33 protein-coding genes, 22 pseudogenes and 1 riboswitch (1 of these 56 cut by a window edge) are annotated in these 57,671 nt (G+C 59.4%); of the genes and pseudogenes, 28 read left to right on the forward strand and 27 right to left on the reverse strand.

The features are described from left to right. Positions 1 to 557: 557 nt before the first annotated feature. Positions 558 to 1,283 (forward strand): LuxR family transcriptional regulator, encoded by a 726-nt coding sequence (locus tag HAP47_RS35110; protein WP_166106170.1) that lies wholly within the window; start codon positions 558 to 560, stop codon positions 1,281 to 1,283. A gap of 328 nt (positions 1,284 to 1,611) precedes the next feature. Here the strand turns inward: HAP47_RS35110 and HAP47_RS35115 are convergent. The 3 genes and pseudogenes from HAP47_RS35115 to HAP47_RS35125 form a co-directional block, all read right to left on the reverse strand. Further along, positions 1,612 to 2,576: pseudogene (locus tag HAP47_RS35115) on the reverse strand (IS481 family transposase). Between the two features lie 344 nt (positions 2,577 to 2,920). Further along, positions 2,921 to 3,643 carry an outer membrane protein gene (locus HAP47_RS35120; RefSeq protein ID WP_173643943.1) on the reverse strand — a complete coding sequence of 241 codons (723 nt, stop codon included), beginning with the start codon at positions 3,641 to 3,643 and terminating at the stop codon, positions 2,921 to 2,923. 1,447 nt (positions 3,644 to 5,090) lie between these two features. Next, positions 5,091 to 5,310, reverse strand: a pseudogene (locus HAP47_RS35125) (transposase); the annotation flags it as partial. A 113-nt stretch (positions 5,311 to 5,423) separates the two neighbouring features. On the opposite strand from HAP47_RS35125, the pseudogene istA (HAP47_RS35130) reads away from it, so the two are divergent. Together istA (HAP47_RS35130) and istB are read left to right on the forward strand one after the other, a co-directional pair. Beyond that, a pseudogene (gene istA, locus HAP47_RS35130) lies at positions 5,424 to 7,014 on the forward strand (IS21 family transposase). Next, positions 6,923 to 7,786: an IS21-like element helper ATPase IstB gene (istB, locus tag HAP47_RS35135; protein WP_173643941.1), complete on the forward strand. Its 864-nt coding sequence runs from the start codon at positions 6,923 to 6,925 to the stop codon at positions 7,784 to 7,786. The pseudogene istA (HAP47_RS35130) and the gene istB overlap by 92 nt, the downstream one beginning before the upstream one ends. A 2-nt stretch (positions 7,787 to 7,788) precedes the next feature. Here the strand turns inward: istB and HAP47_RS35140 are convergent. The 6 genes and pseudogenes from HAP47_RS35140 to HAP47_RS41965 form a co-directional block, all read right to left on the reverse strand. Next, positions 7,789 to 8,154: pseudogene (locus HAP47_RS35140) on the reverse strand (IS66 family transposase); the annotation flags it as partial. A 7-nt stretch (positions 8,155 to 8,161) separates the two neighbouring features. Continuing rightward, positions 8,162 to 9,151, reverse strand: a complete 990-nt coding sequence (locus HAP47_RS35145; RefSeq protein ID WP_173643978.1) for an IS30 family transposase — start codon at positions 9,149 to 9,151, stop codon at positions 8,162 to 8,164. A gap of 22 nt (positions 9,152 to 9,173) precedes the next feature. Then, positions 9,174 to 9,668: pseudogene (locus HAP47_RS35150) on the reverse strand (IS630 family transposase); the annotation flags it as partial. A gap of 79 nt (positions 9,669 to 9,747) precedes the next feature. Further along, complete coding sequence (locus HAP47_RS35155) at positions 9,748 to 10,050, reverse strand: group II intron maturase-specific domain-containing protein (protein ID WP_231169029.1); 303 nt, start codon at positions 10,048 to 10,050, stop codon at positions 9,748 to 9,750. Between the two features lie 144 nt (positions 10,051 to 10,194). Next, positions 10,195 to 10,362: pseudogene (locus HAP47_RS35160) on the reverse strand (reverse transcriptase domain-containing protein); the annotation flags it as partial. Positions 10,363 to 10,366: 4 nt separating this feature from the next. Then, positions 10,367 to 10,558 (reverse strand): annotated as a pseudogene (locus tag HAP47_RS41965) (helix-turn-helix domain-containing protein); the annotation flags it as partial. An 899-nt stretch (positions 10,559 to 11,457) separates the two neighbouring features. Then, positions 11,458 to 11,654, forward strand: a riboswitch (cobalamin riboswitch). Between the two features lie 101 nt (positions 11,655 to 11,755). Between HAP47_RS41965 and HAP47_RS35170 the strand changes: the two are divergent. The 5 genes and pseudogenes from HAP47_RS35170 to tnpB (HAP47_RS41800) form a co-directional block, all read left to right on the forward strand. Then, positions 11,756 to 12,435, forward strand: a pseudogene (locus HAP47_RS35170) (5-methyltetrahydropteroyltriglutamate--homocysteine S-methyltransferase); the annotation flags it as partial. Positions 12,436 to 12,498: 63 nt separating this feature from the next. After that, complete coding sequence (locus HAP47_RS41795) at positions 12,499 to 12,663, forward strand: hypothetical protein (protein WP_371821706.1); 165 nt, start codon at positions 12,499 to 12,501, stop codon at positions 12,661 to 12,663. A gap of 76 nt (positions 12,664 to 12,739) precedes the next feature. Continuing rightward, positions 12,740 to 13,849, forward strand: a complete 1,110-nt coding sequence (locus HAP47_RS35175; protein ID WP_173643979.1) for an IS110 family transposase — start codon at positions 12,740 to 12,742, stop codon at positions 13,847 to 13,849. A gap of 390 nt (positions 13,850 to 14,239) precedes the next feature. Continuing rightward, positions 14,240 to 14,665 carry an IS66-like element accessory protein TnpA gene (tnpA, locus tag HAP47_RS35180; RefSeq protein WP_231168593.1) on the forward strand — a complete coding sequence of 142 codons (426 nt, stop codon included), beginning with the start codon at positions 14,240 to 14,242 and terminating at the stop codon, positions 14,663 to 14,665. After that, a pseudogene (gene tnpB, locus HAP47_RS41800) lies at positions 14,662 to 14,811 on the forward strand (IS66 family insertion sequence element accessory protein TnpB); the annotation flags it as partial. The gene tnpA and the pseudogene tnpB (HAP47_RS41800), both read left to right, overlap by 4 nt. Positions 14,812 to 14,841: 30 nt before the next feature. On the opposite strand, the gene HAP47_RS35185 reads toward tnpB (HAP47_RS41800), so the two are convergent. After that, the gene (locus HAP47_RS35185) at positions 14,842 to 16,932 is read right to left on the reverse strand and encodes a recombinase family protein (protein ID WP_173637250.1); all 2,091 of its coding nucleotides are present in this window, start codon (positions 16,930 to 16,932) and stop codon (positions 14,842 to 14,844) included. Here HAP47_RS35185 and HAP47_RS35190 point away from each other — a divergent pair. The 4 genes and pseudogenes from HAP47_RS35190 to HAP47_RS35205 all read left to right on the forward strand — a co-directional run. Further along, positions 16,916 to 17,206: a hypothetical protein gene (locus tag HAP47_RS35190; RefSeq protein WP_173637249.1), complete on the forward strand. Its 291-nt coding sequence runs from the start codon at positions 16,916 to 16,918 to the stop codon at positions 17,204 to 17,206. The two genes, HAP47_RS35185 and HAP47_RS35190, sit on opposite strands and share 17 nt — an antisense overlap. Before the next feature lie 195 nt (positions 17,207 to 17,401). After that, complete coding sequence (gene tnpB, locus HAP47_RS35195) at positions 17,402 to 17,629, forward strand: IS66 family insertion sequence element accessory protein TnpB (RefSeq protein ID WP_173643982.1); 228 nt, start codon at positions 17,402 to 17,404, stop codon at positions 17,627 to 17,629. A gap of 122 nt (positions 17,630 to 17,751) precedes the next feature. Next, positions 17,752 to 19,230: an IS66 family transposase gene (gene tnpC, locus HAP47_RS35200; protein ID WP_173643997.1), complete on the forward strand. Its 1,479-nt coding sequence runs from the start codon at positions 17,752 to 17,754 to the stop codon at positions 19,228 to 19,230. 6 nt (positions 19,231 to 19,236) lie between these two features. Continuing rightward, positions 19,237 to 19,872: pseudogene (locus HAP47_RS35205) on the forward strand (5-methyltetrahydropteroyltriglutamate--homocysteine S-methyltransferase); the annotation flags it as partial. Positions 19,873 to 20,607: 735 nt separating this feature from the next. Here the strand turns inward: HAP47_RS35205 and hemN (HAP47_RS35210) are convergent. The 5 genes from hemN (HAP47_RS35210) to HAP47_RS35230 all read right to left on the reverse strand — a co-directional run bounded on the left by hemN (HAP47_RS35210) (position 20,608) and on the right by HAP47_RS35230 (position 25,077). Further along, positions 20,608 to 21,960 (reverse strand): oxygen-independent coproporphyrinogen III oxidase, encoded by a 1,353-nt coding sequence (gene hemN / locus HAP47_RS35210; RefSeq protein WP_173643983.1) that lies wholly within the window; start codon positions 21,958 to 21,960, stop codon positions 20,608 to 20,610. A gap of 505 nt (positions 21,961 to 22,465) precedes the next feature. Beyond that, entirely contained in the window at positions 22,466 to 22,834 is a 369-nt protein-coding gene (locus HAP47_RS35215) for a hemerythrin domain-containing protein (RefSeq protein WP_224580942.1), read from the reverse strand. A gap of 120 nt (positions 22,835 to 22,954) precedes the next feature. Then, positions 22,955 to 23,131 carry a helix-turn-helix domain-containing protein gene (locus HAP47_RS35220; protein WP_224924784.1) on the reverse strand — a complete coding sequence of 59 codons (177 nt, stop codon included), beginning with the start codon at positions 23,129 to 23,131 and terminating at the stop codon, positions 22,955 to 22,957. After that, positions 23,046 to 23,756, reverse strand: a complete 711-nt coding sequence (locus HAP47_RS35225) for a cyclic nucleotide-binding domain-containing protein (protein ID WP_231168595.1) — start codon at positions 23,754 to 23,756, stop codon at positions 23,046 to 23,048. Before HAP47_RS35225 ends, HAP47_RS35220 begins: the two co-directional genes overlap by 86 nt. A 557-nt stretch (positions 23,757 to 24,313) precedes the next feature. Continuing rightward, positions 24,314 to 25,077 (reverse strand): IS5 family transposase gene (locus tag HAP47_RS35230; protein ID WP_173637509.1). Its coding sequence is split into 2 segments (ribosomal slippage): positions 24,314 to 24,739 and positions 24,742 to 25,077, totalling 762 coding nucleotides; the frame shifts between segments, so codons are not numbered across the junction. Between the two features lie 84 nt (positions 25,078 to 25,161). Here HAP47_RS35230 and HAP47_RS35235 point away from each other — a divergent pair. The 3 genes and pseudogenes from HAP47_RS35235 (at position 25,162) to HAP47_RS35245 (ending at position 27,162) form a co-directional block, all read left to right on the forward strand. Continuing rightward, a complete protein-coding gene (locus tag HAP47_RS35235; RefSeq protein ID WP_224924219.1) occupies positions 25,162 to 26,031 on the forward strand; it encodes a DMT family transporter in 870 nt (289 codons plus the stop codon). Between the two features lie 93 nt (positions 26,032 to 26,124). Continuing rightward, the gene (locus tag HAP47_RS35240) at positions 26,125 to 26,499 is read left to right on the forward strand and encodes a hypothetical protein (RefSeq protein WP_224924218.1); all 375 of its coding nucleotides are present in this window, start codon (positions 26,125 to 26,127) and stop codon (positions 26,497 to 26,499) included. After that, a pseudogene (locus tag HAP47_RS35245) lies at positions 26,469 to 27,162 on the forward strand (hypothetical protein). The gene HAP47_RS35240 and the pseudogene HAP47_RS35245 overlap by 31 nt, the downstream one beginning before the upstream one ends. A 680-nt stretch (positions 27,163 to 27,842) precedes the next feature. On the opposite strand, the gene HAP47_RS35250 reads toward HAP47_RS35245, so the two are convergent. From HAP47_RS35250 to HAP47_RS35265, 4 genes and pseudogenes are all read right to left on the reverse strand, one after another. Then, positions 27,843 to 28,808 (reverse strand): TauD/TfdA dioxygenase family protein, encoded by a 966-nt coding sequence (locus HAP47_RS35250; protein WP_173643984.1) that lies wholly within the window; start codon positions 28,806 to 28,808, stop codon positions 27,843 to 27,845. Between the two features lie 198 nt (positions 28,809 to 29,006). After that, positions 29,007 to 29,596 (reverse strand): annotated as a pseudogene (locus HAP47_RS35255) (helix-turn-helix domain-containing protein); the annotation flags it as partial. A gap of 1,246 nt (positions 29,597 to 30,842) precedes the next feature. Then, a pseudogene (locus HAP47_RS35260) lies at positions 30,843 to 31,089 on the reverse strand (IS256 family transposase); the annotation flags it as partial. Between the two features lie 444 nt (positions 31,090 to 31,533). After that, positions 31,534 to 32,304, reverse strand: a pseudogene (locus HAP47_RS35265) (NEL-type E3 ubiquitin ligase domain-containing protein); the annotation flags it as partial. Here HAP47_RS35265 and HAP47_RS41970 point away from each other — a divergent pair. Further along, a pseudogene (locus HAP47_RS41970) lies at positions 32,302 to 32,691 on the forward strand (ISL3 family transposase); the annotation flags it as partial. The pseudogenes HAP47_RS35265 and HAP47_RS41970 sit on opposite strands and share 3 nt — an antisense overlap. 37 nt (positions 32,692 to 32,728) lie before the next feature. On the opposite strand, the pseudogene HAP47_RS35275 reads toward HAP47_RS41970, so the two are convergent. Then, a pseudogene (locus tag HAP47_RS35275) lies at positions 32,729 to 33,844 on the reverse strand (IS3 family transposase). A 438-nt stretch (positions 33,845 to 34,282) separates the two neighbouring features. Between HAP47_RS35275 and HAP47_RS35280 the strand changes: the two are divergent. The 6 genes and pseudogenes from HAP47_RS35280 to HAP47_RS35305 form a co-directional block, all read left to right on the forward strand. Continuing rightward, positions 34,283 to 34,998: pseudogene (locus HAP47_RS35280) on the forward strand (IS5 family transposase). Positions 34,999 to 36,400: 1,402 nt separating this feature from the next. Further along, positions 36,401 to 36,502 (forward strand): annotated as a pseudogene (locus tag HAP47_RS35285) (IS66 family transposase); the annotation flags it as partial. Positions 36,503 to 36,870: 368 nt separating this feature from the next. After that, the gene (locus tag HAP47_RS35290; protein WP_173643987.1) at positions 36,871 to 37,236 is read left to right on the forward strand and encodes a hypothetical protein; all 366 of its coding nucleotides are present in this window, start codon (positions 36,871 to 36,873) and stop codon (positions 37,234 to 37,236) included. 291 nt (positions 37,237 to 37,527) lie between these two features. Beyond that, entirely contained in the window at positions 37,528 to 38,862 is a 1,335-nt protein-coding gene (gene hemN, locus HAP47_RS35295) for an oxygen-independent coproporphyrinogen III oxidase (RefSeq protein WP_173643988.1), read from the forward strand. 167 nt (positions 38,863 to 39,029) lie between these two features. After that, positions 39,030 to 39,212, forward strand: a pseudogene (locus tag HAP47_RS41805) (IS630 family transposase); the annotation flags it as partial. Between the two features lie 1,129 nt (positions 39,213 to 40,341). Then, positions 40,342 to 40,553, forward strand: a pseudogene (locus HAP47_RS35305) (sarcosine oxidase subunit beta); the annotation flags it as partial. A 542-nt stretch (positions 40,554 to 41,095) separates the two neighbouring features. Here the strand turns inward: HAP47_RS35305 and HAP47_RS35310 are convergent. Beyond that, on the reverse strand, positions 41,096 to 41,611 hold the full coding sequence (locus HAP47_RS35310) for a hypothetical protein (RefSeq protein WP_173643999.1): 516 nt from the start codon (positions 41,609 to 41,611) through the stop codon (positions 41,096 to 41,098). Positions 41,612 to 42,746: 1,135 nt separating this feature from the next. Between HAP47_RS35310 and HAP47_RS35315 the strand changes: the two genes are divergently transcribed. From HAP47_RS35315 to HAP47_RS35330, 4 genes are all read left to right on the forward strand, one after another. Continuing rightward, complete coding sequence (locus tag HAP47_RS35315; protein ID WP_176396264.1) at positions 42,747 to 44,330, forward strand: carbohydrate porin; 1,584 nt, start codon at positions 42,747 to 42,749, stop codon at positions 44,328 to 44,330. Between the two features lie 827 nt (positions 44,331 to 45,157). Beyond that, positions 45,158 to 46,066 (forward strand): S10 family serine carboxypeptidase-like protein, encoded by a 909-nt coding sequence (locus HAP47_RS41810; RefSeq protein ID WP_371821708.1) that lies wholly within the window; start codon positions 45,158 to 45,160, stop codon positions 46,064 to 46,066. Between the two features lie 17 nt (positions 46,067 to 46,083). Then, positions 46,084 to 46,617: a hypothetical protein gene (locus tag HAP47_RS41815; RefSeq protein ID WP_371821709.1), complete on the forward strand. Its 534-nt coding sequence runs from the start codon at positions 46,084 to 46,086 to the stop codon at positions 46,615 to 46,617. Positions 46,618 to 46,776: 159 nt separating this feature from the next. After that, positions 46,777 to 47,013: a hypothetical protein gene (locus HAP47_RS35330; RefSeq protein ID WP_173643990.1), complete on the forward strand. Its 237-nt coding sequence runs from the start codon at positions 46,777 to 46,779 to the stop codon at positions 47,011 to 47,013. A gap of 1,073 nt (positions 47,014 to 48,086) precedes the next feature. Here the strand turns inward: HAP47_RS35330 and HAP47_RS35335 are convergent. The 4 genes from HAP47_RS35335 to HAP47_RS35350 form a co-directional block, all read right to left on the reverse strand. Then, entirely contained in the window at positions 48,087 to 49,073 is a 987-nt protein-coding gene (locus HAP47_RS35335) for a pectinesterase family protein (protein WP_173643991.1), read from the reverse strand. Between the two features lie 261 nt (positions 49,074 to 49,334). Next, a complete protein-coding gene (locus tag HAP47_RS35340) occupies positions 49,335 to 50,624 on the reverse strand; it encodes a glycoside hydrolase family 28 protein (RefSeq protein WP_173643992.1) in 1,290 nt (429 codons plus the stop codon). An 898-nt stretch (positions 50,625 to 51,522) separates the two neighbouring features. Further along, positions 51,523 to 51,939: a hypothetical protein gene (locus tag HAP47_RS35345; RefSeq protein WP_173643993.1), complete on the reverse strand. Its 417-nt coding sequence runs from the start codon at positions 51,937 to 51,939 to the stop codon at positions 51,523 to 51,525. Positions 51,940 to 52,469: 530 nt separating this feature from the next. Continuing rightward, complete coding sequence (locus HAP47_RS35350) at positions 52,470 to 52,673, reverse strand: hypothetical protein (RefSeq protein ID WP_173643994.1); 204 nt, start codon at positions 52,671 to 52,673, stop codon at positions 52,470 to 52,472. A gap of 449 nt (positions 52,674 to 53,122) precedes the next feature. Here HAP47_RS35350 and HAP47_RS35355 point away from each other — a divergent pair, with 449 nt between their 5' ends. After that, positions 53,123 to 53,524: a hypothetical protein gene (locus HAP47_RS35355; protein ID WP_173643995.1), complete on the forward strand. Its 402-nt coding sequence runs from the start codon at positions 53,123 to 53,125 to the stop codon at positions 53,522 to 53,524. 423 nt (positions 53,525 to 53,947) lie between these two features. Here HAP47_RS35355 and HAP47_RS35360 read toward each other — a convergent pair. Beyond that, positions 53,948 to 55,562: pseudogene (locus HAP47_RS35360) on the reverse strand (oleate hydratase). 43 nt (positions 55,563 to 55,605) lie between these two features. Next, entirely contained in the window at positions 55,606 to 56,364 is a 759-nt protein-coding gene (locus HAP47_RS35365) for a glucose 1-dehydrogenase (protein ID WP_166071941.1), read from the reverse strand. A gap of 388 nt (positions 56,365 to 56,752) precedes the next feature. Here HAP47_RS35365 and istA (HAP47_RS35370) point away from each other — a divergent pair. Then, positions 56,753 to 57,671 (forward strand): annotated as a pseudogene (gene istA, locus HAP47_RS35370) (IS21 family transposase); it runs 672 nt beyond the window's last position.

The raw sequence follows: 57,671 nt of genomic DNA on the forward strand, positions 1-57,671 counted from the left end.
TCGCTGGATTGGGAGAAAGAATAAGGTTGCTGTCGTTGTCACTGGCACGCAGAAGATCGATGGCAACACCGCGACGTTCGATCCTGGCGCCGCCAAACCGATCGGTGTGCTCTATCTCGCCTGGATCGCGCGGCGAAGCTTCATTCGGCAGGACATCGCTTTCATACGGCCCAGTCTGAGCAGAGCCGACGTTTTAGCCGCGGGCCTGCCCCCTCAACCCAGGGCGAGCTGGGCAATCGTCAGTGTGCCCATGCTTCACCAGATGAGCCGGACAGAACATATTGAGGGGGCATCGGCGCGGCGGTTGCCGCATGCGGTTCAACCTTTGATCAAGAATAGCGGCGGCACCTCGCAATGTTTGAAGGATGCGTCACGCGACCACAGCGGACGGGAGGGTGACAAGTTCGGCAATGGCAGATCTGGCGCAGCATCCGAGCGCTCCGGCCTTGACGAAGAGCAACCCAAGAGTTCAGGTCATGGAATGAAACTTGGCTCCGCCTGAAACAAGCGCAATCGAACACACCAACACCGATGGTGATGGGCGTCCTGAGGCGCCTATGGATCTTTTTAGCTTCACTGAATGCGCAAACCGGACACATTCTCTCAGAGCCCTGTTCGACCTTCTTGTAAGCTGTGCGAGCCAGGAGGGTTTTACTGAAGTTTCCTATGGATCTCTCAACTTCGTCGAGCCACTTCGGCTGGCGGACTACCCACCCCCGACCGTAGCCGTGAAATGGCCAATAGACTGGTGCGACCGCTATTTTAAACGCAAGTACCATACCATCGATCCGGTGGTCCGGCGCACTCCGCTGCTTTCGCGGCCTTATCTATGGGATCAGCTCGGCCAACAATATCAACTTCAGCCGGACGAAAGACGGGTGCTTGACGAGGCTAGAGAGGCAGGTCTGAAGCATGGTATGAGCGTGCCATTGTTTGGTCCGCTGGGCCGGGTATCTGTCGCCTCGTTTGCGTCTCCATCAGAGAATATTGATCCTCAGCATTGCATCAGTCACCTCAACGCTCTGGCTTGGCAATTTCACACTGCCTATGGTGAAATCGCGCGCCGCGCGGATGCTGACTGCGACAAGAAAGTTGCGCTGTCACAGCGGGAAACCAGCTGCATACGATGGGTGGCCGAGGGTAAATCGTCGTGGGAAATCGGAATGATCTTGCAAATCAGCGAGAATACTGTGAACTTTCATATTAAGAATGTGATGCGAAAGCTGGGCGCGACGAGTCGGATCCAGGCCGCCATCATGGCCGTTCGACTTAATGTCCTTTGATACCGGCTGAGAGCAAACGCCGGCTGTTTCACAACTTTCAATATGGCGCTTGCCACCGAAACTGCCGCGCAACGATCGATCGGGAAAAAGCGCATTGAAATCTGACGCTGCGTCAACTTCGGATCCGCTACGTTGCCAATATGTCGGATGAAAAGGCCCTTGAAAAGGTAATGCGTGCGGAACTGATGAGATCCCCAGACCCGCGGGGCGAGTACAGAAGCGGCTCGTCCAACGCTCCGCCTTTGAGACATCGCCGCATCGTATTGGTCGTGATGCCGACGCCCCCAACAACAACGTGTCGCTCGATGCATCACTCCAATGAGATCGCCTAGGTTTTTAGTCCCGGCATTTGCTGGAGCGGATTGAGGGTGAATCGTTCGGGCTCTTTTGTCCAGGCTTTGCAGATATATTCGTAGGGCGTGAGGCCCTTCAGGGTCTTCAGCCGCCGAGCCTAGTTGTAGGCGGTGATGAAGTCGGTAAGGTGAGCTTCGAGCTGATCGTGTCGATCGTAATGATAGCGTTGGACGGTCGCTTCCTTGATCGTGCGGTTCATGCGCTCGACCTGCCCATTGGTCCAGGGATGCTTGATCTTGGTCAGCCGATGTTCGATGCCATTCTCTTGGCAGCGCATATCGAACATATGTGTCACGTATCTTGCCGTCGGGCCGTCCGCGTAGCGCGGCAAGAAGGTGAACTGGATCCCATTGTCGGTGAGAACCGTATGGATCTTGTAGGGGACAGCCGCGATCAGAGCTTCGAGGAAGGCCGAGGCGGAGGTCCTTCCCGTCTTCCTAGCCAGTTGTACGAAGGCGAACTTGCTGGTGCGACCGATTGCGACGTAGAGGTAGAGCTTGCCTTCGGCGGTCTGGAGCTCAGCGATGTCGATGTGGAAATAGCCGATCGGATAAGCCTTGAACTTTTTCTTCGAAGGCTTGCCGCCTTCAACCTACGGCAATCGGCTGATGCCGTGGCGTTGGAGGCAGCGATGCAGGGACGACCGCGTCAGATGCGGGATGGTCGGCTGCAGGGCATAGAGGCAACCGTCGAGCGGCAGCAGTGTATGCCGCCGGAAAGCGACGATGACCGCCTCCTCCTCGATGGAAAGGACTGTCGAGTTGGCTTCCTTGGGGCCTGTCGAACGATCGGCGACGTCTCGCGCTGCTTCCACTTCGCGACAGTCTTCTGGTTGATCCCGTAGCGCTTGGCGAGTGCTCTCAGGCTCTCTTGACTATTTTGTATTGCTCGACGGACTGCCTCCGTCGTGGTGGCGCAGCCGTGTAAAACTTGTCCCATAGCGCATCCTTCGAATCGTGCGACAAGAATGCACCATCAAAGCCCGGGACTAAACACCTAGGGCAAGGTGGCCGCGCCAGTGGCCTACGTCGTCTGGAGCTGCTTGCGCTCAGTCGGCGAAAACCGGTGATCATCCCGGCATCTGGCTCATAAATTTGGTGGCGCCACGTACACCATTTGATGTTAGCTGCCATTTGAGTGACGTCGCGCAGTCCGTCGAGAGACCGAGCTCGGGATTCAGGAAAATTCGGCCGCGGCCGGGCCGCTGCAGAGAGCGCCTCCTGAAGAAAGAGCCCCGACCCAAGTCGAGGCTCTCGATTCACCGCGCTAGTGCGTAGAGATCATTATTTGCCAAGCACTGGGCTGAGCTTGTAATTGAGCCGCGCTGTGATCAGATCGACGTCCTGGTGGACGCGATCCACGCCGGCACCTGGGAAGGCTACATTGGTGCCCTGCATGAACAAACGGTCATACTCGACGCCGGCGGACCAGCTCGGCGTAAGACTGACTTCGACACCGGCGCCCAGCGCGCCACCCCAACGCACATTGCTGCTTTTGGCAATCTCCGTACCAGTCGCCACTGAGTCGATGTGGTAGGTGTTGCTGGTCACGGCGGCACCGCCCTTGGCGTAAAGCAGCACGGCATTGAATGCGTAGCCAATCTGGCCAGCAAGCAACCCGAACGCATCCGTCTTGGTGCGGAGGGTGTCGGCCGGGAAGGCGGTGCTGACATTGGAGCCGCTGAAGTCGGCCCAATTGCCCTGGCCCTCGATGCCGTAAACCATATTGAAGATCTGCCAACGATAGCCAATCTGGCCGCCGATCGAACCACCTGTCGAATTATGACAGCCCTCGGGAGTGGCGCCATTGAAGTTCCAGCAATTATGGCCAGCCCCCCAGCCGCCATTGATACCGATATAGTAGCCGGTCCAGTCAGTGATCGGGGCCGCGATGGGCATCGGCGGCGCCTTTATATTGACGGGCTGCACGGCGAAGTCCGCGCCAAGCGCCGGTGCCGCTGCACTGAGCGCGACAATGCTTGCAGTCAGAATCAGAAAACTCTTCATTTCGAGTGTCGTTCCTTTCGGTGCCCCCCGGCGCTGTGCGTCTTAACAACATCGACGCCGATTGCTGTAACTGCAGGACAACAATCCTTCGGGAGAAATGCGTCGAACCGCACGCAGCGTCAGATTGTGGAGCGTGCAAGGACGTCACGCGCACCCGTCAGCGAAATGGCCGAATCTCGCTGGAGCTCACACGCAAAATACGCCAATGGAAAATCGGATCAGTCAACGTTGGAAGACGTGAGGCATTATGGTGCAGCGTGCTCCTTGGGACTGCGGTTTCGCATCGCGGTGCGCCGTGATATGGGGTGTAAGCTCCCCGTCAAGAACCAGCGCGAGAGCCGAGCTGCGTAAGTCCTGCCGGTGCGTGATGAGCTGCTTGGCGAGTGCTCTCAGGCGGGCCGCGCTTTATCAAGCCGTTGAGGATCACCCGATCGCAGGGCACGTGCGATCACAACGCGCGCGGCGTTGCGGCGCCTTCAGCGCGGCGAACGATATGAGTGGAGGAAGGTCAGATCGGTCACCATCGGCGTCGGCGTTCGTTCTTGGCTGAATGACGGGGCAAACCCGGCGAACCGGATCTCTCTTGCCAGTGGATGTGCGAGGAAGCCTATTGCGTGGTCGCATGCGCAAGCTCGGCGCGCAAATTGCGTATCGCCTCGTTTGCAAGATGGAGTGCATTGCGTTCGCCGTTCCTTACCGAGCTCGCTAGTAAATCGCGCAATCGGCGATGAAGGACGGACTTCAGATTGTGCGCTAGGATCGGATCACTCTCGACAAAGCGCCACGCCTTATCAAACGCCACACTCACGAGAGCCTCTGGCGCCCGGACCTGCTGGGATAAGTCGTGATCCATCTCAAACTCCACTGCAACGCCCTTCAAAGACAAATCAGTTTGCCCCAAACGAAACCGAGAGCATGTGGCTAGCGCTCAAATCGGTTTGCGATCTTGCTCGCGCATCGAGCTACGCTCGGCGCCATAATGGACATCATATAGATGCTTGTTGAAGTTCGGATGACCGAGCGTCGTAATGTCGATCAATTGGAATTGATCTCGGAGCGAGTGAAGCTAACAACGCAGTACAAGCGTCTCTAGCGGTACCGCTTGAGGTCCGCTAACGGTGCAAGGCGTTGCTTCAGGCGATCAAACTTCGCTCGCGCCAGTCGCAGCTTCAACACGACCATGGCGGTCGGGGTCGTCCACCATTTGCAGATCTCAAGCGAACAGCCTGGTCGTTTTCTGAGATGTCGGCTTCCGATCAAGCCCGGTATATTCCGGACAAGTGTTGTTGGTGTTGTGACATGTCTCGGGGCATTATCTTGCTCGCATTATGGATCTAAGCCCCGTACAAGCCGAACATGTTAGAAGAGGATGAAAAACGCCAGCGCCGATCGGGCCTTGAATTGATCCAGAGTGCGCCGGATCGGGTCCACGGGCGTGGTGTGGCGCGTTGAGGCGCTCGATCGGGTTGGTCGAGTGCAGGTTGGTTCGATGCTGGGGCAGGAACGTCATGTAGGCGAGCACATCGGTCTCGGCCTCGTCGAGGAAGCCAGCAAGCTTGAGCAGCTTGGGGTCGGCGACCTTCCGCCCACTGCGCTTGGGCGGTCTCGGCATCGTCCTGGGCAAAGGCGGTGGCGATGAAGGCGGAGACGACGCGCGGTCCGCTCTTGTCATTCGGCCTGCAATATTGACCCCCTAAGCCGGGGGATCGGCGTCCAAAATTGACCCCCTACAGATTGGTCTGTTGCGCTGCCTGCTTTGGAACGAAGCAGGTGGTGGGGGATGCTGATCGTGGAGACGATTGCCCGGATCCGGCGCGAGCACTTCATCAAGGGCAAGACGATCAAGGAGATCGCCCGTGACCTGAAGGTGTCGCGGAACACGGTCCGGAAGGTGCTGAGGTCGGGAGAGACCTCCTTCGAGTACGAGCGGCAGGTGCAGCCGCGGCCAAAGCTGGGACGATGGGCAGTAGAGCTTGATGGATTGCTGGCGGCGAACGCGGCCAAATCGGCTCGTGAACAGCTGACGTTGATCCGGATCTTCGAAGAGCTGCGCGGCCGCGGCTACGACGGCGGTTACGATGCCGTGCGGCGTTACGCCAGGCGGTGGAGCAAAGAACGCGGGCAATCGACCGCGGCGGCTTATGTCCCGCTGAGCTTTGCCCCAGGCGAAGCCTACCAGTTCGACTGGAGCCACGAGGTGGTGTTGTTGAGCGGCACCACGGTGATGGTGAAGGCCGCTCATGTCCGGCTCTGTCACAGCCGCATGCTGTTCGTGCGGGCCTATCCGCGCGAGACGCAGGAGATGGTGTTCGACGCCCACGACCGGGCATTCGCCCTGTTCAAAGGCACCTGCACCCGCGGCATCTACGACAACATGAAGACCGCGGTGGAGACGATCTTTGTCGGTAAAGGCCGTCTCTACAATCGCCGCTTCCTGCAGATGTGCAGCCACTATCTGGTCGATCCGGTCGCCTGTACGCCAGCGTCGGGCTGGGAGAAGGGGCAGGTCGAGAACCAGGTCGGGCTGGTCCGGGAACGCTTCTTCACGCCGCGGCTGCGGTTCAAAAACCTCGACGAGTTAAACGCCTGGCTGCTCGACAAATGCATCGCCTACGCCAAGGCTCATCGCCATCCGGAGCTGACCGATCAGACGATCTGGGACGTGTTCGAAGCCGAACGCCCCAAACTCGTTCCCTATGCCGGCCGCTTCGACGGCTTCCATGCGGTGACGGCATCGGTCTCGAAGACCTGCCTGGTGCGCTTCGACAACAACAAGTACTCGGTCGCAGCCAGCGCAGTAGGACGACCGGTCGAGGTTCGAGCCTATGCCGATCGCATCGTCATCCGTCAGGACGGGCGCATCGCTGCGGAGCATCCACGATGCTTCGGTCGCGGCGAGACCATCTACGATCCCTGGCATTATGTACCGGTGCTGGCGCGCAAACCCGGCGCCTTGCGCAACGGTGCTCCCTTCAAAGACTGGGTGCTGCCAGCCGCGATCGAGCGGATCCGGCGCAAGCTTGCCAGCACCGACGATGGCAATCGGCAGATGGTCGACATCCTCAACGCGGTGCTGACCGACGGTCTGCCTGCGGTGGAGGCGGCCTGTGCCGAAGCGCTCAGTCACAGCGTCCATTCCGCCGATGTCGTGCTCAATATCCTGGCCCGTCAACGTGAACCTGCCCCACCGGCCAACATCATGACGCCGGCCGCACTGACGCTCCGTCATGCACCGATCGCCGATTGTGCCCGCTACGACAACCTCCGGAGGACCATCTGATGGAACGAACCCAAATCTTCGACCTCATGGGCGAACTCAAGCTCTACGGCATGAAGGCTGCCTTCGACGAGATCATGGCAACTGCCGTTAAGCGCCAGCACGAGCCTCAGCGCATTGTCGGCGACCTGCTCAACGCCGAGATCAACGAGAAGCAAGCCAGGTCGATCAAATACCAGCTCACCATCGCCAAGCTGCCGCTCGCCAAGGACATCGCGGACTTCCAGTTCGACGGCACGCCGATCAATCAGACGCTCGTCAATGATCTCGCTGGCGGCGGCTTCATCGCCCAACAACGCAACGTCGTGCTGGTTGGTGGCACCGGCACAGGCAAGACCCACCTGGCCATTGCCATCGCCAGAAGCTGCATCCGATCCGGTGCCCGCGGCCGCTTCTTCAACGTAGTCGACCTCGTCAATCGCCTCGAGACCGAGACCCGCAACGGACGGCAAGGACGGCTCGCCGAGCATCTGACCCGGATGGACTTCATCGTGCTGGATGAGCTCGGCTATTTGCCCTTCCCCCAGTCCGGTGGCCAGCTTCTCTTCCACCTCGTCAGCCGGCTCTATGAGCGCGCGTCCGTCATCGTAACCACCAATCTCGCCTTCGGCGAATGGCCGAGCGTGTTCGGCGACGCCAAGATGACCACCGCGCTGCTCGACCGATTGACCCATCACTGCGACATCGTCGAGACCGGCAACGATAGCTGGCGGTTCAAAAGCAGAGACGATGATCACGCCACCCGCGCTCGTCTCGCCTCCGCTATCCCGGCCAGCTCCGACGAGACGAGCGCTACCAGCAAACCCCGCCGCGCAAAGGGGTCAAAATTGGACGCCGATGAGGGGTCAAATTTGCAAGCCGATTGACAGGCGATGGCGGCCCAGTGCTCGGCGCCGCCGTCGGAGCCTGCGAACAGCGCATTTTTCCGATTCAGCGTGATCGGACGGATCGAGCGCTCGACGACGTTGTTGTCAAGCTCGATACGGCCATCATCGATGAAGCGCGTCAGGCCATCCCAGCGTGTGAGCGCATAGCGGATGGCGTCGGCCAACTTGCCCTTTTGGCTGATCAACGCGAGCTTTGCGCGGAGCCATCGCTCGAAGGCTTCCGCCAGCGCCCGGATTGTCTGCTGCCGAACGAGACGGCGCTCCTCGGCGCCGCGGCCACGGATGTCCCTTTCGATGGCGTAGAACTCGGCGATATGCTTGAGCGCCTCGCTGGCAATGGGCGCGGGGATGGAGTCACGTTTGAAGTGCAACGATTGATTTGAGTTTGGAGAATGCCTCGGCGGGTGTCTTGAAGTCCAGGCATTTGCGTGGGGTATCGAGCCGCCTGAGGGCGGCTGCCGTAATGTACCTGAGGTCGGTTTTGCGTGGTAGAGAGCGTCGTAAGCGCCCGATGGAGTTTTCCACGCCGCCTTTTTGCCAGGGACTATGGGGATCGCAGAAGAAGGTTTGGACGCCGAGGGCGTTGTGAAGCCTGTGATGCTCGGCGAACTCGGTTCCGTTGTCGAAGCTGATGGTTTTACGGATCGCCTGTGGAAGCTTGCCAAGTTGACGGGCGATGGTCCGAGGGGTGAGGACAGCTTTCCGATCGCGTGGATGCAGCACGATGCTGAAGCGGGCTTGTCGCCCGTGGAGAACCAGCAATCCTTGGCCATATCGCGCGAACAGCATGAAGTCGGCTTCCCAATGACCCGGCGTCCCGCGGCCTTCGACCTCGGAGGGTCGTTCATCGATCGAGCGCCGTTGTTTAATGAAGCTGGCAGGGCTGCCGCCTGGGCGTCGCCGGCGCCCTCGTCTGAGTTTATGGCACGGCAGCAGGCGGTGCCAGTAATCCTTCTGGGCCGTACGATGATAGATGAAACGATAGATTGACTCGTGGCTGATCATGACGCGACCATGCTCTCGCGCCAGTCGACCAGCGATCTGCTCCGGCGAATGTCCCATCGCAAGGCTTTTGCCGACGCAGTCCCGCAGGGCCGGCTGGCGCGCCAGCTTGAAGCGGCCATCCTGCCGTCGCCGACGTTCGGCCAATTGTTGAGCCCGGACAGGTTCGTAACCGCCCCTCCAGACCTTGGTAGGCCGCGAGTTGCGCTCCAGCTCCCGACTTATCGTCGACGTCGCGCGGTCAAGCGCAGACGCAATATCGTTTTGAGATTTACCGCCTGCAGGCAGGCGGTAAATCTCAACGCGCTCTTCAAGGCTGAGCTGGCCATAACATTGTCCCATCGCCACAACACCCTAGAGCGTTTCACATTTTGACTGAAGCATAACCGGCGTTTGCGAAGTAGTTTGGCATTCGCGAGGCTGGATGTCCTGAACGAGGTGACCGATTTGGCGCCAAGTGTCTTCGACGGTGCGCCTCTGAGCCTGCCGCATCCAGTGTTTGATCTTGGAGAAGGCCTGTTCGATCGGGTTGAGGTCGGGCGAGTATGGCGGCAGGTACCAGAGCCTGGCGCCAGCAGCCTGGATCATCTGCCTGACAGCTTTCGACTTGTGGCTTCCGAGGTTGTCGAGAATGACGATGTCGCCTTCGCGCAGGGTTGGCAGGAGAAGGTGCTTCACATAAGCGCAGAAGCATTCGCCGTTGACCGGGCCGCCGAAGACGCAGGGTGCCGTGAGTTGGTCATGGCGGAGCGCGCCGAGGAATGTGAGGGTATCGCCAGTGACCGTGCGGGGCGAAGCCGCGCAGGCGTGCGCCCATGGGGCCCCAGCCCCGCAAAGGGGCCATGTTGGTCTTGATCCAAGGGTGAGTAGGCCGGGGGATTTTCACCCCCGGCCTCTCGCAGAACGGTGCGTGAACCTCTCGGTTCACACCGCTCCCGTCAGGTGAACGTGGTCGTTCCGAAGAACTGCCAGTGTACGAACAGCTCCGCGTTATTCCGAGCCAGCTTTCGCAAGAACAGCGAAGCACCGGTTTTGTGGAGCCGGAAGCGCTTGTACTTTCGCATGGTCCACGCCTTCAGCTTCTGATTGACGTAGTCGACCAGAGAGAACAGCGCTGAACGGCTGAACCGACCATAATAACCTATCCACCCCCGGAGGAGCGGATTGATCTGTTGGGCAATCTCAGCCAGCGTCCCCGGCGTTTGCCGGGGAATGTGCAAGCTTCGGATCGTTGCTCGCATGGTCTTCAAAGCTGTCGGACTGACCGCCGGGGTGTATCCACAAAAGAATTCCTTCCGCTGTGACGTTGCCACCTGCCGCGGCCTGAACTGATATCCGAGAAAGTCAAACTTGACCCTCTGATACGTTCGCCGACGCCTGTTGTCCATGCAATAGACGATCTGCGTCTTTGTCGGGTGCATCTGAAGTCCGCACACCTCCAACCTCGCTTGAAGCTCCGCCCTAATGGCCTCTGCTTCTTGCTCGGTCCGGCAGTGCACCAGTCCGTCGTCGGCATACCGACACCAAGGGAGGTCGGGATGTGTCCCCGCCATCCAGATCAAGCACGGGCTTGCGGTGACCGCCGATGTTGCCAAGCGCAACCGAGCCGGTCGCCCGCTGCCGCTGTGACCACTTCACAACCGACGAGAGCGCAACACCAAACCGTTCCGCCACAGATCGGCAGCTCTCGCCCGCTAAAACCGACGCCACCACACGCTCGCGAAGATCCAGGGAAAGAGGTCGGGTCATGCGATGCTGGCCTCCAATCCAGTCAGCATCTTGAATCATAAACCGCCAAAAACCGGAATCCCCTCCGATTCAGTTAAGCAATGAAATGCTCTAGTTGCAGCGCCAGGCAGATGTGCTTGGCACTCAAGGGCCCACAACGATACGAAACCGCCCATCAGCGCCGGGCGTTTGGAACAGACGCCGCCGAAGTGCACGCTTTAAGCAGGCGGGCAAGATGGTAGCATTCACTCGCTGGCATGCGCGATCGCTCGTGTCGGCCGACGCATATCGTGCTCTTCAATCGACCGGAAGATGCGGCCTCGACGCAAGTCCTGTCCTCCGCAAGCAGGTAGAGGCGCCGAGCCGTGCTAGCCTCGGCTTGAGCCGATCAATAGTTTCGAGAGAAACTGTCGAGCGGTGTTACTCAAGAGCGGTCTTACCATCAACCCGAACAGGCCGACCGCCGAGACGGCAACAGCAAAGACACCGAGGGCACTCCAAACAGCCATTTTCATTGCGAGCCGGTCTCCTTGGTTTGGTTGATATGCTTGCCTGGGCAGTATCGCCAAAAAGTGTCCGAGTGACGCCTACCAGAAATGGCTGGCATCACAGAACCACCTCGCGCCGCGTATGCTATCTTATTCGGTGGATCGTTGATTGCTTGGAGAAGGCAGCGCAGCGCGCCGTGCTTGATGAACCGGGGCCAGCTTGCATGAAAGCCGTCTGTTCGACCAAGTGGTCCTCGGTGCAAAGGCGGCGTATTCGGATTTGTCGCTGCCCACGCGGAGGGACATTCGGGATGTCATCCGATGTCCGTGATTGTAGAGCGACTTCTGCATCGAGTATGAACGGCGGGCATGCCGCTAGGCACATTAGCAGATCGCAACATGACGCGAGGTTGACGGAATATCCCTTTTGCCGATAATTGAAGGTGTCGAGGTTCTCCGGTCTCATTAGGCCGGAGCTAAGAGGGAAGCCGGTGTCAATTCCGGCGCTGTCCCCGCAACTGTGAGTAGCGAGCTGTCCAACGAAGGCACTGAAGCCTGACGGTTTCGGGAAGACCGGACAGCAGCGCTGAGCCGCGAGCCAGGAGACCTGCCCCGCCACTATCTTCGTCCACCGGCGGGTGTCCCGGTGGTGCGCCAAGCAACGGTCGCTCGCGCGGCTTCTTCTGCCTGCGTCCGCCATGGCCTTTGCCACCAATATGGGGTTAACGCTATGTCTCTTCTCTCTCTTCCGGTTGCCACACTCGGAACGCCACCCATCGGTCCAAGGCGAGAGCTCAAGGTTGCGCTCGAAAGTTACTGGGCCGGAAAAATCGCCGAACAGCAGTTGCTCGAGGATGCAGCTGGCCTACGTGCCGCAAATTGGGCTCGCCAGAGGTCTCTCGGTGTCACCGTGATCCCATCGAACGATTTCTCACTGTACGACCAGGTGCTCGACACCAGTGTCATGGTTGGTGCCATCCCAGCAGTCTACGAGCCGAATGCCGGATCCATTTCGCTCAAGACATACTTCGCCATGGCACGCGGGGCACAATGCGACGGTCAGGATGGGAGTTGCGGTCACCCGTCGCGTGGATATGGCGCACCCGCGCAGGAGATACCAAATGGTTCGACACCAACTACCATTACATGGTCCCGGAATTTCACCCGGGGCAGACTTTCAGACTATCCTCTCGCAAACCAATCGAGGAGTACGAGGAAGCCAAGGCCCTTGGCTTTCAGACGCGCCCTGTCCTGATCGGGCCGGTTACATTCTTGAAGCTTGGCAAGAGTGCCGATCCTGCGTTCCAGCCACTGTCACTGCTAGATGACCTGATACCGGTCTATATTGAGCTTTTGAAGGAATTGGCCAAACGCGGGGCAAATTGGGGTCAATTCGACGAACCTTGCCTGCAACCATGATCTTGATGCTTCGGCGAGCAACTCTCCGGCTTCGCATTTACCAAAAACGGTTGGGTGCAATCCTATGGCTCGCGCTGTGTCCGGCCGCCGATCCTGTTTGGAGATGTCTCGCGGCCGAAGCCGATCACGGTGGACTGGTGGCGCTATGCGCAGTCGCTAACCAAAAGGCCGATGAAGGCGATGTTGACCGTAAGACCGTATGTCCGCCTCTACCGATGAGGTGGCTCGCCCTACACTGCGCGTCCGAGGGTTGCTCGGGCGAACCGAGCCGATCCTCATCACAGGAGGACGAGCCGTGGCAGATTATAGGGAAGCATTCGTCGGAATCGATGTGGCCAAGCTGAGAAATGCCGTCGCGATTGCGGATGCAGGCCGGGAGGGGGAGGTTCGGTTCTTCGGCGAGGTTGATGCTTCGGCCACCAACATGCGCCGCGTCTTAGGGCGGATCGCCAACCGGTTTGACCGCGTCCACTTCTGTTACGAAGCCGGCCCGACTGGCTATGGTCTTTATCGCCTGATCCGGTCGCTCGGCCACCAATGCACGGTGGTGGCGCCGTCGCTGATCCCAAGGAAGCCGGGTGATCGTGTGAAGACGAACCGCCGGGACGCCGTTTCTCTCGCGCGGCTGCTACGCGCCGGCGAGCTGACGGCGGTATGGGTTCCCGATGAAGGTCACGAAGCGATGCGCGACCTCGTTCGCGCTCGATCGGCAGCGGTTGAGACGCTGCGCATCCACCGGCAGCAGGTGAGCGCCTTCATGCTCAAGCATGGCCGCACCTATCCCCGCAAAAAGGGCTGGACGATGCGCTATTTGCGTTGGCTCCAGGAACAACAGTTCGACCACCCCGCACATCAGATCGCGCTACAAGAAATGGTCGAAGCAGTTCGCGTCGCCAGGGACCGGGTCGACCGGCTCGAGCGCACGATCGAAGAGTTCGTCTCGACCTGGTCTCTGGAGCCGCTCGTGCGGGCGCTTCAAACATTGCGCGGCGTCGATCTGGTCGTCGCAGTGACATTCGCAACCGAGGTCGGTGACGTGAGCCGTTTTGAGGGCCCACGTCAACTTATGGGTTACCTCGGTCTGGTGCCAAGCGAGCGATCGACGGGAGAGGCTGTCAGACGTGGCGGCATCACCAAGGCCGGCAACGGCCGTGTTCGCCACATGTTGGTCGAAAGCGCCTGGACATATCGACACCCGCCGAAGATCGGCAAGACAAAACTATACCGGCTCGAACAGACGTCGCCAGCAGTGCGAGAGATTGCTTGGAAGGCGCAGAGCCGCTTGACGGCCCGGTACCGGAAGCTGGCGGCGCGCGGCAAACGAACGACGGTGGTCTGCACCGCTATCGCCCGTGAACTGGTGGGGTTCATGTGGGCGGTTGCCAGGCAAGTGCAGACAGCCTGATCGAGCGCCCTTATCATCGTGCATGGGCGGAGGCGGGACCACGGCAGAGGGAATGCCCGTCAGACGCTTTGTGGCCGGCAAGAGCGCCGACGCCCGCAGTAAGATAGGAGCAGACCTCGGACGCACAATCGGGAATGCGGTAGCCAACCCGCGCATCAGAGCTTGATCACCGACGTCCTTCGGTTCCGCCTCCACCTATGCACGACCATCTCTATGAATAGCCGATCGACGACGATCGGGGCGGTGCTCTGCGTTCTAATCCTTGACAGCGGACATCAGAGCGCTGTTCAGCGGCCACCTTCCGGATGACGGGGTGATCTGCGAGTCTGCGGTTCGGTTTGGACCGTTAGGCTTAGAATGGACACAGAGCATAGTGCTATCACGGAGCCGGTGCGGCGGCTTGAAGTCTTCACCGGAGCCGGCCGTCGGCGGAAGTGGAGCGATGGGGACAAGGCGCGGATCGTTGCGGAGATCGTGGCGAGCGGCGACTCGGTCTGTTCGGTAGCCCGACGGCATGGATTGTCACCGCAGCAGTTGTTTGGCTGGCGACGTCAGTTGCGAGAAGCAGCAGGCGGTCATTCCGCAATAGAAGAAGTACAGTTTGTGCCGGCGGTGGTGGATGCCGCGGTGCCGGCGCCCGCTGTTGACCGGGAGCGCAAAGCGGTGCGCTGCAAGGCCAAAGCGGATACCCGGGCTCGCCGTTGCGATGCCGGGAATATCGAGATCGAAGTCGACGGCATCATGATCCGGGCCGGTCGTGGTGCGGATGCGACGATGGTTGCGTCGATTGTCCAGGCGCTGAAGGCGAGCCGGTGATCGGTCCGTCGGGTGCGGTCCGGGTGATGGTGGCGACCAAGCCGGTGGACTTCCGTAAGGGGATGGAAGGGCTCGCGACCCTGGTGCGCGAGAGCATGCGGGCAGATCCATTCTCGGGAGCTGTCTATGTGTTCCGGGCCAAGCGGGCACAGCTCGTTTCATTGTACGTCCCTTTGTCAGATACCGGGTAGGCGGATCATTCTATCATATTGATAATCAATGTAGTTTCTCGGCCGACGCTCGATCACGCGCTGCACCGCTATACGTACTGTTTCCGAGCTCAGCGCGTCGACAGGAACCAACCATTGCGAGCCCTTGATTGCTTGTGTGGCCGGCAAGATGTCCTTCAGCACCAAGCTCTTTGCTGATCCGACGCAAATTCCAAAGTGTGCCGCAGCCTTCGCAAGGCTGATCATTTTGCCGTCGGACGATGCGGGGTCGTATTCCGGCAAGCCCAGGCGTTCGCGCATTTCCCGCACGCGAACAGTCGTCCAGGTCTCGCCGTCGCCGGTCTTGCAGCGCATCCGATTGAGCGACACGGCGAGCTCTCGATCAGGCCAATGACCAGCGAGTTTACGAAGTGCGTCAACGGCAGTCGGTGCCATGTCGCCCGGATATCGGCCCGTCTTAACGCGAGCAACGCGAACCTCCGTGTGCCGGCCGCCGGTCCAGTGGATGAGCAGAACCGCCTCATTGGTGTTCCTATCGAGATCGCAAACAATCTCTCGGACCACAATGTGAACCAGCCGCTGCTTGGTGCGCGTGTCCGTGGACGGTGCATTCCAAACCCGCGGAAGATCATGCGCAAGTTGCAGAAGCAGGGCGCGGTCGATCTTGGGACTTTCCGCCGATGCGGTGCGCAGCTCCTTTACACGACCTTCAAGCTCGGCAACCCGCTCCAATGCGCCATTCCAGCGCGCCTCGAGTTCGCGGGCAACGTGGCGCTTGGCCGGATCCACAAGCTCGTATCGGCGTGCAGCAAGAGACGCTTCGTAGCGTACGACTTCAAGCTCCCGTTCGACGGCCGTGATGATCTCTTGTCTTGAGCGCTCAACCTGGTCGGACGCCAATATCGCTGCTTCAACAGCCCGATCGGAGACGGCCTCAAGGATTTGCAGCGCGACCGCACGATCGACCCGCACCCCGCCGATGCCGATACATAGGCCAGCGCCGACATGGGCGTCATCGCCGCGGCATTGATAACGATGGGCATTCCCCTTGGCCTGGCCGTAGAACACACGCATCATCCGCCCGCAATGGCCGCACCGCATCAATCCGGTCAGAAGTGCGCGTCCCCCGCGCGCCGATTTTCGCGAGCAGTTCTTCTTCATGTGGGCGTTTTCCAGCAGCAGCCTCTGATTGTCCTCATACTCCTGCCAGCTGACATAGCCGGGATGATTGTCGCGCAGGAGAACATTCCATTCCTCCCGCGGCTTTTTGAACCCGCTGACCTTGCGGGCGCGACCGTCCACGATCCGTGTCTTCTGGGCGATTCGGCCAAACGCATAGGCGCCAGCATAGAGCGGATTGTGCAGGATCTGCATCACCGTGTGATAGGCCGGCGCCTTCCAGCTGAGCTTGTAGATTTGAACGTTTTTTAGAACCACAGGCATTTTGATGTCGGCAGCACGCAGCCAAAGAAAGACCTGCCGGGCGCTACCGAGCTCGCGGAACTTCGTGAAGACGAGTCGAACCAATCCCGCCACATGTTCGTCGGGATCCATTTCGATCTTGCCGAGTTCACTCCAACAAAATCCAGGTGGAAGCATGAAGCGGTACTCGCCGCGCTTGGCCTTAGAGTCCCGAGCGGCGATTCCACGTTGGCGAAGCAGGCTCAGCTCATACTCCGACATCGTTCCCTTCAGTCCGAGAAGCAGGCGGTCGTTGACAAGCCGCGGATCATAGGCGCCGTCGGGATCAATGACCAACGCGCCCGCGAGGGCGCATAGGTCGATCAAGTGATGCCAGTCGCGTCCATTGCGCGCCAGCCGCGACGCCTCAATGCAATAAACGGCACCGACGTTACCCGAACAAACCATCGCCACAAGCCGCTCAAATCCGGGCCGTTGAGTGCTGCCAGAGCCTGAGCGGCCAAGATCATCGTCAATTACCGCCACCGACTTAAATCCGGCGGTTTCCGCGGCCTGCGCCAGGTCATATTGCCGCCGCTGGCTTTCGAGATTCCCCATAACTTGGGACATTGTCGATTGGCGAACATAGACGACGGCGGCGCGGTCGAGGTGATCACGTGTGATCTTGACACTCATGGTCACCTCCCGACATCTGAGCGGGTTCGACGCCAGCCGCTTCCAGCAACAGATCGGCGAGCGCCTCGATCAGACCTTTGGGATTGGCGCCCAGCGGGTTCTGGGGAATCCGAAGACGCAGATCCAGACCCAGTTGCATCGGCTCGCGATATTGGCTTTTTCTCCGCACGTCCTTTCTCCCTCTTCAAAGAAGGACGGGATTGTGCGCCCGACGCCTGAGTCGCGCCCAGAAGCTTCAGAACAGCAGCAAATTCGTTCAGCCCCTCAATACTGACCTGCGGCGGTCCTAGCGCCATGCCGGCGCAGTAGCTTTCGTCGAGCATCCAATTGGGAACTTCGCGGCTAAACCCACGCCGCTCCTCTGTGTAGATGCATTTCAGCTCCTTGCCGCGTCGGAACGGTGCCACCTGAAGCGTCCGCCCAAAAAGCGGATGCCACGGATACGCAATCTTCGCGCTTCGAAGACTGTATGCAGAATGTCGAGTGTTGGGCGGATCGGATCAAGCTGGTGTTCTGGGACGGAACGGGTCTGTGCCTGTTCGCCAAGAGGCTCGAGGATGGGATCTTCCGCTGGCCGAAGATCGAGGACGGCGTGATGCGCCTGTCGGCGGCGCAATTGTCGGCGCTGCTGGAAGGGCTCGACTGGCGGCTTGTGCATGAGGCGCGGGAGACGTCGACGCCAACGCAGGCCGGATAGCTGTTGGCAGCGCTGCGGCGAAATGAATCAGGAGCGTCGGACGCGTCGCCAGATGGCGGCGAATATGCTCTGAATTGGGTGTGAGCGACGCCCTGCCTGACGATCCCGAGACGCTGAAAGCGATGCTGCTTGCCGAACGATGCGAGAGCGAACGGCTGCGTCAGATCATCAAGGAATTGCAGCGGCATCGGTTTGGCCGGCGGGCAGAGACGCTGCCTGAAGATCAGATGCTGCTGGGCTTGGAAGACGTCGAGCAGGTTGCCGCATACAACGAGACGGCACAGGACGTGAGCGCACCTGAAGGCCGTGAGGCGCGGGCTCGCACGCGCCGCGGCAACCGTGGCGCCTTGCCGATGCACCTGCCGCGGATCGAGGTCGTCGTCGACATCGAGGGCAAGACCTGTCCCTGTTGCCAGGGCGAGTTGCACCGGATCGGCGAGGATAGAAGCGAGCGGCTGGACCTGGTCCCGGCGCAGTTCCGGATCCTCGTGACCAGGCGTCCCAAATACGCCTGCCGGGCTTGCGAGGACGGGGTCATGCAGGCGCCGGCCCCGATTAGGCTGATCGATGGCGGATTGCCGACCGAGGCCACCGTCGCCCACGTCCTGGTCTCCAAATATGCCGATCACCTGCCGCTCTACCGGCAGGCGCAGATTTACGCCCGCCAGGGCATTGAGCTCGATCGTTCGACGCTGGCGGACTGGGTAGGACAAGCTGCCTTCCACCTGCGTCCGCTGCATGACCGTCTGCTCGGCAAGCTCAGGCAACGGCCAAAGCTGTTCGCCGACGAGACGACGATGCCGGTGCTCGATCCCGGCCGCGGACGCACCAAGACCGGTCAGCTCTGGGCCTATGCAGCGGACGACCGGCCGTGGGGCGGTGCCGATCCGCCGGGCGTTGCCTATGTCTATGCCCCCGATCGCAAAGCCGATCGGCCGATCGCCCATCTCGCAGGCTTCGAAGGGATCCTGCAGGTCGATGGCTATGCCGGCTATGGCAAGCTCGCCGAGCGTGGCGATGTCCAACTTGCATTCTGCTGGTCGCACATGCGACGTAACTTCTACGAACTTGCCACACCCGGTCCCGCGCCCATTGCCAGCGAGGCGCTCAAGCATATCGCCGAGTTCTACGCCATCAAAAGGGACATCCGTGGTCGCGGCGCCGAGGAGCGCCGTCTCGTTCGGCAGCAGAAAATCCGGCCGCTGGCGGAAGCCTTCGAGCGATGGCTCCGCGCAAAGCTCGCGTTGATCAGCCAAAAGGGCAAGTTGGCCGACGCCATTCGCTATGCGCTCTCACGCTGGGAGGGCCTGACGCGCTTCATCAATGACGGCCGCATCGAGCTCGACAACAACGTCGTCGAGCGCTCGATCCGTCCGATCACGCTGAATCGGAAAAATGCGCTGTTCGCAGGCTCCGACGGCGGCGCCGAGCACTGGGCCACCATCGCCTCCCTGGTCGAAACCTGTAAGCTGAACGACGTCGATCCGCTCGCTTACCTGACCGACGCCCTCACCAGGATCGTCAACGGCCATCCAAACAGCGACATCGATCAGCTGCTTCAGTGGGCCTATTGTCGTCAAGACCTCAAAGCTGTGGCCTGAGAACGACGCTTACTGTTGACCGGACCAGTAACGATCTTGAACTGGTCGTTTGTTCGCGAGGATATTCCCCGAAGCGAAGTCTGCCGTCAGATTGCGCTCGCAATTCGAGATGAAGTCGGCGATCGCGAGAATGCGGGTGCTTCCATGATCCAGATCGATGAGGGTGCACTACGCGAAGGCTTGCCATTGCGTAGTGCGCAGTGGACCGTTTACCTCGAGTGGGCTGGAGATTGCTTCCGCATCTGCTCATCGGGCGTCGCCGAACAAACTCAGATTCATACCCACGTGTGTTACTCAGAATTCAACGACATCATCCATGCGATTGCTGCAATGGACGCAGATGTCATCTCGATTGAGACTTCGCGCTCGAAGATGGAACTGCTCGACGCGTTCAGGAACTACAACTATCCGAACCAAATTGGGCCAGGCGTGTACGACATTCATTCCCCACGCGTTCCCGAGACCGGCGAGATGAAGGAGCTCATGGCCTTGGCTCTGAAGCGGCTGCAGCGGTCGCAGCTCTGGGTCAATCCGGATTGTGGCTTGAAGACACGCAAATGGGAGGAGGTTCGCCCGGCACTTGTCAACATGGTCGCTGCGGCCCGCGAACTGCGCGCTGCATCCGCTCCAATAGGCCATTGATCCTTGGTCAGGTCTTTCGTCGAGCTGATCGGCTTAAGGAGATCTCGATAGTCCCGGGAGAGCCTTGGTGAATACAAAAGGCCCGGCCGCGTTTAGCGGCCGGGCGGAAGTCGAGTCTGGGAGGAGCGACGCTGCTAGGCATCGCGGCCACTTCCATCGGCAGAGGGAGCACGGCCGACGGCTCGATCTCGGCGAGGACATTCGCCGAAAATCTAAGTCCCAGTTAAGGCACAGGTGATCGTAACTCAATTATGCCCTGGTATGCGCCCAATATAGCCAAGGATTAGAAGACTACACCAAGGTTGTTGCTGATGAGGACTGTCTCAACGACTCGCTGAGTCGAGCATGGGTGGGCGATGATGTGGAGCGATCGCCATGGAAGGCAACGAGCCGCAAAACGTGGTGCGCTCTCCTGCCCGCAAACAATACGCTCAATCACCGAGACATATCAAAATCGCGCTCGCAAGGACCTCATCATCACCAATGAAATGAGCAGCTTGAGTTAGGCCAGATTCGGTGGGTCGTTGGTCAAACCGTTGTCGCCCGATTGGAATCCTCGGTTCCAACGAGTGTTTGAAATCTACGTACGGCTCGACGTAGTGGGTGTGACGACGCTTGTAGATAGCTCGGGACCGGATGCCAAATCGGTGTGCTATCAGCCCCGCGATACTCCTAACCAGAAGCCGATTTGGTGATGTTGATCTCCGATCGGAACCGGATCGGGTTGGCTTCGGTTCAAACCGCCCGACCGTGCGTAGCCCTCGACCCAGGGAGGTGCGCGTCGAACGAAGATGCGACGCTCCGGACGAGAAACTCTGCGCCATCGACCACGGAAAGTCGACCGTCGTCCAGTACGGCAACTCCATCTGCGATCAGGTTGGCGAGTCGAGAACGATCGACGACGGCCAGGCTCGGATCCTTGCCGTAACGACGGCATGTCTCGCAAAGATCGACTGCCATGCCGCACATGAGTCGCTCGATGATTTCGGCGCGGAAGCGATCGTCGTCGGCCAGCAAATAGCCCTTCATCGTGGCCAGCCGTTCCTCGGCGATGCGAGCAAGGTAGTCCTTTATCGACACAGCGTTCGCGACGAACCCTTGTTGCATCTGGCCAATGGCGCTGGCGCCGAGTCCAAGGAGGGTGTCCGCCGAATCATCCATATAACCTTGAAAGTTGCGCCTCAACCTGCCTTCCTGCCGTGCCAGGGCGAGATTGTCGTCCGGCAGGGCGAAGTGATCGATGCCGATGCGTACATATCCAGCGTCGACCAAAGCTTGCGCGATCGTTTCCGATTGGAGGTGTCGCTCGACGCTGTCGGGCAGAGTGGATCCATCGATCTTGCGTTGATGCTTCTTAAAGAAAGGAACGTGCGCGTAGCCAAACACCGAGAACCGATCCGGATGCAGTGCGAGGCATTTGGAGAGAGTGTCGAGGCAGGAAACGACGGTCTGCTGGGGCAGCCCATAGAGCAGGTCGAAATTAATCCGGCCGATGCCGGCGCGGTGTAGAAGATCGACCGATACTGCGGTCTGTTCGAAGCTCTGCAGACGGCCAATGGCCCGTTGAACAACCGGATCGAGGCTTTGGACACCTAGGCTCGCCCTGTTGACCCCGCAATAGCCTAGCGCCTCGGCCATCGGCTCGGTCAATATGCGTGGATCGATCTCTACGGCGATCTCGGCATCAGGCAAAATTGCGAACGAATAGCGCAACGAGGCGACCAGATCAGCAAACGTTTCAGGTGTCATGATCGTCGGCGTGCCGCCGCCGAAGTGGACATGGGAGACCGGTTGTCGTCGACCGATGGTTTCTCCAATGAGGTAGGCTTCAGTTCGCAGTGCGGTTGCATAGGTCGCGAGCGGCTCCTGGCGTTTCATGACAGATGTGTGGCAGCCGCAGTACCAGCACATGCTTTGGCAAAATGGCACGTGCACGTAAATCGAGGCGGACTGCTGGCCGCCTAACGACTTGAGCCACGCTTGATAGTCGGATTCGCTAACTGACGCCGAGAAATAGGGAGCCGTCGGATAGCTGGTGTAGCGTGGCAGGGAGTGCTGCCCGTAGGATTTTGCCAAGTCGGGTCGCATTCTTCTTCTCTGGGTCCAAATCGCAGATACGCCGGATAGGTTTTTTACGCCGGATAGGTTTTTGCGCTGCGTCAGTTTAATGGTGGCTGATGGCAGTGGCGAGTCTGAAGCCAAATTGGTAGGGCATGCCCACGGCGTATGTCGTCCCTGGATCGCGATGAGCGGTGATGCCGCAGCAATGGGCGGCATGCAAGCCAGTTCTCGTTTTGATCCAATTGCATGAGCGAAGGGAGAAAGTATTCCTCTCCCGAAGGATACTAGCCGTCCCTCGTGAGGCCATGTAGCGGGCTGCCGGCCATTCCGGAGGAAAGAGCGACCGAACTCCGTTCGGCTTCAGCTTCTTGCTCCAATTCTAGGATATGCGCTCTTAGCGCATCGGAGGTCGCCCTTGCTGCTTCGCTGAATAGGGGATCACCATGATCGGTGAGTGCAGAAGCGATGTCGGACCAATCCTGAGGGGATAGAGCCAGAACGGCGGCGGGAAATAAATCTCGTTCTTCCAACATCATGTGGTGCCGCTCGCGTACGATAAAGTCGCGTACGGTATTGCCGACGTCTTGCCGAACGAGTTCACGATCCGCGAGGACCCATCAATAGCTTGAACGGCGTGGTGCAGACGGTCGACGACTTCCTGGTGTTCATGTGCGAGATTGCCGACGATCGCATCCGGATCGCGAGTCTCGAGCTTTGAGAAAATCAAGTCTTCTTGAGGATGATGGTACATCGCCGGGTAAACCTCGAAGTAACTGAGGATCGCGCGAATGACCTCATAGTCCGGACGGGTCCCATGCTCGAAAACCTCCAATTCGCGTTGGAGGAAAGTCAGAAGAAGATCAATATTGCGATGCTCTCGAAGCAACAGATCGATGGTCATTGTAGGCTCCATGGAGGAACAAGGTAGCAGGTCGCTCGAGCTAAGGGTCCGTGTCCTTCACGGCGCCGCAATTGTTCGCGCTGTTCTTGCAGAATTCGCATTTTCGCCGCGGCTTGCGACTTAACCCAAGTTCTGCGCATAGCGGCTGGATAATCTGCCGTCACGCAACTCGACTCGGCGTGAGGTTGGTAGGGCAATAACGCCATTCTGCTCAAGTTGGGTAAAGGCGTACGACACCGTCTCGATGGTCAAACCAAGGTAATCGGCAACATCCTGCCGTGACATGGGAAGTTCGATCGCAGCGTTCTTGGTAGCGCGGCGAGACATATCGAGCAGAAAGGCCATCACCCGATCTTCTGCGCTGCCGATCAGGAGCATTGAATGTTGCTTGAAAGAGGCGGAGCTCCAGCGCCATACCGTCCCACAGCTGTCGCGTGAGCTCCCTCTCGTGACTGGCGCGAACAATGACGGCGGAGCGCTTCACCATCAGCAGATGCGTCTCACAGATCGCCTCGGCCGAAGAGATATGGCTTTCTCTGGCCTCGAAGCCGAAGATGTCACCGGGCAGATAAAATGCACCGATCTGACGGCGTCCGTCCTCCAGAATCTTGTAGGTTCGCACAGCACCTGACACCACCTGATACAGGTATTCAGCTGCCTCATCCTCGCCGTAGATCTCGCTGTTGCGAGTGAACCGCATCGGTGCCGCAATCATACCAAACGGACCACAACCATGCGGCTGCCTGCGCAAGACGCTAGTCGGATGTCGGCTGATCTCGCGAGAAGGTGCGGCCAGGCGGAAGCGCAATGCCTTAGAATGTGGCAGGTCGATATCGATCGAGCTGCTGGAGGAGCTGCTCACGGACAGTCTTGCCACCAAAATCACCGGAGAGCGGCAAGGCCAGCCGTTGAGCCGGATCAATATGTCACCCGAGCCAAGTTCTCGGGCTCACGCGTGCGCGCGTATCCGATCATACCAAGCTCGTCGTCCAGGTGGACCTGGCGTAACCGATGAGGGGAGCCGCCAATATGCGCGTTGTCACAGCGGCGGCCGGCCGGTGGCTGGAGAAGGATTATTGGCCAGGTCATCCTAAGGCGGAGAGCCGAAATCGGCCGTGGACGAAGGTGCCGGATCCGCCCATCACCAGCAGGTCGAAGCTTTGGTGCGCCGCGAGCGACAGGAGGGTGCACCCCGCTGACCGGGATGCCGGGAGTGAAACGACCTTTTGCAGCAAGGCCGACTTTGTATTGCCCCAAATGCTCCGTAGAATTTTCCGCCGGAAGCCTGTTTGGAGCGGCGATCGCGACAATGGTGAGGACGTCAGCTTCGCGCAGCAGCGGCATCGCGTCGTGCAACGCGCGGGCCGCGCGACGGCTGCCGTCCCAGCAAATCCCGATTCGCCTGGCCGAAACGGGCCGTGGAAGATGCATGGCAGGCGGGCGATCGGCAAGTCGCTTCGCTCTAGGTCGTGTGGACACTTACCGCATCCAAAGGACGATGGCTGCGAGAGTGACGACGGCGCGATAATTTCGGGCGGTCTTTTCGAAGCGGGTTGCGACGCGGCGGAACTGCTTGAGCTTTGAGAAGCAGCATTCGACGAGGTGACGCTGGGCATAGAGGTGCTTGTCCAGCGGGTATTTGAGTGCGCGTGACGGGTTGTTGGGGATGACGGCGAGCGCGCCCTTGGCGGCGATGGCTTGGCGCAAATGATCGGCGTCATAGGCCGTATCGGCCATGACGACCTCGGCAGGTAGTCCCTCGATCAATGCGGCAGCTTGCGGTGCATCGCCCTGCTGGCCTGCGGTCAGCGCGAACCGTACGGGACATCCCAAGCCACGAACGGCCATATGTATCTTGGTGCTCAGCCCCCCGCGCGAGCGGCCGATCGCCTGATCTTCAGACCCCCTTTTTTGGCGCCGGCGGCGTGCTGATGCGCCCGGACGATGGTGGAATCGACGATCAGATATTCGAAGTCCGGATCATCGGACATCGCCTCGAAGATCCGCCACCAGACGCCCTTGATGCTCCATCGACTGAAGCGCCGGAACACGCTGTTCCAATCCCCGAACGCCTCCGGGAGATCACGCCAGGGAGAGCCCGTGCGAACAATCCAAAGTACACCTTCCACGAACATCCGATTGTCGCGCCCAGTGGAGCCCTTCTGGTCGGGGCGACCTATGATCAGCGGCGCCATCCGCTCCCAAGCCGCGTCGCTCAATACCAAACGGTCCATCACACCCAAGACTGCCTCCCCAAAAGCAGTCTTGAATCTGATTTGCGCCTAAAAGGGAATCCTTAGAGTCCACACCACCTAGGAGTTCTCTTTGTGGCGCTTTATGTCGTCGTGAGCGCCGCAGGGGAGGTTTGTGCCGCGTCGTATTTTCAGCAAGCAGACGTGTTCGTCGCTCTGCTGCTGTCCTTTGCTGCGGTTTGTCTAATGTTCAATCTCCTAGCTCGCCACGAGGGAGGCGAGGCGCGGCTGACGAAGCGCTCGCTCCCGGTGCTTGTCTCGCTCAATGTCGTGACCGCGATAAGCTGGATCGGCTTGTTCATCGGTCTCAAATATGCAGAACCGGCGATCGTCGTCGCGTTCATGGTGGCGTTAGGGCCCACAGCAACAGTGTGGTTAAATGCACTGATCAGGCGACAGGGCGTCCCTCCAGCATCCGATGTTGTCGTGAGCGTTACGATCGCGGCGATTGGATGCTACATGATTTGGATCTCGGCTAGCGGCAACGCGGGCATGGAGTGGGGGACTCGATCGTCCTTTGGCATCGTCTTGGCAATCGTGGCCGGTCTCTCGCTGGCCCTCACAAATATTCTCGTCAAGTTGCTCTTCGACCGTGGGTTTTTTGTACGGCAAGTGCTGGCCCATCGGTTTTACGCAACCATTCTGCTGCTGCTGGGACTGGCTGACTATTCCTCTCTCGTGCTTGAGATCTCGCAGCATTGGCTTGCAATCGCAACGATTGGGCTGTCGACGATCATCGTTCCTTTGCTCTTGATCCAAGCGGGCATTCGCCGCGTAGAGCCGTTCACAGTCAACATGGTCCTGTCCACGCCTCCTATCATCACCTTTCTGTTCCAGTACTTCGATTCTCGCATCGTGCCTTCCTCACATACGTTCGTTGGAAACGTGCTCATTACGGCTGTCGCCTCGGGCAACATCTACTTGCAGTATCGGAGATCCGCATGAAGGAACGCAGTTGCGTAATCGTGGACGCATACTCGACCGGTCGATGACCTACCGGAGGAGTTTGAATGTTATGAAATTGGAACGGTGCGCGTGATGTCTGCTGCGCAAATTCCTGCGATCTTTCAACCGCATTTCAATGCAGATCTGTATGATGAAGTCACTCGTCCGCCCGAGCAAATGTCTAATGAGGAGATCGTTGAATTTCATGCTCAGGTCCTCCGCGGCAGGAAGCTGGAGTTTGTTATCGCGGGGTGCGAAACCGGTGTTGAGCTCGCCAACTTGCTGTCGGAGCGGCTAGGGTTACCTTCAAATGGGACGGCGCTGTCAGCCGCCCGACGTGACAAAGCGCGTTTGGCTGACGCGCTGGGCGCTGCAGGCGTGCGATCGATCAGGCAGGTCGTGTATACAGCTGCGCTGCCGGGTTCGAGTTTGAATTTATGCTGTTCAAGGAGAACGCAGACACGATAGAAGAGAAGCCCTTTGACAAATGGGTTCCGTTAACGCGTGGTCCATTCGGTTACTCGATTGCGCGCTCTGTCGCACACCAGGAGCTGTTCGGTGAGATCTTGGTGCTTTGTGACAAGGCCAGAATACCTCTTATCGCGCTGCATTTTGAAACGGGGCCTGGCGTCATTGAAGCGTCACTTCATTATTGTGATGCTGGAGGCCGCGGATCGAGCAGTCGCATTCAAATCGATGATAAAGGCGTGGGCGCAAACGCGGGGCATGATGGCCACTTTCATGGCCAAGGTTTCTGAGAAATGGCCCGGCCGGTCCGGACATATTCACATCTCAGTTGCGTCCGACGGTGACAATGCGTTCCACGACCGCGACAGGTTCCGCAGTATCTCAAAACAGATGAGTCAATTCATTGGCAGACAGCTGAAATACATGAGTGATTTCTGTGTGCTCGCCGCGCCGAACTTCAATAGCTACAAGCGGTTGGTGCCCGGCTGCTGGGTTCCAGCCTGTCCAATAGGCGCGGACATGAACCCATATCTCGCGCTCTCGTGCGCGATCGGTTCAGGCATTCCGGGAATCGAAGAAGATGCTGCATTGCGGGCTTCGATCGTCGGTGATGCAAGCGAGAAAACCTGCCATACTTCCGCTAGACTTCCGCAAAGCACCTAGCGTAAGCTCCATGCTGCTCCAATGGTTCGTGATGTCGGCTTGACCTCGGATCCTTGTCAGGATGCACAGCGCCTTGCAAGCCCGCGGGCCCGAGCGTATCGGCGATCGGCATCACCAACCGCACGTTTCCGGCTGTTCGATCGGCCATTCTGTTCCAGTTCGTCAGCTCCTCGAAAGCGAACCTTCTTACCATTCGAACCTCGGCTCAAGAGGTCGATGCTGCCTATAACCGAACGTCGCGAATCTGGGATGTCCGCTCCGCAAATAGGCTACCGGCGAGAGCTTTATGGTCTTCAGTTGGATAAGCGGTGCTGGCTCGCCAGGAATTCCAACGGAGTACGCCGGCAGAGAGGGGGACAAAACTCTATTCAAGCAGGCCGTGAGCGCCACCAGAACAAACCATGCGGAGATGAAAGCGAAGATTGAGCTGACGCGCGCAAGCGGGCCAGCTGCAAAGGCCGCCGGCACAACACGTGCGTCATCGACGCAATGGTGTAAGTCGGGTCATCATCTGCTCCAACTGTACCGGCAAAGGCTCCGATTTGGAGCTCGAGCGATCCATACGGCAACTTTTCACGGTGACTACTCTGGGAACAACGACGTATGGGGCGCGTGCGCTGGACCTCAGACGATTTCAGCGGGAGCAGTCAACCAGTGGGACTCAGCGGGAACAGCTCCGTTCAGCCAGGCTCGCTCGATTGTCCAGCTTGGAGCACGATGGGCGGTATCGAGGGCGGCTGCTTGGTGATCTTGAGCCGCGTTATGCTGCGCCTGCCGTCGACGCTTACGGGCACGTCGCCATCGATCGTGGCCCGGCGCATGACGCGATGCTGATCGCCATAATCGTTGACCGCGTAGTGCAACGTTGCGCAGTTGTCCCATATCGCGACGTCGCCCTCCGTCCAGTTCCAACGCACGGTGTTCTCGGCTGCAGTGATATGATATTGGAATAAGTCGAACAGTTTCTGACCGTCATATTTGGGAATGTCGACAAAACGCTGTACCAACGCGCCGAGCAATAGCGTGCGTTCACTGGTCTCGGGGTGGACGCGGACGAGAGGATGCTCGGTCTCAAAGATGGTTCTGGTGAAGACATCGTCAAAATGCTTCTTGTCGACTTCGCGGACACGGGCCATTCCGGCGTAATCGAAGAGGTTGCTGTGAACGGCCCAGAGGCCGTCGGCAAGCCGTTGTAGCGGAGGCGGCAGATCGAGATACGCGGCTGCTGTATTCGACCACAGCGTATCGCCGCCGAACGATGGGATTACAACGGCTCGTAGAACCAGAATCTTCGGATATGCGTCGGCAAAGGTCCCATCTGCGTGCCATATGTCAGCGCGACCTCCGCCGCGGGTGGAGTCGAGCTCAAGGAGCGACGCAGTTCCGTTGGCAGCACCCAGCATCGGGTGCGGTACCAGCTTTCCGAACCGAGCTGCAAAGCGCTCCTGCCCAGCATCATCAAGATGGCTCTGGTTACGGAAGAAGATCACCTTGTGCTCGAGTAACAGACCACTGATCGCAGTGATGATCTGGGTCGGCAAATCGCCCGTGAGCCTCAGATCTTTGATTTCGGCGCCGATGCGCGCTGCCCGTTTCACAACGTTGCCGCGCGGAATGACATCATCGATCAAAGGTGTTGCACTCATCGTGACATATCTCCCACGTCTGGTCGTCGCTTCCTCGTCCCAGCCAGTGAATGATCCACAGCAAGCATTGTGCCAGGCGAAGGGACCGCGCCCCAGGCGGCCATGTACGACACGGACACTAAAGGATTGGAATATTTGGCGCGAGCCGGCCAGGGACTGAGCTCAGGCGCAACTATGCCGCTTCTAATCGTGGCTCTAGCCGCGCAAGGCGCGGCCGTTGAGCAACTTCGGATGCTCCAAGGCGTGGATCTGAGCGCTTCTCGTCCACGCATAGCGCCTTCGCTGGCGGGGCGACGTAAAGGCCGACTACATCGGCGGCTTTGGCCGCAACGTTCGGGTCATTGCTCTCCCACCAGACTGGCGAGCCGCGAGGTCAATCTTGTGGTTGTGCAGGGGCCGCCAGACATATTGGACATCAACATCGCCCAGCGCCTCGGCCAGCAGAGGGCGGGTGGTCCAGCGCGCAAACCCTTGCGCGGGGCGCCTTATCCAGCAGCTTGAGAATCCGCTTGTCGGTCGTCTTCGTATAGATCGCAGCTTGCCGGGCCGCGGCTTGTCTTGCAGCCCTTCAAGACGTTGCTCAGCATAGCGATGCCGCCAAAGGCTGACAATCCGCGGCTAGACCCCAACTTCCTTGGCGATCGACCGGGGGCCGCGTCCGGCCGCCGCCAACAGCAGTATCCGCGCTCGCTTCAAATCACGCTGCAATGTCACCGGTGAGGGGCAACAGGTTTCAGGCACTTGCGATCTTTCCTCGAAAAGCGCACTTCTCTTGCTTCGGGTATTATCTCGCTTGAATCACGACTCTCGTTCCACGAAAAGTGGGTGCTAGGGTGAGCAGGGGTTGATCGAGGCGGGTGTGGAGAGCCTTTCGTTCGAGCAGCACAAGAAAGCCTGTTCAATCGAGATCGCGCAGAGGCATCGAAGGGGAATACACCTCAGTTGATAAGCGGTCCAATCGACATGTGAAAGCGGCAGTCGTGACGCCGTCACGGCGACTTCAACGCCTCGTCGATCCAGTTCCGCGGCATCCTTGTAAGCAGATCAACGTCCCCGGGTGTGCCAAGATACTGTGCTCCAACGGTTTCACGGCCGATTGGCCCGGCCGGCTTTGCCGGAGCTTGCGCTCGCCACGCCGGGCCGCGGCAGAAACGGTTGTCAAGAGTCCAAGCCGCGCCGAGCGTCGAAGCTTCTATGGGTGTACCGCGCAAGGCGGAAGCGCGCTGTTTGGAGCTTGGAGGGCCTGCGAGAAGAAGGGAGGCGGGCCGTTGTCCAAGACGCTGCAAATCTGCTACTGGCGGGGCGAAGAGCGGCATGATGAGGGCGCGCTGCGCGGTTTACGGAATGTGGAGCGCGTCATGGTCGAGTAGGTTGCAGCTTGGAACAGCAGCGGCGACACGAAGCACGCCGGGTGGAGAATTGTGGACACACGATGGGAGGTTGGCAAAGTTGGCTGGGATTGAAAAAGAGACGCCGAGAGTAGCGTGACACCATGGTCTGGCCTTATTTGAGGCGGAAGTCGCCGGTCAAAAGTGCAGGTGCTATATTGGGAAAGGCGGAATATGTCGAATGAGCGGAAAAGCATTGTCTGCGCAGGACAGATCTTGGTTGATGGCAGTCCAATGCGCTGCAAGGTCCGCCACCTCACGGCATCCTCCGCAATCGTTCAGACGCCTGACGCGCGTTTCATGCCCGCAACCTTTGGGCTGCGCGTTCTAAGCGCGGACGTCGATACGATATGCCAGGTAGTTTGGCGTGATGCGCGCCGACTTGGCGTGACATTTCTGAGTTAGTCGACAACAGTTGCCCAGACGCATCACCGTCCTGAACTCGGACCCTATTGAGTTGTAGGTTTGCAGGACACTTCGACTTGATTTCGGCCGGTGCCGCCGCATGAGGCGCATCGAATCGCTCCTGAAGAGCAAGCGTCAACCACGGAGTGAAAGACCTGAAGACAATTTGAGCTGGACGTGCGGAGCCTTCATCGACCACGCGTCGACGGTCACTCTCCTGCGTAACTGTGAGTACGACAGATATCCGCGAGCAGCGCACCGCTACCGAGCCGATGCCAGTTATGATCTCTCGCTCGGGCAGATGGCCGTGGCGCACCAGCCGTTGGCGGCCATCATCGGTAACCTGCGGCGTGCCTGCCGAGCAAAGCCGCCACTTCGGCCTCCACGGCCTCCATCAGCAGCGCTCGCGCGCCGTTGCGAAAAACCTCGGTAAGCGGGTCCGCGAAACTTCCTGGCTGGGAAAATTGAAAACCGTTAGTGTCGGTCACGGCGTATCTTCCTTCGATGGAAACTGGAGGCTTCGAACACCACCACGATACGCCGCCTTACCTCTTCATGCTGTCACCAACTTTCGCCCATAGCCCATCCGGTCGATCCACTTGGATGACCTTATCGAATCATCGATTCAGCAATTGTCCAGAAACCTGTTCAGCCTCTTCAACGCCTCCGGGATGCGACCTGTCAATAGGTTCCGTCGTATTTGTTTCGGCTGGCGGAGACGCAGGACTTTCGGAAAGGAGTGCGCCTTTTGGAGGTCAAGGACTTCATTCCAACAAAGGTGTACCTACAAGTTCGTTCTTCGAATTCTTTGTTGATTTCTAATGCCTCTGACAGGCTCACGCCTGTCGATGCCAGGACCAGAAAAAGGAGCTGATTCTCTTCGGCCAGCTCGGCGTGGCAAAGCTTCATGTCGGCTTCCAAGAGGGGAAGTCTCATTGTTCTAGGCCACGCTCTGCGAGCAGCCGGTGCATGACCTCGCCTTTTATCTCGGCTGCGATTTGGTTTCGGACTTGGGCTCCGAGCACCCGCTCGGCATCGACGTCGCCTACCAGACCATGTTCGGCCAGTCGCAGATCCAGACGGCTTTGAAACTCTTCGCCCATGGCTTCGACAAGCCGGTCCTGCATCGCTGCATGTTCGTCCGGTGCGATGCGCCTCAGCACCGTCTCCCAAGGTTGCCAGCGGGTGGCCATATAGTCGGTGAATTGGTTCGCTTCCCGCTCCCGGACCAGGTCCAGCGCCTCCGTCGCATCATCCTCGCTTACGCGAGAGACCGCCAGGAAGCGCATGTCAGGGGCGACGTGACTGAGCTCCAGCGGCTCGCGCAGCCGATGTTGATAGGCCAAGTAGACTTCCACGTCGTCTATGTCTGGGTCGAGGCTGAGGAGCGAGTTGACCCTGTCGCGCGCGATCTCGTCAAGCGCCTCCAAGCGGAACGCAACACGGCCGCGCTGGATCAGTTCGCCAAGACGATCGTCATAGACGCCGCCCTCGACATCAGCGTTGAGGCGCGCGGTCTGCATACCGTTCCAGTGCAAGGTAACTCGATCCTCGCAGCTCGCGTTGGCCTCGGAAGCCTGTGCAAAAAACTGCTCGCGCAATCTCGGATTGGCCGCCGCCTGCCGCAGATCATCAGCCACTCTCTGCCGAAACTCGTGATTGCCATAGTTAACGGTCTCTCGTAGCCTCTCTAGGAACCAGGCGGCTGTCGCAACGGTGCCGAACTCTAGCGCCGTTTGAGAGGGCAAGGCTTTAAGGGATCACTGCGCGCGGTGGCGGAATGGGCCACGCGACGGCGACGCGCCGAGACTATCAGCCGTCAACAATTGCAGAAGGTCCCCGCCGCCAGGACAATCGCGCAGTTGTTGACGACGAAGCGCGACCACCTAAGCAAGGCCGAGACCGTAACGGATGCCGGTATTGAATAAAGCGTTCCTATGCTGGCCGATGCCCACGCTCTCGTTGGCCGCTTCCACGCGATGATCAGAAAGAGGGGCGAGATCGAGTTCGAACCTTGGATAGATGAATCCAAGCGGAGCCTCATTGGCTCGTTCGCGAATGGCATCGCCAAAGATAAGGGCGCGGTGCACGGCTAACACTGATCTTCCCCCGAAAAAGTGGACGGGTTTAAGCGGCTTTTAGCTCCGTTTTGATCGGGGCGATATATCCGATGGCGGAATGGAGCCTGGTGCGGTTGTAGAAGCCCTCGATGAAGGCGAAGATATCGCGCTGGGCTTCGGCGCGGGTGTTGTAGTCGCGATGATGGACGAGCTCGGTTTTCAACGTATGAAAGAAGCTCTCCATCGGGGCGTTGTCGTAGCAATCGGCCTTGCGGCTCATCGATGCGGTGATGCCGGCGCCCGTGAAAGCGTCGCGATGGGCGCGTGAGGCATACTGCACTCCGCGATCGGAGTGGTGGATCAACCCGTGCTGCGGGCGTTGCTGCTTGATGGCCATTGCCAGAGCCGCGGATGGCAGTTCGACCTGCATGTGATCCCGCATCGCCCACCCGACGATCTTTCGGCTGAACATGTCCATGACGGCCGCCAGGTATAACCAGCCCTCCGCGGTCGGGATGTAGCTGATATCGGCGAGCCAGACCCGGTTTGGCGCTGCGGCGGTAAAGTCACGCGCGATCAGGTTCGGCGCGATCGGCAGATCGTGACGACTGTCGGTGGTGACGAACCCGACGGGGTCGCGCCATGAGCGCTCAAATGCCATATCGACGCATCAGCCGTTCGATCCGGCCGCGGCTGGCGCCCCGTCCCTGGGTCCGCAGAGCGGCATAGACCCGCGGGCTGCCATAGCGCTGACCGCTGTCGTGATGGACCTGCCGGATCTCGGCCAGGAGCGTGGAATTGGAGCCCGCACGCGCGCTCACCGGGCGCTCGCGCCATGCGTAATAGCCCGCCGGCGAGACCTCGAGCACGGCACACATCAAGCGTATCGGATAGGTCTCGCGGTGGTCCTCGATGAAGCGAAAGCTCATGTCCGGGTTCCGGCAAAGATCGCGATCGACTTTTTTAAAATGTCGCGCTCCATGCGCAGCCGTTCGTTCTCCTGACGCAACCGGGCGATCTCTGAAGCCTGGTCCGCCGACATCGGCGTCGCCTGCGTGGTGGGGCGCCACGCCGCCGATGCCGGCTCCTGCCGGAGCTTATCTACCCAGCGCCGCAGCACCGAGTCGCGCAGACCCAGCTCTTTGGAAACCGACCCGATCGAGCGACCGCTCGACACCACCAGTTCGACCGCCTGGCGCTTGTAATCCTCGGTAAACGACCGACGTTGACGTTACATTCGAGACCTCCGGGCTCATTGAGCCTACTACAGGTGTCCACTCATTCGGAGGAGGTTCACACGCAACCATGGTCCAATGGCCAAGTGGAAGCTCAGGAAACTCAAGCTCCTTCAGGCTAGAGCGGTTTTCGGTTGATGTGAATCGGAACAAATAAGGGCGGTCCCTGAGGCGCGCTAATCAGATTCGGGTTGCTTTGACAAGCAATGGCGAGGTCGCGATGGCTCGGGGATATTCGAAGGATCTCAGGGCGCGGGCGGTCGCGCTAGGTGGTGTGGACTCTAAGGATTCCCTTTTAGGCGCAAATCAGATTCAAGACTGCTTTTGGGGAGGCAGTCTTGGGTGTGATGGACCGTTTGGTATTGAGCGACGCGGCTTGGGAGCGGATGGCGCCGCTGATCATAGGTCGCCCCGACCAGAAGGGCTCCACTGGGCGCGACAATCGGATGTTCGTGGAAGGTGTACTTTGGATTGTTCGCACGGGCTCTCCCTGGCGTGATCTCCCGGAGGCGTTCGGGGATTGGAACAGCGTGTTCCGGCGCTTCAGTCGATGGAGCATCAAGGGCGTCTGGTGGCGGATCTTCGAGGCGATGTCCGATGATCCGGACTTCGAATATCTGATCGTCGATTCCACCATCGTCCGGGCGCATCAGCACGCCGCCGGCGCCAAAAAAGGGGGTCTGAAGATCAGGCGATCGGCCGCTCGCGCGGGGGGCTGAGCACCAAGATACATATGGCCGTTCGTGGCTTGGGATGTCCCGTACGGTTCGCGCTGACCGCAGGCCAGCAGGGCGATGCACCGCAAGCTGCCGCATTGATCGAGGGACTACCTGCCGAGGTCGTCATGGCCGATACGGCCTATGACGCCGATCATTTGCGCCAAGCCATCGCCGCCAAGGGCGCGCTCGCCGTCATCCCCAACAACCCGTCACGCGCACTCAAATACCCGCTGGACAAGCACCTCTATGCCCAGCGTCACCTCGTCGAATGCTGCTTCTCAAAGCTCAAGCAGTTCCGCCGCGTCGCAACCCGCTTCGAAAAGACCGCCCGAAATTATCGCGCCGTCGTCACTCTCGCAGCCATCGTCCTTTGGATGCGGTAAGTGTCCACACGACCTAGTCGAAGACGGCGAGAGCAGACGGAAACGGCGCGGGTGCTCGGTCTCGGCGCCTCGACCGCAATCCGCTAGATTGAGCGCTGGGTGACGACGGGCAGTGCCCTTCTTTAAGCCCGGGCCGCCCCGAGGATGAATAGAGGATGAGTGGCCAGGGAGCGACGGGCCCCCCAGAAAAGGTAGGAGCCCGATCCAATGTTGATGCTGTACCGTCAAACGTGGTTAGCCTTTCGGGCTGGACTCCGTGGAGCATCAGGATCTGACGATGTCTAGAAAGACTGCCTGCTTGCACGCCGAAGTTAAGAAGCGCATTGCCCAGATCGAAAGTATGAAACTGGTCCAGATTCAACGGGTCATGATGGATTGTGTGTCCGAGCGGTCCGCTGGCAGGATGACGACAGATGAGGGCAATGCGTTGCGCCGAGCACTGAACAAACGGGTTAGCATTCTCAGACGAGACCTTATCGCGTAAGAGTTCGCGAGCTTGTCAGGCAAAGCACTGACGTCGCACAGCGGTAGGACACGAATTTAGTCGGGGAGAACCCAGATAAATGACTGCTTTTAGGTGGGGTTGCTAGGTAAGCGATTTACCCGATGGACTAAGCTGGACGACCAGCGGGTATTCGAACTGCGGGAAGCCGCGCGAGCTGCGCAAGAGATCGCGAGTGAGCTAAAGCGCAGTGATTCGGCGATCAGAATCCGGGTCGTCACCCTTGCGGGCCTAAAGAAAGAACCCGCGGTGGGGAGTTAGGACGAAGAGGAGCGGCGTCTTTTATTTGGACTCCCTTACCCTCGGCGATCGTTGCCGGCCATTGACGACACGGGGGCGCACTCGGCGCATCCCGCCCTTCGTCCGTCCGGCATTAGGTAGGTGATATGAAACAGCATGTCCGAGTGGCGTCAGCTGCGGTCGCGTTCGCTTACCATCGCCGCTGCGAAGTCCTCAGCGTGTACGAACGCGAAACCAAAACGCGCAACGAGATTAGTGTCGCCGTATGCGGAAAACAAGTGGACGGATACGACTACGACAGTGAATGCCACGTCAGCGGTTTGTTACCGAACCTATGTCACCACGGGGCGAAATCGCGTTGGATATTGAGCCCTGGGACCTCGGAGATATGCATCGGCTACGAGGACGACACATCGTCCTTCTTCTCAGTGAAAATCGTCAGCGGTCACGTTCAGGTATTTGATTGCCGCCAAGTCCTGTCCTTCACATACACAGTATGGTGGAGAGACGTGCAATCCGATAGCTGCTGATGCCCCTCGGCTCGCCGAGGCCGGGTGATTTCTACGGAGGATTAGGCCGAGAGGACGTTGAACTGGAACACTGCGAGGCGGTCGGCGACGCTGGAGTTGGCTTCCGCGTCTCTCGTTACCGGCACTTGCTTTGACGACGGAAGCGCTTCTGGCCCAGATTGCCGTTGCCAAATATGCCGATGGCGAGCCGCTTTACCGCCAGGAGGCCATCTACGCCCGCGACAAGCTCGACCGCCACGCAACAACCGCATCTCACTAGGCCGGCGAAGAGATGCCTGGGCCGCCGGCGTCGGCGGTGGGTACACGATGATCTCGAAGGACCTGCTCGGCTGCGCGGCGGCGCGGGAACAAGGGGACGTGCAATAATCGCGTGAACATCCGGCACGATGCGCTGGCGCCATCCGTATTGAACGGCCTCCGGACGCACTTAATAAAGCCCGAATTGTTCAAGCAGTTTTGCGAGGAATTCACCCAAGAAGTGAACCGAATGCGGATCGAACGTCGAACCGATCAGGATGCTTGGCAAAGCGAGCTGGAAAGAGTCAAAAAGCAGATTCGAGGCATTATCACTGCGATCAAGATGGCATGTATGAACCGTCGATGAAGGCTGAGATGGATGCGCTCGAAGCTTGCAAGTCGAAGTTGACCGATCTGCTCGCGAGCGCTGAGGCCCCCGCCGCTCTTGCACCCGAACATGCGGAGTCTATCGGCAGCGCATCTCTGCACTGTATGAAAGCCTGCAGTGCGAAGAGGAGAAAGCCGAGGCGGCGGTTCCGTACGTTGATCGATCAGGTCACGCTCGTGCTCGACGGGGAACAGCTCGCCATCGTGCTGCGCGGTGACTTGGCCGCGATCCTGCGATTTGCGGCGGACAAGAAGAACCCCGACTTCCTCTCGGAGGCCTGGGCTCTGGATGGCTTGCTATCGCAAACATCGGTCGTTGCGGAACCGGATTTGAACGTATGACCATCAGTTCATGAACCCTCCTGCCCTATTGATCCTATGCTGCCAGACTGCCAGAGCGAATTTGATCCCGCCAGCCGTCGGCGCGCTTTACCACATCCGCCGCGAGCTGATGGTTTGAGATCATTGCTTCTTCATAAACGTGTGAGAGCCAGAAGCGACACACCTTCGGAGGACGGATTGCCACTACGTCCAGACAAAGATCGAGACCAAAGCGGGCACATTGACATGAAGCAAAGACACCGAAGAGGAGATGGGTCAACTTCATGTTGTGTGAGCATGGATAGATAAGACGTGCAGACCTCGTTGCTGAACAAATATTGCGATTCCCGCCTGCCTTGGTACACTATTTATCCGACCGTACCTGATTTCTCCGCGATGGTGGGCGCCAACACTTATGGGAGATGGTTGAGGCGGCTGCCGCGCGATGAACCGGTATCCATCTATCTCCACGTTCCGTTCTGTCGCTCGATTTGCTGGTATTGCGGCTTCCCGACAAGCCTCACTCACAGCGAGCGACCGATCCGCAAATATCTCGCGGTGCTCCGCGAGGAGATTGATTTGGTCGCAGCGCAGGCGCCCCGCGCCTTGTCCGTCAGCGACGTGCATTTCGGCGGCGGGACGCCGACCATCATCTCGCCTGCCGACTTCTTGGGCCTGATGGAGCTCCTGCGCGACCGCTTCACATTCAGCAAGTCGACCACCGTTGCCGTCGAGATCGATCCCAGAGCGTTCACGACCGAGATGGCCGAAACATTAGGCTCAGCCGGCGTCAGCCGCGCCAGCATTGGCGCGCAAAGTTTTGATCCCCTGGTGCAGCGGGCAGTGAACCGCGTCCAGAGCGAGACACAGATAGCTCTTGCCGTCGAAAGTCTGCGCCAGCATGGAATAAGCCGCATCAACTTCGACCTCCTGTTCGGATTGCCACACCAGTCGGTGCAGTCCTGCGTTGACTCCGCCAGAATCGCGGTAGCTATGCGGCCGGACCGGCTTGCGGTTTTCGGCTACGCCCATGTTCCCTCCTATATGAAACGTCAGCGCCAGATCGATGAGGCGGCGCTGCCAGACAATGTCGCTCGCGCCGAGCAAGCCGCGGCGGTGGCTGAAACTCTGGTCGCGGCGGGCTACCGACAAATTGGGCTCGACCATTTCGCCTTGCCATCCGACGAGCTCGCGCTGGCGCAGAAGGCCGGTCGCCTTTGCCGCAACTCCCTGGGTTATTCGGCTGATACCTGTCAAACCGTGATCGGCTTCGGTCCGTCCGCCATTGGCCGCCTTCCTGACGGCTACGTCCAGAATGAGCTCGCAACCGCTTCCTATCATCAGCATATCAAAGCTGGCTGCTTCCCGACTTCAAAGGGCTACCGTCTCACCGAGGAAGACCGGCTTCGGGCCGAAATCATCGAACGCGTGATGTGCGACTTACAGGCCGATGTTCCAGCAATCTGCGCCAACCACGGATTTGATCCGGTAGCTTTTCTTGATTCAGCTGATCGCTTGGAGATGCTCACCGAGGACGGGATAGTGGAGATCGAAAAGGGTATCCTCCGCGTCAAGCAGGAGCACCGTTTTGTCATCCGCGCCGTTGCTGCGGCATTCGACGCTTATCTCGACCGCGCACCATATTAACGAAGACCACCCATATGCGCACAGTTCTTGAAGCATCAAATGAGGTCGCGGGCCGCGGCCCGTACGGTCATACTAGAGCATTTTCCGACCGGAACGAATCGGGTGGGGATTCCCAAAACGGCGCGAGTCAGATTCAAGCCACATGCTGGCGAGGGAGGCCAGCATGTATGGCCAGGGCGTTTTCGGTTGATCTTCGCCAAAGGGTGGTAGCAGCGATTGACGGTGGCATGTCCTGTCGACAGGCTGCCGAGCGCTTTGGTGTCAGCGCGATCCGCCGGCGCGGTCGCCTCAAGGAAGTTGGCGACATCGTTCCTAAACGCCAGGGCGGTGACCGCAAATCGAAGCGCATTCGCAATTGATTCTGGAGGCGGTGACAGCGAAGCCGGATATCACGCTCGCCTAGTGGCTCTGCACAGTGATTTTGATAAGTTGGGTCCGGCGGTCAGATTAGCCCCGGCAGGGGTTTCGGACCAAGATTGGATCATCCGACGACCAACCGAGACGGGGCCCTGTTCGTGGGCGGCAATCTCATGACTATCCGATGGCACGTGAACCAAATCCGTAACGCGCCGAAGATGGGACGAGTCCGAGCTACGGCTGCAGACACGAGTCAGCTTGCAACCGTTCACACGCATACTAAAGACTTTCAATTCACGCGGCGGTGAACGGCCTTACTATGGGAACTCCAGTCAATTGCGAACAATATCTAGCACTCGGAGGACAGCATAAATGAGGATTGCCCAAGTCCCAGCGCAAAACAACACGGCAGCACGCCACGTGTTGGCCCTGAATCGATTTCGCCATTTGATGAGCTCGGATGCGTAACCATTGAAGCAACGACCGCGGACGACACCGATCATCTGGCCGTAGCTGTCAAACCGGAATTGGGAACGATGTTTTCGGATGTAATTGATCCTCTCTTGAGGCGATAGACACCAAGTCCATATGTCAAGAGCTGAAGCTGCCTGCTGCTCGAGATGTGGCGTCCCGCGCAGTCTACTGCGATGATAACCTACTCCCGAAGCCTTGCTATATGCTCTGTTTGCGGCGCGCACGTCGTCGAAGTCTGTAAATCTAAATTGCATTATCGGATCGAGCCTGCTTTGGTCATGTTTCGCTGGCGACGCTACAATATGACCTTACGTCAGCTTCAAGCCAAATTTGACCTACCAGCCCTCTGAGGCTCCCCTCGACGTCTTGATGAGCCATGAGCGCTACGCGGGGGATGGTGAGCGATCACCGCTGTCACGATCGCCAACTGATGTTCGTCGTGAGCTCGCGTCTCTCTGACAAGTTTGCGACCAACTGACCCGAAATCCCCGATCTTGGCGATTGTGCCAACCGCGCGGCATACTCGCTCAGTGCGAAGACGCTTCAATTGTCTGAAGAATTTAATCGTAGAACCTTCTTGCAACGGACAATGGCTCCCGATGGACTCGCAACGGCCGCTCCGTCCAGGGATAGCGGCTTGACATCGTAGGCAATGTTGGTCGTAACGCGACGATTGCTCGCTCGAACTACCTACTGCCCGGCAACAATCCCTTCTATGAGCCATGAACTGGGAGCAGGACTTCAACTTAAACGCCATGGTCTCAGCGTGGCGCGTTGGATCGCTTCCATTCCGACGCTCAGCGCGACGCTTATACGCGGCGCGCAAAGCCATGCGGCTACACGGCGTCGATGCCAACCTTTGGACCCAGACGCAGCGGTGATCTCCACCGACAGGCTGTGCTGCGATGGGTCGCGCGCAAGGCCAGGATCGTCGTGCAACGCGGACTCTCTATACGGAAGATTCACGCGAGCCCGCGGGAGACGCGTCCGCGCCCCGGCCGGCGACGGGCTGCCCTGCGAGTTGCCTGGCCCGTGAGATGACCCCGGCATCCTTAGCGCTCTTAGCTTCCGCTGAAAGTCCGTTGGACCCCCACGGTGCTAACCAGTCAAAATCACTGTGCAGAGCCACTAGGATAGTCCAGGTTCGGCGTTGCTCGGGCCCATCATTCAGATCGACAGGCGTTTCGGTTCGGACTTACGGCGGAGGCCGTCCGTAGCGGATCTTCTCGCTGTGATCGCGAAGATCCGGCTGCACTGACGAGACATGTGATGGACGGGGCCAATCCATATCCGGTTTGGGTCGAGGCGGCGCGAGCCAGCTTGACGCGGCGCTCGGCGCGGGCCCCGCCCCGGCGGTGGCGAGGCGGTGAGACCGCGATAAGGAGGCGACCGGTCTGTGGTGTCAGCGCTCGCCGATCGGTCCTGCGATCAAAGGCGCGCCTCCGACCGAAACAGGACCCTGTGGTTTTGAGCGTCCGATGCGTTTCTTGACGGAGCTCAAGACCGCTTTGTCTGGCGGCAAAGTAGCAGCGGAAGGAGCAGATGGACCAGGCGCCGGAATCTGCAAGGTGTCGATTCGCGAAGTCAGTGTGGTGAGCTGATCCAAGATCGCTTGGAGGTCGCCCCGCTGGGCCTCGATGTGGCGGGTGAGCTCTGCGATGTCATCGCTCAGCTTCTGCTGCGTCCCCTGTGTCTCGGTCAGGGATGCCCTGTCCTCCGGTGACAGAACCATCGTTGAACCGACTTGCCCAGCGGCAGGCGTTTCGACGAACTCTGCGAGGCTCGATGCAAAATGGGCTGCCGCCGCACCCAGGCCGACGAAGATAACAAGAAACATCAAACCCCAGCGAATGCGCCCTAACGAGCTGTGCAAGAGCGGCCGCAAGTCCGAGGCGGCAGCTTGATCTGTCATCTCCATGGTTCCACGCGCGACTTCCCCGACCCAATAGGCCGCTCGTTGCTGCAATAGCCTGCGATGCTGACGGGCTGCAGCCGCCCGCGCCCCCCGGGCACCATCATTCTTCGCAACCTCTGATTGTTTGCCCTTCGGCTCCAATGTGGGCTCTTTTTCAGCGCAAAAGACCCCCTAGCGGGGATCTCCTGCATCCTACCGTCGGCAGCGGCGTACTGCTTCGCGTCTTTGCGAGCAACGGGGCACCATTTTCTCACGATTCACAAGATCCTTGCAGATTTTCTCACCCTGCTGCGGCCGAATACGAACCGCGCCAACTCGCCGGAGTGCGTTGTGACGGAAACTCAGCCCTGCCAGCTAGCCACCTCAGCACTGGGCGCCATGCCATTGGACCGGCAGCCATTGCAACTACCAATCTCGGCAGGTTGATCGAGACGATGGACAGCTGGCAAGCGTGGCCATCGAACGCCCCACGGGTCATTTTTCAAGGAACTCGGAATGCACCATAGATCTGGCCGCGCTAATGGAGCTGACGGATTCGCCAACTGCCCTGCGGCAGCGATCAAAGCTGCTCGAATGCTATTTTCTCCGTTCTCCTGCGCCAGCTCGCAGAACACTCTGCCACGATCGCCGGGGGCACAGACGGCAACATTTTCCAGACCTCGCGCCCGTCGATTGCCTCGTCTTTCGGTGACCGAGCTGCCAACAAAGCTTCATGATGCCTGCCCTCGTCACCGGCGGGGTTGCTTTTCGGTGACTACCATTTCGTCGAGAATGACGTCTTCAAGCACGATGTTCGGCACCATAAGACTCCTCTGCGGCATCACGGAGCACGGTCGCTCGCGATGTCTTGCTGGCAAGGACAGCTGAAGCTCGTTCGTCATCATCACCTCATCGAGCCAGCACGCCGCTCGCGCTCGCGCCACGCATGATGCACAAGTTACGTGCAGGCCAGATCAGCCCTCCCCGGGTGACGAGGTTCGGGACGGTTAAAGCCGGTCCCGCTGGGGACATACGACACCTTTTGCTTTTAGAGGTCACCATAGCCTTCAGACTCCAAAGGCTGGGAAGTCCGCTTCTCGGGCAATCAGGCCGAAGCTCGATCCATTCACGGCTCGCAGATAGGGACGCGAAGTACATTATGCGCGATCGCATTGTTTCGGCGATAACGTCTCGAACATCTTCGGCTACGGCGGCACTTGCATACAGCTCGAAGCGACGGGGCCGGGTTGTCGCACTTCCGCTGGCGGCTTGTCTGGTCGGCAATTCAGTTCTGGCAAAAGCCGCTAACGAGCTTGATCTCAACAGAGATACTGCAGATCAGGTCACCAAAAGAAGCCGCAGCACCGCTCCCGATCGGAAGACAAGGCTCTCCATCCGCTTGATCAGTAAGGCATCCGGACCCCGTGCCGCGGCGCCGGCAAATGGTCCCAGCATGCCTCTCAAAACGAGCGGCAGTGCCGATCGGGCTACCCAGACGAGAACACAAGCGGCGATCGACCCTTTCGCGCGTTTCGAAAATCTACGAGAAAAGGGGTTGTGGCTCGCCATACCTGGGCCTTCCGATACGATAGATCAGGACAAGGGCGGCGCCAGATCGGCGCTGGCGGACATCGGCATCGGGTATATCGGCTGGACGCACAACAGCTTTGCAGACAACCAGCTGCCGAATGCAGCCAGAAGCAGCTTCGCAAACCAGCTCTATATGGGACAGAATCCGACATTTGCCACGGCGAACTTCATGATCGTCACCTACGATCTCAGCCGCTTCGGTATTGCTGATGGTCAAATTGCCGTGGGGGCCGAGCAGCAATACTGGACATGGAAGCGCCCGGGGCCTGATCGAGTAGGACTCAACACGCTCGCTTACTACCAAACTTTCCTCGACAGGACACTCGAACTCAAGTTTGGCTATCTTAGAAATCAGAACGAATTCACCGGCACATTGTTCGGAGGAATTTCAGGATCAAACATGTTCGCCCTTTTCCAAGCAGGGATGAGCACCAACGCGGCGCCGACCCCCGCCCTCAACCTGAAGTACAATTTCGATGATCGCTGGTACAACAAAGTCTCCGTGCAGCGCTCAATCAGTCCAGATGGACCCTATGCGCATGTAACCGAGAATCCCAGCGGCGTGAACTGGAGCACAGCAAACGCGGGCATTCTTTTCATCGACGAGATTGGCTACAAGAGTAAGGCCGCTCCCGGCGTGCCTGACACGTGGTTGCGGGCAGGCGCTGGTTTCAGCAACAGCCGCTACAAGAATGTAGCGGACCCGGACCGGCAAAGGCATAGCGGCAATAGTTTTCACTACATCGCCGCGGACCGGCAGCTCTGGCAGAGTGACGTCCAGGGGGCACCATCTCGTGGTATCTATGGCGGATTCTCTCTCATGGGAGCACCGCCCGACCTCAACAGAATCAGCCAGTACTACGAGCTTCGCCTTTATGCGAAGGGACCTTTTGATAGTCGGCCCAGTGATCTGATGGCTCTCGTTGCCACCAACACCGTCTGGAGCAAGTTTGCGGTGGATGCTGCTTTCGCCAAGGGCGAGCTCGTGCATCGCGATACAACAGCAATCACGGGAACATACACTGCGTATCTCGCGCCCGGAATATATGCGAGCATCGGCCTGTCATACATCCATAACCCGACGAGCATCACACACACGCCCCAAACGGAGCACGCCCTCGACCTATTGGTGTCCACGTTGATATTCTTCTAGATCATCGCAAGCCTCGTTTTGCTCCTACCTTTTCATGGAGCATGCGACAGCGAGCTTCTCGATTGCGATTCCGATGATTTCGCCTGGCTGTACCGATTTGATCTCGCCCAGGATTCCGAGATGATCTCGCCCATCGCCCGGGGCGCGAGGCGTTCTGGCTGTTTGGTTTGTGGTATCGGCGAAGCCGCGAGGTCAATCTAGAATCGCGGCTCGAAGGATTTGGTTTTTTTGCTGCTCCTGCTGTGGGCAGGTGGGCAACGCCCTTCGCGTTGTCCACGCGCGGCGGCATGTCCACGGAGCCACTCGCTCAGGCCTTTCGGCCGGGCTTGCGGGTTCGCCGCAGGCTCTCGACGCCGGGGGGCCGCAGATCGGCAGGTTGGCGTGGTGGGCGGTCCAGCCGCCTTCGACCAGCATTGCCTGAAGGCTGCGGTCCAGACCGCGCGGAGTGCGATAGTCGATGTCCTCGACGGCGGCCTGCTGCCGCAGCTTGGCGATGTCGACGAAGGGCGTTGGCCATGCCGTGAAGGCCGAGCGCGTTGAGCTGATCAGGGGTCGAACCGCCAACCGGGCGATTGGCGATGGTCGGGCATACGATCTGCACCCGCCGACGGTGGCAACTGCTGACTCTGGTAGGTTTGTTGTTCCCACGCATGAGCTAGTGACTAGACCGTTTTTGACAGACACGCCTCGCGCACCAACAGAGCAAGCCTTGCACAGGAGAACCTCTATGTCGTCGACCGCACTGCGCAGCACCTCTCTTGCGTTGATCCTGTTTGCTTGCGGGATCATGGGGAGCGTGCGGGCAGACGATCTGCCACCGCGCGCTAATGCCACGACGCCGGCCGGCCAGAAGGGCGGCCCCGGCGAACACGCCGGCCAAGCGCCGAAGTACGCCGTCGGCGGCCGAGCAGCATCGCCTGCCGCCGGACTCCAGCACCAGGCAAACGCTTGATCTCCCTAGGCGGACGCTCTCTTTCATCGCGACGGGCGGCTCCATCCGCCTGTTCGACGAGAAGGGTGAACCGGAGGCCGACATCGCCTATACGTCCTATCAGCTTGACGGCGCCGATCGCGGCACGCGCCCGGTAACGTTCTTCTTCAACGGCGGACCGGGCTCATCATCGGCCTGGCTGCAGCTTGGCAATGCCGGACCGTGGCGGCTACCGATCAATGCTGACGAGGTCACGCCATCCACTTTTCCGGAGGTGAGGCCAAACGCGGAGACTTGGCTAGATTTCACCGATTTGGTGTTTCTCGACCCCGTGGGCACAAGCTATAGCCGTTTCGTGGGGACCGGCGATGATGTGCGCAAGCGGCTCTTTTCCGTTGACGGCGACGTCAACGCGCTCGCGCTGGTGGTCCGCCGCTGGCTCGAAAAGCATGACCGGCTGTTGTCGCCGAAATACATCGTGGGTGAAAGCTATGGGGGTATTCTCGGGCCAAAGGTTGTGCACCAGTTGCAGATGCGGCAGGGCATAGGCGTCAAGGGCCTTATAATGGTCTCGCCACTCTTCGACTACGGCCAGTATGCCCGCACTTGCCTGCTGCAATACATCGCAACACTGCCGAGCTATGTCGCGACCCTGCTCGCGCCCCTGCGTGAAGCCGAGGGTCCGGTAAAGCGAGCCGATCTCGCCGACGTGGAAGCTTATGCACGCGGAGAGTTTTCTGGTCGACCTCATCAAAGGCGGACAAGGAAGCGACCACGCGTCTGGCCGACAAGGTCGCGGCGCTGACCGGCATCGATCAGGCGGTGAGTCGCAGGCTCGCGGGCCGGTTTGAGCTCGCCGAGCTTCGCCGTGAGTTCGATCGTAAGAACGGCAAGTTAATCGGCAATTATGACGCCTCAGTGCGTGGGCTCGATCCGTATCCGGACTCGGATTTCCATCTTTCCGGCGATCCCTCCAGCGACACGCTGCTCGCACCTCTCAGCAGCGCCACTGTCGATCTCCTTACGCGCAAGCTAAACTGGCGGCCGGACGGCTCCTATGAGCTAGTCAACGGCGCGGTCGGGCAGGCTTGGGATTTCGGCCGGCGGGCCTCCGGAGTCGCTGTCGGAGCTGCGCCAGATTCTCGCAACGGACCCGAAGATGCAATTGCTAGTCGGGCACGGCTGTTTGCCCTCGTCACGCCTTATCTCGGATCACAGATCGTGCTCGACCAATTGCCGCCATTTGCCTCAGCACCGCGCGTCAAACTCGTCGTCTTTCCAGGCGGTCACATGTTCTATTCACGAGATGGCTCGCGCCACGCGTTTCGTGCAGAGGCCGAAGCGATTATGAAGTAACCATGACCACCGCGAACTAGGTCACAAGCATGCTCGCGTTCGCACGAGCATAGTTATGATCTCTCAACGAGATCCGGGCACCGGCTTCAATCGGCGCGAGACTCGGCTACGATCATCGTGAATCAAGCAATTGGGTGGGAATTTATGTGTCGAGTAAGCTTGGACTCGATTCTGGTCTGCCAGACCTTCCCGCTCTACCTGTCGCGCGGCGGTTTCGGTCAGGATTTGAGGATTGGCCTCAGGCTGCCGCCGATCGGCATCTTTTTCTATGTCGTCGCCGGCCGTACGCACCTCGTGCCGTGGATGATGGGACAGACAGGCGAAGCCGTCGACGGCAGGGGCATGGCTGGTAGGTCCATGGTATCCGTAAATCCACGGTCGCGATCCAGCTGCTGACGATGGTTCTCCCGCGTTCCTGGCAGCGCTGCGCCTCCTGCGCCAGACGAATTCGAAAAGCGAGCCAATCGCGCCTGCCGTTCTCACGCACGCGCTCGCTCAAATGGCGCGGGTCGGTCGCCGCATTTTTGATGTTGCCTTCGCTGAGATTGCCTGCCGCTAACTCTTTGATGAGCGCCTCGTCCGCCGCGTCGACCCCGCGCGTCCGGCCGGCTGCATCGCGTAATGAATGCGAAGCTTCGTTGAAGAAACCTCTGACAGCCCCGCGTCTCGCGAGGGTTTTTTACTCCTGCTCCCGCCAAGGGCTTTGCCGCCCCCGATCTGATGCGTGACCACAGTCCGCGGATTTTTCCGCTCTTGGCGTGAACCGCAGCGTCTGAGTCCGGCAAGCTGTAGCGTTCGCTGCTGAACGGGTCATCCCGCAAACTGGACTGCGGCGCTAGGGCGAAGCTTCAAGCTGAAAGCGGGGAATGTCCACGCTCGCCCGCCCACCGCTGAGCGCGCCGCCTCTAGAACCAAGGTGTGGCGGCATCCGCATCGAACCGCCGATATCGCCTCGGCTGATCCGTCCACGGCCCTCTGCGACAGCCCGATCCGGCGAAGGCGAGCTTGCGGGGGTCCCCTCCGTCGAATCAACCTGCAAATCCTCCATCCGCCGCTCAAAGTTGCTTTGCTGGCTTGCGTTGCCTGCTCGCGCCTGTTGCGCGGCGTACTCCTCGATTCAAGCGCCCGAATTGAAGAAGGGGTCGGTTGGATCCATCCGTTCTCCTTGCGATGGTACAGGGCTTGCGCAATCCGCACGCCTTACAAGGCCGCAAGCGGCAGCCGTTCGGCGGCCGTTGGATTCTGGAGAATACGGGAATCAGCTTTCGAAAGCTGACAAGAATTAGGAATTCGCAGCCGGCAATGTCGATCGCTTTGCTTTCCTTCTTAAAGGAGGCAACAAGAATCTGGCGCGCTACGATGGCCGCCCCTGCCCGAATGCGAGTTGCTGTGGACGAGCCGCCCGAGCGCAACGAGGCTCGGGTCAAAGGGTTTGAAAACCCTCCACTTCCCGAGCGTTCGTCTAATTTTTATCTTGAAGGTTCGCTGGACAGCCAATCTGTCGCGCCCCCGAAGAACGCTTTCAGCGACCATTTCGCGGCTTCGCTGTCAGTCAATTGATGAGAATGAGGCTCGCGGCCTGCGGGATTGGCCCCGATGCTGGAGGATTTGTATTCGGCATAGTAGGCCGTCCTGAACGTATCCGTCTTGCCGGGGGCCCATTCGCGCCAGCCTTCCGCAATGACCGGCGCATCGATCTTCGTCGACAGGAAGATCACTGTGGCATAGGGGCGCCAAGCGCGGCCAAGCGCAACATAGCGCGCACCAGGCTCGGCAGTCAGCCTGCACTGATCGAACACAAAGGCACTGTCCTCGCCCGGCGCTCTTTTGCTCTGCGCCGTATACACAACCGCTTGATTTGCGATGCCGTGCAACTCACAGCGCCTGAAATAGGCCTTCGCATTGCCAAAAACGAAGTCGACATGCCCCTCGATGTAGCAATCAGAGAAGTACTGCCGCGACATTCGACCGTTAGGGCCCTTACCGGCGAACAATGTATCCTGGGCGCCAAGCAGGCGAACATGGATGATTGCGTCCCGGTCGCCGGTCACCGATAGAGCCACGGCCTGCGAAGCTGGATTGTCCCCCTTGAGGGAATAGTCGTTTTGGACCGTCAGATTGTCGAGCCGGAAGTCATCGCCCGAGGCGTTGAGCGTCGCAGAACGGGCCGTCCCTCCCACGTTGATTGCGCCATCGCCGTACACGATGATCGTATCATCCGGCTTTTTGCCGGTACCTTTGAGATGAACACCAGGTTTGAGGACTTTGACCTTTTCGCGATAGATGCCAGGCTCGATCTGGATATCCCCGCCTTGCGGTGGCAGTGCGTCAATGGCTGCCTGCACGGAGTGATAGGCCGTCTCTCCGGCGTGCGACACAAAAAGCAACTGAGTATCGGCTGCCGAGATAGAGCAACATTCCGCGAGAGCCGCAGCGGATAGCGCGATCCTTCGCATGTGACCTTCTCCATCCGATCCGCTGCGCGCTCGATGATCGATACAAACAGCCGCAGCGCAACAGCAGCCGAACCTTGCCAACGCAGCGAGTATGCCGCCGGGCGCGATTTCCAGAGCGGCTGACCGCGACAAGGCTTGTCGGAAAGCTTGGCAAGAACGTGAGCGCTATGAAACGACCCGGGGCGCAACGCCACTCAATCTCAACCGCATTGACACGAAACCTGACCCGCCGGACACGAAGTTGTTGTGGTTACGCATTAACTAGTTCCGGAAGGCCTTTGCACATTGCTCCCACCCGCCCGGCCCCCTCTCTCCAGCCCAGCCGGGCAGCGGCGGCGACACTTCAGAATGATCGGCGGTTACATTGGCGTTTTCCAGCCGCCAAGTCGCAGACTCGGCAAACCGAACATCCTCCAGCGTCACGTCAAGTGCATGCTTGCCGTCTACACCGCGCATCAGCAGCGTACCGTTGTCGCCGCGCACATGGCGGAGAGCGATCTGGCGATAGACTGGAATGTTGAAGCCTTGTGCGTGTGGATTGTACTTTGTATCGAAGGCGATCGGCCATCGGTTGCCGCGCAGACACACGTTCTCATAAGTCACTCGCTCCACCAAGCCGCCTCGACTGACATCGCTCTTGATGCGCAGGCCGGATGTCGTGCCATCCAGCGTCAGGTCGCGCACCAATATGTCGCTGGCGCCGGAGTTCACTTCGCTGCCGATCGACATTCCATGTCCCCAGCCGAAGTAATTGTCGATGATGGAGATATGACGGCTTGGGCCATTGTCGCCGGCTTTGATGGCCACGTTATCGTCTCCAGTGCGGATAAAGCTGCGGGTGATGGTCACATCCTGGCTGGCGCCAGGGTCGATGCCGTCGGTGTTGCGGGCCTCGGCCGGCGCATCGATCGTGAGCCCCCAAAAGGTGGCACCTTCGACCCTGTTCATCACGACGTGGAAATTGGGCGCATTGCGTAGCGTGACACCATAGAACGTGATGTCCTGCGCCTGATCGATCTGGATCAAACGCGGGGCGTTCTGATTGCCGCTCTCAGTCTGGGCGCGGCGGGCCAACTGCCACCAAGTTTCGGTGCTGCCGGCCATGGCTGCTCCACCCTGGCCATCGATGGTGCCGTCGCCATAAATGCCGCCGCCACGCGTCTCGGAAAAGCTGATGAACGGACGGCAACCATCGCCCTTGCCTGCGATCCGTCCACAATGGCGCCGGCCTTTGTCATAGAGAGCTGGTTCGGCTATGGCGACAAGCGTGGCGCCACGTCCGATCCATAAGGTGACGCCTGATTTCATCCCGAGCGGGCCCGAGAAGTACTGGCCACGGCCCAGATAGACCGCCGCGCCGGCGGGGCAATGGTCGATGGCGTCTTGCAACCTGGCCGTATCGTTTGTGCCAGACGGCACCGGGCGGTCGCAGACCGTGTGAGGTGCAACAGGTTCGGCAACAATGCGGCGGTCCTGCGCCTTGGCCACAGGGCAGAAAGCCATGAAAGCAACGAAGGACAATAAGCCCCAGTTGCGGAAACGCTTTGTCATCGACTACCTCGAGCTTTGCCGCCCGCATCCTTGCAGCATGCTTTGTGTGAAGCTGAGCGCTGGCTGGATCGGCCGTAGCGCGGCTCACTGGCATGGGCAAGATGACATTTATAAGACGCAGAGGAGGCGTGAACCTTGCAACCCGGCGACAGCACCTTGCTTGTGAGCGAACAAAGATGAGCCGGTCAAAACGGCTGATCCCAACACTTGTCACGCGCGTGAGCGTTCGTGGCTTGGCTTCTCGCCACTTGCACTTGTGCGCGAATTCTTGCGCTCTACACCGCTCAGCCATTGCACCAAGCCAAGCCCCTGTTGCGAAGACCCGGTTGGCAGCCTACTTCCAGCTGTCGCTCGGTCGGACGCTGCCCCCAGCATCCGCTCGCAGGTTAGCGGGATCCAAGACAGGCTCCAATTGACGTGGTCGCACGTTATGCTCTCCGACCTCCTGCGCACGTGCGCTGAAGTGTCCCAGAGCAGATCGATGAGCCGTCTTCACGCTTCGGCGTTTGCTCGAGCTCTGTCAATTCTGCTTGGTACCTGGCCACATCCGATCGCGCGCGAAGGAGCTTGACTTTGATCTCGTCTCGTCGCCTCGATTCCTCTTCAAGCCGCCAATTATCCTCGATCGGCTCAATGGTCATTTACGTACGGTCTCCGATCTGCAGATGACTACAATCCTCAAAGCCTCGGACTGTCGATCTCCGGCGCAGGTGGACCTTTGCCAGAACGACTTGAGGCACTGTTCACAGCAAGTTGCTCGAATTGTGCGTAGCAGGTTCTATTGTCAGCTTGAGACCACTGTCAGGAAGTTGACACGACACACTCTTAGAAACTTCGCTGCAAAATATCGGCACGCGGTTCGGCCAGAGGCCGCGTGACAAGTTAAAGCTGCGCCGCGTCATGCTCTACGTCGATTAGACCCGCCTTTCCCGCGGCGACGCCGCGACCTTTGACGGTGACTATGGGGAGGAATAAGTGATTTTGCCGCATCCATGACCGGTTGCGCGGTGACTTCGCTGGATGGGGGATCGATGGTTGATCGAGGCCGCTCGCTCTGATCGGCGACGGCCTTTTCGAGCGCGGAGAGGAATTGCCGGCCCTCTTCCGTGATTTCCCAGCCAAGAGTATCGCGAAAGACAAACCCGGCCGAGAAGATATTCAGGTCAGGTGCGCGTTCGGCCAGCCGCTTCATGCGATCGGTCCAGTCACGGCCGCTGCTCATCAGGATTTCAACGGCGTGCCTTATGTCGGCAACGGAGGCCAGCCCGGCAGATTGGCCGGCCAGCACTTTCAGGACGGTCAGCTGGAAGGACACTTCCACCTCTCCGGTGGGCCGGGTGTGCAGTTTCCGGTGCAATGGATCAAGCATAGGGGCGCAACGTCAATATCATAGCGCGGTTAACCTCAACTATATTGACTAACCGCGAGCGCGACGGCCCAGATTTACCTCGCCGCGGGGCGTCGAGGTCAACGCGCGAGCCCGTTTGCCTCAAGACGTGAAAGGCCTCGGGCGTCAGCGTAGCTGATATTGCTCTCCGGCCGCAACGCCGCGGGCCAGTATGGGCCTACCTGGCGGACCCAAGCTGTGCGCGCCCCTTCATCAGCCACAGCATCACTATCGATCGGCAGCACAGCCGACGGCATCGCTGCCTGCGCCGATCTTTGCGCGGTGTGCACCTTGACCTACGGGGTACGATGAGCGCCCAGTTCAGACCGTTCTTAGCTCACTGACAAAGGAGTATCTCGCCATGCCCACAACACACCTCGCCGGAAAAGCCTCAATTTCCTGCGGCGCGGGTCGAGCGGCGGTTTTACGAGACTGGACTAAGCTGTTAGTATAGCCTGCTACACATCGTGACGCTCCAAAGGAGAAAGTGGCAGGCAAAAGCGCCGCGCGCTCGCGACAGGCAAACCGAATGCATGCGCAATCGCGAAACGGAATATGCAGATGGCCGATTCCGAGAGCCGGATGGGGAGACGGACGTTGATGACCTCGCCACGGGGCTTCGCCTGCTCGATCCCGACTTCGAGAATCCAGGATATCGACATGGACGGCGTCGTTCGGATTGAACGGCCGGGCGTCGCCCCCAACATCAACCAAGCGTCCGCGCCATACCCGTGAGCCGCCCCGCCCAAACGGCAGGTTATCGTTCCCGCGCCATCGCGATGGATGCGAGCGTGATGGCGGCCAATGCCAGCCGCAATCACGGCAAAGCGCATCGACGTGCGACCGCACCACCTTTGGCGGCACCGTCGATCTACGCAGTCAGCGCTCGTCCTCAACGAGGTTGCCGCGATTCTCAGCCTCTGAACCGGGGATGGGTGAACATTCCAGCAAGTGGCGCCTAGAATGCGCAATTTGCGGCGCGATCACGCCGTACCAAAAGAGGTAGGTATGACATGTTGGAGGGTGTGGTACCTTCTGAAGGTTGATGATCGGAACTGAGCAGCGAACAACTCAGGTGTTACAAATCCTCTTTTAGGCTAGGAGACGTCGAATGAACGCGAATACAACCGAAGACGAGAAACGCGAACGGCGGCCACGTCCAGAGCCCGGACTGACCCAACTGACCGGCGCCGCAGCCGATGGCGCTGGAGAACCTGCAGCAGTGGCATCACGCATTCCGTCAATTTTTCCGGAATGGCAAAAATCGATCGAATCGACAAGGCACCTGTACGCCGCGGCATTAAAGGATGGATTAAGTTTGGCTGCTTCCTCTCTGCACGAACAAGCAAGCTTTCTGAGAAATCTTGCCGACTCTAAAACTCCCTCAGAGCTACTGAAGTGCCATCTGGACCTCGCGGAGAAATTCTGGTCGAAGTCGTTCAGCGAAGGCTCGAAAATATTGGATCATCTCAAACCATCGCCATCCTCTGCGGTAAGGCAAGGAACCCACTAAGCTTGAGAAATGAGGCCCCGACCGCACTCTGCTTTATCCGCAGCCGGGGCTGCACGTCCCCGACCGGCGACGTTATGGATACTGCATCTCGGCGCGTCCTGAGAAAACCTCCTTCCGCCACCTGGTCGATTTGGAGCTCAGGTGGCACATCGAACGCGAGTGTCAAGCAGACGGTCGGCGCCAGCATTATGTGCGGGCACGATTGTTGCGGCTTCCATTACCAGCCATGTTATGAATTGCGGCCCGAGAACAGTTCCGCCTTCGCGTGTGTCGCCTTCGACACTCGACGAAGGGCTTGCCCCTTGCAATTCACACTCGTACGGGCCGTGGAGAACGAGCTCTCCAGCTGCACAAGACAGGCGAACGCACAAAGCCCTCACTGAGCAGTCTTGCCGGGTTCGGTAGCGCCGATATTCTTCAGCATTAGGTCGCGCAAGAGCGCCGGTCCGGGAATTCGGATTTCCTTGCCGTCGCGCAATCTGCCGATTGCCGCAAGCAGCTTGCGGATATCATAGGTCGAATTGAACACCTCTGGCACACCACGTTCGACGTTGAGGAGCGTGTAGACGGCCTCCATCGCCGTGCGCACTGATATTCGGTCGTGAAGACGCAATCGCGCTCCGCCGACTCAGCGAACTGGCCGATGAAGGCAAAATTGATAGCGCCTTTGGGCACAACATTTGGTCGATCACCCGCCTGCCGCGGCATGAAGAGAGAGGTGACGTAGGGCATCATCACCGGCACAGTTTTTGCGGCCATCGCGGCGAGTCCCGGTATGTCCTCGACCGGCACGCCGAGGTTATGCAACCATTCCTGCGTGATTTCCTCGCCCGTGCAATCTTGCATCGGCTTGTTCACGTAGTCGCCAGGCTCGTCGACGAAAAGTGAGTAGACCCAGACGACGATCTGATTACTGGGCTGGTACTTGAAATGCGGTTGACGGTTTACAGTCCAACTGAGCAGCCAGTTCGAATCCTTCGCCGTGACGATCCCTCCCGTGACGACCTTGCCGCTGAACGGATCGCGTTTGGCGATCTTGCGGATATAGGCTGGAATGCGCGCATCTAGAGTCGTGATCGTCGCCGATTGCCATTTGGTTGCAGGAATATTGCCGCCGAAGACATCCGGGCGGCCGAACGCCGCGTCCTTGGCCGCAATACGCCGCCACAGATCCCAAGCAGGCGCCGGGCCTTCGTCGAGCCTGGAGGGCGTGTGATGGTCTGCCTTGTCCGAGTTTTCGGTGAGCGACCCGATCGTCATGAATACAAGATCGTCGGCGCCAAGGCCGATGCCGCCGGCGACGCCGCCCTCCAGCCAGTGGATAGCCGTGGCCTGCTTGCATCCCGCCTTTATGTCGAAATCGACATCAGTGACTTCGACGTCGTAGCGGAAGTTGACGCCCTGCTCCAACAGCCATTTGCACAACGGTAGAACCAGCGATTCATACTGATTGTACCTGGTAAACTTCAGCGCGCTGAAATCCGGCAGGCCCCCGATATGATGGATGAACCGATCCAGATAAAGCTTCATCTCCAGGGCAGAATGCCACTTCGCAAAGGCGAACATCGTCCACCAATAGAGCCAAAAATTGCTGCTGAAAAACTCTTTCCCGAACACTTCGTCGATACGACTGTCCTCCATCTCCTCACGGGAGGCAAGAAAGACGGCGATCAATTCCTTTTCCGCCTTTTCGCTCAGAGTGAAAAGGCCGTCGGTGTGCGCATCCTGTCCCTGGTTCACCGTCGACCGTTGCAGCGAGTAGTTCGGATCATCCTTGCTCAACCAGTAGAATTCGTCGACCTCCCCGGACCACGAAGCCCCTTCCTAGGTGTTGGTTACCGTCGAGAGCCCCACCCGGTATCTTCAGCCGTTCGAGGATGGTGATCCGGTCGCCACGCATATGGCCATCGCGGATCAGGAAGGCCGCACCGGAAAGCGCCGCCAGGCCCGCACCGACGAACCACGCAGTCTTATTGTCCACACCTTCGGGTTTGCGAGGGCGGGCAAAGGCTTCGTAATTTCCGCTACCGTAGTACATCGCAACATTCTATCCGACTAGATTGGACATTCAGTCAGGTTAATCAAAAGAGGTTCTCGGGCGCCAGGCATTTGCGCGGGACGCCGACCGTCAGACCTCCATCGATGACGACCTCCGAACCGGTAAGGTAGCTGGACTCGTCGCTGAGGAGGAACAAGACGACCTGCGATACTTCCTGCGGCTCGGCTGCCCGCCCGAGTGGAACGGGGAAAAGGGATGACTCGAAGCTCTCGGTCATCGGGGTGGCAATGAAGCCGGGATGGATCGAGTTGATGCGGACTCCCGAGGCCGCGGCTTCCAGTGCAGCGGACTTGGTTATGCCCCGCACGCCGAACTTCGAAGCGACATAGGCGTGGAGTCCGGCACTGCCCCGCAGCCCCTCGACGGACGAGACGTTGACGATCGAACCTCCGCCCGCGCGCCGGATGGCCGGTAGGGCTGCCTGCATTCCGAGGAATACGCCGGTTAGATTGACGGCAAGGGTCTTGTTCCACTGATCGAGCGAGAACTGCTCAATAGGGGCTATGTTGGCGATCGCGGCGTTGTTGACCAGCCCGTGGAGCGCGCCGAAGCGCCCTTCGGCGCTTGCGACCGCCTCGGCCCACTGCTTCGGCTGGGTAACGTCCTGAGGCATATAGATGGTCGAATTGCCAAGTTGAGCCGCGAGAGCCTCTCCTTCTGTATGAAGAATATCAGTGATCACGACCCTGGCCCCCTCAGCCACCAGCAGGCGCGCATTAGCTGCCCCCATTCCGCGAGCCCCGCCGGTCACCAGAATGACCTTGTCGTTCACACGTCCCATAGTCGTCGACCCGTTCCGTTGATCAATGGCGGTGCAGCGTCTTCCAGACGTCGAAGAGGAACGCGAGGGTCATCCGTTATGACGCGCGAGGTGTCGAGAATGTGCGGAATGCTCTGTGCGAATCGCGGGTGCCTTCTTATCGACACGTCCATGCTAAGCGGACCAACCATTGATGCGCTGTTGGCGGCGGACAGAAGTTAGCGGCGACGTGACGCAGGTGCCCGCGTGAGTCATGCACAGGCACTGTCCCTCGTCGATATCACGCGCCGCTAACTGTCATTCGGCCTGCAATATTGACCCCCTAAGCCGGGGGATCGGCGTCCAAAATTGACCCCCTACAGATTGGTCTGTTGCGCTGCCTGCTTTGGAACGAAGCAGGTGGTGGGGGATGCTGATCGTGGAGACGATTGCCCGGATCCGGCGCGAGCACTTCATCAAGGGCAAGACGATCAAGGAGATCGCCCGTGACCTGAAGGTGTCGCGGAACACGGTCCGGAAGGTGCTGAGGTCGGGAGAGACCTCCTTCGAGTACGAGCGGCAGGTGCAGCCGCGGCCAAAGCTGGGACGATGGGCAGTAGAGCTTGATGGATTGCTGGCGGCGAACGCGGCCAAATCGGCTCGTGAACAGCTGACGTTGATCCGGATCTTCGAAGAGCTGCGCGGCCGCGGCTACGACGGCGGTTACGATGCCGTGCGGCGTTACGCCAGGCGGTGGAGCAAAGAACGCGGGCAATCGACCGCGGCGGCTTATGTCCCGCTGAGCTTTGCCCCAGGCGAAGCCTACCAGTTCGACTGGAGCCACGAGGTGGTGTTGTTGAGCGGCACCACGGTGATGGTGAAGGCCGCTCATGTCCGGCTCTGTCACAGCCGCATGCTGTTCGTGCGGGCCTATCCGCGCGAGACGCAGGAGATGGTGTTCGACGCCCACGACCGGGCATTCGCCCTGTTCAAAGGCACCTGCACCCGCGGCATCTACGACAACATGAAGACCGCGGTGGAGACGATCTTTGTCGGTAAAGGCCGTCTCTACAATCGCCGCTTCCTGCAGATGTGCAGCCACTATCTGGTCGATCCGGTCGCCTGTACGCCAGCGTCGGGCTGGGAGAAGGGGCAGGTCGAGAACCAGGTCGGGCTGGTCCGGGAACGCTTCTTCACGCCGCGGCTGCGGTTCAAAAACCTCGACGAGTTAAACGCCTGGCTGCTCGACAAATGCATCGCCTACGCCAAGGCTCATCGCCATCCGGAGCTGACCGATCAGACGATCTGGGACGTGTTCGAAGCCGAACGCCCCAAACTCGTTCCCTATG

The organism is Bradyrhizobium sp. 41S5 (assembly GCF_011516665.3).
Classification (GTDB): domain Bacteria; phylum Pseudomonadota; class Alphaproteobacteria; order Rhizobiales; family Xanthobacteraceae; genus Bradyrhizobium; species Bradyrhizobium quebecense.

What these genes read in the sequence shown, in the direction of transcription:
- HAP47_RS35110 (WP_166106170.1), top strand. Translation starts at nt 558, where the DNA reads ATGGATCTTTTTAGCTTCACTGAATGCGCAAACCGGACACATTCTCTC.
- HAP47_RS35120 (WP_173643943.1), bottom strand. Translation starts at nt 3,643, where the DNA reads ATGAAGAGTTTTCTGATTCTGACTGCAAGCATTGTCGCGCTCAGTGCA.
- istB (WP_173643941.1), top strand. Translation starts at nt 6,923, where the DNA reads ATGGAACGAACCCAAATCTTCGACCTCATGGGCGAACTCAAGCTCTAC.
- HAP47_RS35145 (WP_173643978.1), bottom strand. Translation starts at nt 9,151, where the DNA reads ATGGGACAATGTTATGGCCAGCTCAGCCTTGAAGAGCGCGTTGAGATT.
- HAP47_RS35155 (WP_231169029.1), bottom strand. Translation starts at nt 10,050, where the DNA reads ATGCGAGCAACGATCCGAAGCTTGCACATTCCCCGGCAAACGCCGGGG.
- HAP47_RS35185 (WP_173637250.1), bottom strand. Translation starts at nt 16,932, where the DNA reads ATGAGTGTCAAGATCACACGTGATCACCTCGACCGCGCCGCCGTCGTC.
- tnpB (WP_173643982.1), top strand. Translation starts at nt 17,402, where the DNA reads ATGCAGAATGTCGAGTGTTGGGCGGATCGGATCAAGCTGGTGTTCTGG.
- tnpC (WP_173643997.1), top strand. Translation starts at nt 17,752, where the DNA reads ATGCTGCTTGCCGAACGATGCGAGAGCGAACGGCTGCGTCAGATCATC.
- hemN (WP_173643983.1), bottom strand. Translation starts at nt 21,960, where the DNA reads ATGCGACCCGACTTGGCAAAATCCTACGGGCAGCACTCCCTGCCACGC.
- HAP47_RS35215 (WP_224580942.1), bottom strand. Translation starts at nt 22,834, where the DNA reads ATGACCATCGATCTGTTGCTTCGAGAGCATCGCAATATTGATCTTCTT.
- HAP47_RS35240 (WP_224924218.1), top strand. Translation starts at nt 26,125, where the DNA reads ATGTCTGCTGCGCAAATTCCTGCGATCTTTCAACCGCATTTCAATGCA.
- HAP47_RS35250 (WP_173643984.1), bottom strand. Translation starts at nt 28,808, where the DNA reads ATGAGTGCAACACCTTTGATCGATGATGTCATTCCGCGCGGCAACGTT.
- HAP47_RS35290 (WP_173643987.1), top strand. Translation starts at nt 36,871, where the DNA reads ATGAAGGCTGAGATGGATGCGCTCGAAGCTTGCAAGTCGAAGTTGACC.
- HAP47_RS35310 (WP_173643999.1), bottom strand. Translation starts at nt 41,611, where the DNA reads ATGGAGATGACAGATCAAGCTGCCGCCTCGGACTTGCGGCCGCTCTTG.
- HAP47_RS35315 (WP_176396264.1), top strand. Translation starts at nt 42,747, where the DNA reads ATGCGCGATCGCATTGTTTCGGCGATAACGTCTCGAACATCTTCGGCT.
- HAP47_RS41810 (WP_371821708.1), top strand. Translation starts at nt 45,158, where the DNA reads ATGCCACGACGCCGGCCGGCCAGAAGGGCGGCCCCGGCGAACACGCCG.
- HAP47_RS35335 (WP_173643991.1), bottom strand. Translation starts at nt 49,073, where the DNA reads ATGCGAAGGATCGCGCTATCCGCTGCGGCTCTCGCGGAATGTTGCTCT.
- HAP47_RS35340 (WP_173643992.1), bottom strand. Translation starts at nt 50,624, where the DNA reads ATGACAAAGCGTTTCCGCAACTGGGGCTTATTGTCCTTCGTTGCTTTC.
- HAP47_RS35350 (WP_173643994.1), bottom strand. Translation starts at nt 52,673, where the DNA reads ATGTCGATATCCTGGATTCTCGAAGTCGGGATCGAGCAGGCGAAGCCC.
- HAP47_RS35355 (WP_173643995.1), top strand. Translation starts at nt 53,123, where the DNA reads ATGAACGCGAATACAACCGAAGACGAGAAACGCGAACGGCGGCCACGT.
- HAP47_RS35365 (WP_166071941.1), bottom strand. Translation starts at nt 56,364, where the DNA reads ATGGGACGTGTGAACGACAAGGTCATTCTGGTGACCGGCGGGGCTCGC.